Raw genomic sequence first — 57,671 nt, 5'->3', positions numbered from 1 at the left:
CCCGAACGCGCTCTTCAGGCCGTCTGCCGATTACCTCTTCGCCTCGCTCGCCAAGACTTTCGGCAACGAAGCGTGCGGCGTGCTCCTCACCGGCATGGGACGGGACGGCGCCAAGGGTCTGCTGCAGATGCGAAAGCGCGGCGCCCATACCATCGCGCAGGATCGCGCGACCGCGCTCGTCTACGGCATGCCGCGTGCGGCTTCCGAGATCGGCGCTGCCGCGGCCGACCTGCCGCTCGACGAGATACCGGCAGCCATTTTCAAAATCCCCAAAAGCACAAAGACGGTGACGGCGCGAGCCGTCGCCCTTTGCGAGGAGACAACGACATGAGCATCAAGGACAAGCTGAAGATTCTCGTTGCCGAGGACCATACGACAAGCCGCATGCTGATCAACGAGTCGCTGCACGAGCTCGGGATCAAGCAGATCGTCTTTGCCGTCGACGGCGAGGAAGCGCTTCGCAAGATGATGAACTCGCCGTGCAACATCGTCATCTCGGATCTCTACATGCCCAAACTGAACGGGCTGAAGCTCCTGAAGGCGCTGCGCGACTACAAGCCGACCGCCAAGGTTCCCTTCATCGTTCTGACCGGAAAGGAGGACAAGGAGGTGCTGCGCACCGCCTCCTCGCTCGGCGCGAACAACTATCTGATGAAGCCGATCAGCACGCCGGTCCTCAAGCAGAGCCTGGAAGCCGTCGTCGGGAAGCTCTAGTGATCGCATCCGTTCCGAAAAACCGCATCACCGTCCTGCAGGGCGAGGTCCAGGTCGCCGGCGACCCGCAGACCGTGCTGACGACACTGCTCGGCTCGTGCGTCGCCGCGTGCGTCCGCGACCCGCACGCCGGCATCGGCGGCATGAACCACTTCCTGGTTCCCGGTACGGATCGGGGGCGTGGCGGACACGTGGAATCCTACGGTCTCTTCCTGATGGAGCTGCTGATCAACACGCTGCTCAAGCAGGGCGCCCGGCGGGAACGCCTCGAAGCCAAACTCTTCGGAGGGGGGCAGGTGGTCGACGGTCTGGGCAACATCGGAATGAAGAACGCCGCCTTCGCCGAACGCTTCCTCCAGATGGAGCGCATCACCTATCTCGGCGGAAGCCTCGGCGGCGTAACGGGAAGACGCGTCGAATACTGGCCGGCAACCGGCCGCGTGCGCCAGCTTCTCATGGATGCCCGCCAGGTCGAGCGACAGGCGCCGAAGCCACGCGTTCCCGCCGTTGCCGACCTTGGCGAGGTGGAACTGTTCTAGCGCATTTTCCAGCCGGATCTTCGCGCGAGCGGACGTCCTGTCGCAAATTCAGAGCGCGCCGGGCGAGACTGTGCCGGCCCGGCTCGATGCAAGACTCCGGATCGAGCGTTCGCTGCGAACTGGGGCCGTACCGCCGAAGACTTTTTGGAGGCCGAGACATGGTTTCTCTCGATCAGCTGTTCACGAACCTTTCCGGCGAACTGGATCGCCTGACGGGGGAGGTCGATGCGATGCAGGAGCTCGTCTGCGGCGATTGCGCCCGCAGGGACAGCGATTATCTTCGCAAGGCCCAGAAGATCGACGAGATCCGGCAGACGATAGCCGGTCTCTCGCAATTCCTGCACGCCTCCGCGTCGAAACTCGACGGGCAACCGGACGTCGATCTTTCCGAACCGCTGTCGGAAGTTAATCTCTACCGGCTGAAACGTCGGCTCCGCGACGGCGAAGCCATCGGTGGCGTCGAAAACGACACGGCTATCGAACTATTCTAGAAAACGTGGCGACCAGGATTTTACCGCCCATACGTGGCCGGCTCCGACCCAGTTGCGACGAGACGCGTCTGGATATCGGGTTCGAGATCATCGAGCGCGACAGTACGCAGGTTTCGGCAACCGGCGTCGTTGCGTCGGCCGATCCTAGACTGTCTCGAACGCGGATTCGCGTCAGGCGGGAAGTTCGGCGGCGAATTGGGCCTTCCGTTCCAGCCGGCGACCGGTTGCCTCTTCGAAGACGTGAAACTTTTCCGGGTGCGGTCGGATCCAGATCCGGGAACCGACCCGATGTTCGACCACCGCGAGGCTGAGTGCCTTGATGTGCGTTCCAAGGGCCTGAACGTGGACGATCGTGCCGAGGCCGAGCGGCTCGACGAGTTCGACCGTCGCCTCGATGGCACCCGGATCTTCGGGATCCGCATCGATGGCGATGTCTTCGGCGCGCAGGCCGAGCGTCACGGGCGTTCCGTCCGCGACGTCCCGTTCGTCGAGCGCGAGACGTTTCTCGCCGACGACCAGGAAGGCGTTCTGTCCTTCGCGGCGGTAGGTCGCGTCGATGAAATTCATCGCCGGCGAGCCGATGAAGCCGGCGACGAAGAGGTTGGTCGGATGTTCGTAGAGCTCTCGCGGCGGTCCGATCTGCTGAACGAGGCCTTCGTTCATGGCGACGATCCGGTCGGCTAGCGTCATGGCCTCGATCTGGTCATGCGTCACGTAGATCGAAGTCGCGCCCAGATCCTGGTGCATCTTCTTGATCTCGCCGCGCATCTGTTCGCGAAGGCGCGCATCGAGGTTCGAGAGCGGTTCGTCGAAGAGGAAGGCCTTCGGCGTGCGCACGATCGCGCGCCCCATCGCAACCCGTTGCCGCTGGCCGCCGGAAAGCGTGCGCGGTTTGCGCTGCAGAAGCCGATCGATCCCGAGCTTGCCCGCCGCACCTTCGACCGCTTCCCGCGCGCGTTCCGCAGGTGTTTTCCGCAGGCGCAGGCTGTAGTCCATGTTCCGCTCGACGCTCATGTGCGGATAAAGCGCGTAGGACTGGAAGACCATCGCGATATCGCGGGCGCGCGGTGCGAGATCGTTGACGCGTTCGCCGTCGATGCGGATCGCCCCTCGCGAAATATCCTCGAGCCCGGCGATCAGCCGGAGCAAGGTCGACTTCCCGCAACCGGACGGCCCGACCAGGACGACGAATTCGCCGTCGGCGATGGTGAGGTCCACGCCGTGCAGGACATCCACGTTGCCAAAGCGTTTGCGAACGCCGTCGATATCGATGGTCGCCATGGTGTCAGCCTTTCACCGCGCCTGCCGTCAGGCCGCGGACGAGATATCGCTGGATGAGGAAGAAGAAGAGACATGCGGGAATGAGCGCAAGCACGCCTGCGGCCGTCATCTGGCCGAAATCGACCGAGAACTTGGAAACGAACGTCAGCAGGCCGACGGGAAAGGTGGAGGCATCCGTCTTCGAAATCAGCATCAGCGCGAAGAGCAGTTCGCTCCATGCGGCGGTGAAGACGAAACCGAGCGTTGCCGCAATCCCCGGCAGTGTCAGCGGCAGGATGATCTGGCGGAAAGCGGTGAACCGGTGCGCCCCGTCGATCATCGCAGCCTCTTCGAGATCTTTCGGAATGCCATCGAAGAACGATTGCATCAGGAAGGTCGCGAAGGGAATGTTGAACGCCGTGTAGACGATGATCAGGCCGAGGAGGCTGTCGGTCAGCCCGAGCGGCGTGAAGATGCGGAAGATCGGCGAGATCAGCATGACGAGCGGGAACATCTGCGTGATGAGCATCAGACCGACGAGCCAGAACTTGCCCCGGAAGCGGAAACGCGACAGCGCGTACCCGGCACCCGAAGCGACGACGGTGACGAGAACGGCGGTCGATACCGAAACGATGACGCTGTTCAGGAAGAAGCGCGGGAAGTCGCTGTTCGTCAGGACGAAGCCGTAGTTCTCCCACGTGGTTCGCGAAGGCCACATCCGCACGCCCTCGCTGTAGAGGAGCTTCGTCGGCGTCAGCGATACCTTGAAGAGCCAGTAGAGCGGAAAGAGCGCGAAGGCGACGTAAAGGGCGATGATGGCATAGTGCATCGTCCAGTAACCGGCTCGCTTGAGCGTTGCGGCAGACATTTCCTCAACTCGCCTTCAGGAGCGACTGGCGGATCATAAGGACGATGAGCGCGTACACGAGAAGAAGCATTAGAAGTACGGTCGCGACCGCCGAGGCGTAGCCGAAGTCGAGGCCCTTGAACGCCTGGGTGAAGATGTAGCTCGCGACGATCTGCGTACTGTCGGCGGGTCCGCCGCCCGTCATCGCGACGATGAGATCCGGCGCGTTCGCGATCCACACGGCACGAAGCAGTACGGTGATGGCGATCGTCGGCGCCAGGAACGGAACGGTGATGTCCGCGAAGCGGCGCCACGTGCCCGCGCCGTCGATCTCCGCGGCTTCGTAGATTTCCGGCGGAATGGACTGGAGGGCGGCCAGAAGGGTGATCGCGAAGAAGGGGACACCCCACCAGACATTGGCGACGATCGGCCCCCAGATGGCGATCGCCGGATCGGAAAGAATGTTTTCCGGGCTGGACAGGATGCCGACGGCATAAAGCCAGTGCGGCAGCGGGCCGATGACCGGATTGAAGAGCCAGGCGAAATTCAGTCCGGACAGGAACATCGGCACTGCCCACGGAACGAAGACGAGAGCCTGGACGAGCCCGCGGCCGGGGAAAGGGCGGTAGAGCCTGAGCGCCAGCACGAGACCGAGGAAGAACTGCAGCGATACGGAAGCGACCGTCCAGGTCACCGTGTTGCCGAGTGCCTGCCAGAAGTCGGAGTCGTGCCACAGATCCACGAAATGCTGGACGCCGACGAAACCGCCGCTGAAGGGATTGAGCAGGGTAATGTCGCGAAAGGCGTAGGAAAGGCCGATGGCGAGCGGTACGAGCATGACCGCGACGATGAAGATTAGGGCAGGGCTCGCGTAGAAGTACGGTTCCATGCGGAGCGCGAAACGCCGCCGGGTGCCGTGCCAGCCGGGTCGCCTTTCGGCCTGAACGCTCATCAGCCAATCCATTGACGCGGGTCGGGAGTGGCCTCGCGCCGAAGAGGACGGCGCGAGGCGGTGCGATACGACGAAACCTTAATTCACGCTAGTTCGCGCTCGTCTCGGAGGCCTTGTTCGCCTTGGTCATGAAGGCCGCCCATTGTTCGCCGAGCTCCTTGGCGGTGATATCGCCGAGAAGCGCCTTCTGGCTCGTCTTCGGGACGAGCGAGTCGGAGAAGAAGCCGAACTCCTTGAGACGGAACGGGAAGACGAGCGGCTTGGTCTTGTCGCTCGCAAGCTCCTCGAACCAGGCCTTGTAGCCCTGCTTTTGATAGAAGGGGTCGCTCTTCAGGGAATTGTAGATCGGCAGCGTGCCGGTCTGCTTGTTCCACATGAGGTTGCCCTTCGGTCCGTCGAGCGCGGCGATCAGCTTCCAGGCGAGATCCTTGTGGTCGCTGTTGGCGAACATCGCCCAACCGGCGTAACCGAGCGTGGGATAGCGGTTGCCACCGGGTCCCGTCGGGAACGGCGCGACGCCGTAATCTTCGGAATCCATGCGATCGGCGATACCGATCAGCGCATCCGGGTCCTGATCGAGCATGGCGCAGGTGCCGGAATAGAAGCCGGCGACCACCTCGTTGAAGCCCCAGTTCACACTGTCCTTGGGCGCATTGCCGTTCTTGTAGAGATCGATCAGGAACTGGTAGCCATCCACCCAGCCGCTGTCGGCAAGCGTCGACGTTCCGTCCTTGTGGAAAAAGTCGCCGCTCTTGGCCATGCTCGCGCCCAGCATCAGCCAGCCGCCATAGCCACCCGGTCCGCCGCGAAGGCAGTATCCGTATTTTCCGGGAAGTTTCGAGATCTTCTCCGCGTCCTGCTTGAATTCCGTCAGCGTCTTCGGCGGTCCGTCGATGCCGGCCTGCTTGAAGAGCTTCTTGTTGTAGAAGAGCGCGCGCAGATAGAAACCGTAGGGCAGGGAGTAGGCCTTGTCGCCGACGACCTTCGCCATCTTCATGGTCAGATTGTTGATCTTCTTCGTCTCGTCCCACTTGTCGAGGTAGGGGCCGAGATCCTCGAGCCGTCCGCTCGACGCGTAGAGCGACTGCCAGCGATCCGGCATCTCGACGACGTCGGGCGTGTTCCCGGCCGAAACCATCGTCGCGAACTTCTCGAATGCCTGCCCCCACGGCAGTGAGGTGATCTCGACCTTGACGCCGGCATTCTCCTTTTCGAAGTTATCGACGATCTTGCGCAGCGTCTTGGTACGCTCCGGGCTCGTGATGACTTCCGTCAGCCTCAAGGTGGTGTCCGCCGCAGCCTGTCCTGCGAAAAGCGCACCGATCGCCGTTGCGATCATCAACCGTTTGAGCATGGCATTCCCCTCATCTTTTGCTGGTTTCGACTGCGTTTTCGAGGTCGCTCCAGAGCGCTTCCAGGCCTTCCAGTCCGACGTTCAGTCGTACGAGCCCGGGTGGGACGTCGAAATCGATCACCGAATTCGGTCCGTTCGCCTGCGAGCGGGCAAGCTTTGCCGGCATCGCGAGACTTTCGTGCCCACCCCAACTCACGCCGAGCCTGAAAAGCGCAAGCGCATCGATGAAGCGAGGAATGTCGACGCGGTCGCCGAAATCCACGGAGAAGAGGCCGGACGTTCCGTGCAATCCTTCGGGCAGGTCGCCCATGAGAGCCGGGTGGTGCACGCGTTCTACCGCGGGATGTTCCGCCAGCCGTCGGGCGAGCGTCAGTGCCGTTGCCTCGATCGCCTTCATGCGAACGGTCAGCGTTCGCAAGCCGCGAAGGAGGAGCCATGCGTCGAGCGGTGCGAGCTTGGCTCCGAGATAGGGCGCGATGCCCGAGCGGATGCGCTCGACGTGTTGGCGTGAAGCGACGGCGACGCCGGCGACGGTATCGCTGTGCCCGCACAGATATTTCGACGCCGAATGCACCACGACATCGCAGCCCAGTTCCAGGGGACGCTGGAAGATGGGTGTAGCCCAGCTGTTGTCGATGATGCTGATCGCCCCGGCTTCGCGCGCCAGTGCGGCGAGCCGCGAGACCACGTGCGCCTCCATGGTCCAGCTCGTCGGGCTTTCGAGATAGAGAACCTGCGCACCGGGAAGGGATGCGCGTACCGCCTCTTCGTCGGCTCCGTCGACATAGTCGACCGATACGTCGAACCTTCGAAGAAGGATCTCGAAAAACCGATAGGTATCGGGATAGACGTTGCGCACGCACACGATGCGCTCGCCGGGCGAGACGACGGCGAGAACCGCAGAGGAGATCGCCCCCATGCCGCTCGCGAAGCCGATCGCGTCTTCGCCGCCTTCGAGTGCGGCCATCTTCTCCTCGAAGGCCCGTACGTTCGGGTTGCCCACCCGCGAATAGGTCGTGCGCGGCCGTTCGGCGGTATAGTTGCGCTCCATCTCGGCATAGGAGCCGAAGGTGAAGAGCGAAGTCTGCGTAATCGGCGGAACGACCGGACCGTATTCGTCACCGTCGTCGTGCGCGAGAAGGCGGGCCGCGAAGGCCAAGTGTTCCGTTTCGCTGTCGTCGCTCATGCTATTGCTCATGGGACCATCGTCCGTACGTCTTCGCTTACGACATCCAGGATGGCAGCGGTATGGGTGCGCGCGGCGATCGGGTCGCCGGAACGGATGGCCTCGAAGAGCCGGCGATGAAAGGGGAAGGAGCGTTCGGCAAAACGGCGCAGCCGCTTCGAGACGTCGGACATGGAAAAGAGGTCGTTCAACGGATCGCGTATCTGCGCGAGAATCTGTCCGAAGAGCGGGTTGCCCGATGCGTCGTAGATCGCGAGGTGAAAGGCGAGATCTTCCGGACCGGCGCATCCCTCCTTTTCGAAGACGGCTTCCATGACGACCAGCTTTTCCTCCAGTTCGGCAAGCGCGGAGCTGCCGGCTCTCGTCGCCGCGAGCCCGGCGGCTTCCATCTCGAGGCCGCGGCGAACTTCGAGCATCTGCAGGAGGCCGTCGCGTTTTCCTTCGAGAAGTAGCGGCAGGTAGATCGTCTTGCGGGTGATCTGCCGGCGCAGGAAGGTGCCGCTTCCCTTGCGAACCTCGACCACGCCCAGTGCCTGCCATTGCCGGAGGACTTCGCGTACCGTCGACCGTCCGACACCGAGCGATTGCGAGATTTCACGTTCGGTCGGAAGCTGGTCGCCCACCGTCAGGGCGCCCCGATCCACATATCCGGCGAGTTCGCTGGAAACCCGAGTGACGCGATCTGTTGTGTCGATCCGATCGAGATGCACGAACGATTGCCCTGAAGCATTGGTCTGACATCTGAGATCAAACCGTCAATGGGGACGGGAGTCAACTGACGAACGCGTTTCACGATCGGGCGAACGGGTTCGTGCCGATGCGACCGGCGACGGTCTCGGCGACGGGCATGTTGCTTGGCAACCGGATCGTGTCCGTTCTCGATATACGAGCACGGCTATTCGGTTTTGCCGGTGCCAGGACGATGCTGCCGTCCAGATTGTGCGCAGTGTTCTCGATCGCAGACCGTTGCGGGGACGATCTGGACGATGCCGCCCACGATACGGTGGTCGGCACGTCGTGCGATCGTTGCGGTGCCGATATCCGCTCGACACATGCGTCAGTGGGTTCCCGCGACCATAGCCGAAGCTCCGTCAACGAAAGCTAGGGCGCTTTCGGCGTTCGTTGGGAACGATCGCGTTCTGAAGATCAATTCGGACCAATCGGTAAAGGCGGTCCGGCGGGGGTCGGAATCAGGTATGGATCGAGCGCTGCTTCGATGTCATCCGCATCACGACGAACCGTGGCGAAGGCATGCGCGGTCGCAGCGCTTTCGACCTCGGGACAGAACCCCGGCACGAGTTCGCGCATCGCATCGACGAGTTGCGAAGGCTTGCCGGCGAGGGCGAGATCCTTCAGGTGCGCGAAGTTCTCGTAGATCACCGACAACGGTACGGCCTTCGGGACTGCGCCCAGAACACCGGGAACGGGTGGGGAAACGCGCTGCTCGTCCGCGTCGAACAACTCCTCGTACAGTTTCTCGCCCGGCCTGCAGCCGACGATATCGATCGCTATGTCGCGATCCGGCACGCCGGAAAGTCGAATCATGCGTCTGGCGATATCGACGATCTTGATCGGTTCTCCCATGTCGAGAACGAAGATCTGTCCCTTTCCGAGCTCTTTCTCGAGCCCGTAGGAGGAAGCCTGCAACGTCAGCTGAACCGCCTCCCGGATCGTCATGAAGTAGCGCGTCATCTCTGGATGCGTGACCGTCAGCGGTCCGCCCTTGGCGAGCTGTCGCTTGAAGAGGGGAATAAGCGATCCGCTCGATCCCAGCACGTTGCCGAACCGCACCGTCATGAAACGGGTTCGTGATCTCCCGCTTTCGCAATCGAGATCCATCGCCTGGCAGTAGAGTTCGGCGAGGCGTTTCGTTGCTCCCATCACGCTTCTGGAATTGACCGCCTTGTCCGTGGAGACCTGGACCATGCCGAGCGCGTTCCAGCGACGTGCGGCTTCCGCGACGTTCATGGTCCCGCACACATTGGTCAATAAACCCTCGCAGGGGTTCAATTCCACCATCGGTACATGCTTGAGCGCCGCGGCATGGAAGACGAGTTCGGGGTGGTGGCGTTCGAATATCTCGTTCAGCCGAGCGGCGTCGCGCACGTCGCAAAGATAACAGGTACGCTTGAGCTCGGGAAATTGCTCTTTCAGGTCGAGATCGACGGTGTAGAGATTGAATTCGGAATGATCGATCAGGACGATTTCCGTCGGATTGAGGGCGGCGACCTGCTTTGTCAGTTCGCTGCCGATCGAACCGCCCGCACCGGTCACCAGAACGCGTCGCTCACGAATGAACCGTTCGAGGGCTGCGACGTCCAGGGATGCTTGCGGCCGCTCGAGAAGATCCGTGAGTTCGATCGGGCGAAGATCGAAATCGCCACTGGTGACGGACTGGCGAAGCAACGTTGCCGGGGCAAGACGAGACACGGCGAGCCCCAATCTTTCCGCGTTCTGGATCAAGAGGTCCGCATCGCATTTCCCGATCTCGGAAAGCGGCTTCGAGAAAATGATATGGCGCGGCTTGTTTCCCAGCAGTTCCAGTTCACCGACGCGGTCTTCGAAGTCCCGCGTCGCACCGATGACGGGAACACCGTGCAGGATCCTGCCCATCTCCTCGGGTCTGTCGTCCAGAATGCCGAGCGGTCGGTAGTTCGAGTTCGGATCGCGGTTCAGCGCCCGCAGGTACAGGTCGGCCTCGCGACCCGCTCCCACGAGAAGAACGGGTATGGTTTCGCCGGCAGCGATCAGCCTTTTCCTGAAGTAGGGTGCCCCTTTCAGCAATTCTTCATGACGGAAATTCAGGCGAAAGCCGCACAACATGGCCGAAAGCACCATGACCTGAATGACGATGACGGAGCGGGGGACGAAATCGAGACGATCGTCGACGAAGATCAGAACGGCAAACAGAAGCGAGGCGACGACAACGCCGCTGATGAGGACGACGTAGGCCGGGATCGACGCGTACTTCCAGTTGATTCGATAAAGGCCGAGTAGCGGGAACAACACTGCGCACAGGACGACGAAGACGATCGTCATGAAGGCGATATGAGAAAATTCACGACCCGATGTCGATACGAATTTCGGACCAAGGGTCAATACGAGGGAGAAATTGACCGCCACGAGCGCAAGAAGCAGATCGAGCGCATAAACGCGCACGCCCGATACGGCGGATTTTACGTTGGATTTGATTACCCTTGTCGCACTGCGTGCGATTTCGCTCCGGAGAAGGAAAAAGGGCCAAATTTTTTCGATCGGAACAAGTCTTTTTCTCCCGCGAACGTTCCCGTGTTCAGGAGTATGATAATATATCACAACGATCTCCCTGATTTTTATTTGGTGCGGAACGTTTACGAAATCATCCTTCTTCGACGAACTCGGTTTTCTCCCGTGCGGGCGTCAGTTAAACCCCTAATCTTTCCTGTCTGATTTCAGTCGTCGTTTGCCGGGCGGGCGGCCGGCACCCACATTTTTGCGGACAGCGCGTTTGAAGCCCCGCGAATTGGCGGTCAGGTAGCCGGCGAAACCGAAGGGCGGTCGGGTGGCGTTCGATCGTATCGGGCATCGACGGCAAAGGAACGCAGCCAGGATGATGGCACGTCGGTTCCGGTAAGCGCGCTTAGCTGGTCCAAATCCTCGGCATAGTAGTCGGCGAGGCGCCGCCGGATATCGTCGGTCATCGCGCTGTATCGAATCTCGCTCGCGAGCGTGCGGTGGAGCTGGCGGAAAGCGGATGTCTGGCGAAGGGGTGCCACGAGCGGCTTCACGGGCCGGAAGAACCGCCGCATCCGCGGGCCGAGCGTCGGGATCGTCTTGTCCTTGTGCTTTTGCTGCAGCGTCTGGCCGGGTAACTGCGCAGGCAGGCCCAGAAACCGGCGCACCGTGCCGAGGTGACGGTGCGGTTCTTCGCCGATGGAGTCGTAGAAGGTGACCAGGATGTTTTCCATGGGGAAGCGATCGTAGAACGGCTTCAGGTTCTGGTAGTAGAGGCCGGCCGAAAGCAGGCGGGTCCGGCTTTCGTTCCGTGGATCGAGATAACGGGCGACGTCCCGGCCGATCTCGCCGCGCCGATACATCATGCAATAGTCCGAATAGGCGCGCTCGATCGGGTTTCTGAGCTGGGCGACGAGCTTGACGTCGGGAAGTCGTGCGTGGATGCGAAGCGCAGCGCTGGGGCTTTCGAGATAGGAGTTCGATTTCTCGCCGGTGACCCGATCACGGCCCTCGGCCGGAAACTGCCCGAGATACCATTGGTCTCCACGATCGAAGGCGCGACTGAAATAATGCAGCTCGGGATCCGGCATGGCGATAGCGGGATCGGCCTGCAGGCAGCGCTGAAGCCAAGTCGTCGCGCTTTTCGTCGCGCCGATGATCAGGAAATCGATATCTGCGAAATCGATCATTGTCGGATACGACCTCCATTGGAAACGAGGCATGAGCGGTAGAAAGCGAGCGGGCCGACCATCGATGCGATGTCGCCGGGTGAGAAATCACGCGGACCCTCGCACGCGGTGAGACCAGCCACGCTACTGGGCGCCCTGGTAGTACGAGGCCATCGCGGCGGGTGGAAACGGCACCTGCGACTTGCGCCCCAGGAAGTAGACACCACTCGCGCCGTCAATCGCGTAACGCGCCGGAATGGCCGCATCGAGGTATTGCGTCCAGAAGAACGCGAGCTTGGCGAGCTTTCCCGCCGTGCGGGAGCGGAAGAGGCTGCGGGCGAGATAATCGGCGGCCCACATGAACTGCAGGCCCGGACCGCCGCTCGCTCCGGAACGGATGACCTCGAAATTGCGGAACAGATATCGATGGCCGCTTTCGGTAAAACGCGAGAAGTCGTAGGGGCCTTCGTGAACCTGCTGCATGAAGGGCGTTTCCGCGTACACGATCCCGTCCGGCTTGAGGACGCGCCAGATTTCGGCGACGACACGAGCCGGTACGAGAACGTGTTCGAGGACGGCCTGGACGACGACGGCGTCGAACGAATTGCTCGCCAACGGGATATGATGAGCGTCGGCGATGAACTGCACGTTCGGCGAGCCGTAGATATCGAACCCGACGACTTCCAGACCGGGATCTTGGTAAAGCCGTTCCATTCCCTGGCCGATGCTTCCCCCGCCCACGACCAGAACCCGGCTCTTGCCGGGGAGCGATGAAAGCTCGCGTATGAGCGCTTCGACGTTTTCCCGCGTCGTCTTCTTGGCCGGCGACAGCAGCCGTTTGATCAACCCCGCAACGCGTCCGTAACGGGGGCGATGCAAGGCGCTCGTTCCGGCGCGCTCGAGCAACGCCTTACGGTCGAGAACGGAGTCCGAGAAATCGATGAGGATCGGAGTTCCCGCAACGACGGGATAGACGACATCCTCTTCGCTCTCGCTATGCTCCGTCCGCAATCCGTCACGCTCGGCAGATACGAGACGGTCGCCGCTGCGCGGGCAGCGCAGGATCTCTTCGCACTCCTTCAAAGTGACAAGCATGATGATCAATCGTCTGGATCGAAAGGGCAGGGCTTCGATGCGTGGCATCGTATGTCAGTGCGACAATCGGGTCGTGACAGGTTTTTCCGCCGATCGTTCGACGTCTCCGGCGAATTCAGCAAACCGTCAGCGGCCGAGGTTCGGCGAAGGGGCCACCGAGCTGGCTGTAGATCCGGTCGATCTGTTCGACATGCTTCTTCAGGCCGTATCGAGACCTGGTATCTTCATACGCCGCCATCGTAATCCGTCGATGGCACTCCGGGTCGGTAAGCAGGCGATGGACCGGTTCGCAAAACGCTTCCGGTCGATCGACCGGAACGAGAAACCCCGTCTTTTCGTTTTCGATCGCTTCGCAATTGCCACCGTCCCTCGTTGCAACGACGGGCACTCCGAGCATCATCGCCTCGATCAGCGTGCGGCCGAAGGGCTCGCGCACCGCCGGCACGAGAAGCACATCGACTGCGCCCATCCATGGCTCGACCGGCTGACGAAACCCCATGAGCCTTATGCGATCGGCGATGCCCAGTTCGGTTGCCCGCTGCATGACGGCCCGGCCGAGCCATGCCTCCTCGTTTCCCGGAACGCCGAAGAGAAGGCCGATGACCGGCACGTCCGGGTATCGCCGTGTAAAGGCCGCGACCGCTTCCACGAAACCGAGTGGCCGCTTTCGGCTGATCAGGAGGCCGAAATAACCGAGAAGGCGCGTTTCCGGCGAACATCCGAGTTCTTCCCGGATCGGATTTTTCGCGACGGACCTTTCCATATTCGTCGAAGGGGGATCGAAGGGGCTGTGAACGACTGCGACTTCGCAGCCGAAGGGCAGAAGGGGTCGCCGTGGCGTCGCAAACCGCGAAACGGTGACGATCCGGTCGGCGAAAATCGGTGCCAGATAATTTATGCCCCACGCATTCGGATCGCCGCGGTGATGCCAGACGTGGTGCGCATGGGCGAGCTTTGCCGGTACCGCCCAGGCAAGATGAATGCGTCCGTCGTTCGTGTGAACGATATCGACGTCCCGCTCCTTCAGGAAACGTGCAAGGGGACGTGCGGCGGCAAGCGTGAAACCGACGAGATTACGCAACGCCTTGACGGTTCGATTGCCCACGCCCCGGCGCGAGGGCAGCGGACGGAACGGCGCTTCGACGAATGGCAGGCCGTGTTCAGCGAGAACGGATGCGACGGGGCCTTCGGATGTATGCAGCACGACAAGCGGCGTGTAGCGCTTCCTGTCCAGCGCTTCGATCAGCTTGATCGTCGACAGATGGCTCCCGCCGATATCGTCGCCGACGAAGGGAAAGCACACGACGCGCGGCGAATATGTCATGTTTCTTCCACCCGGCGGCGTTTCCAGCGAACCCCATCGGGACAATCAAGACCGTCGCCGCTCGATTTGCATGTCGGGAAAGTCCGCAATGGACCCTGGAGCTTACGACGGTGTCATCGCCGCATCCGTAGACTGCGTCTGCGTGTCGGGATCGCCGGGCTTTCCAGCCTGGATCATGCGCCGATAGACGAACCAGAGACAGGAAACCATGATGAGCGCCATTACCATATGCGCCAGGTTCGCTCCCATGGCGCCGACGATCGGGATCGCCGATACGGCGACCAATTGAAAGATGATGGTCGCCACGATGACGATCCGCAGGACTGTCGGCTGTCGCCCCATGGCGAGCAGAGCGGAGCGCAGGACACCGCCCGACAGCATGATGGCTGCCGCGATCATCTGAACGACGGCCAGCGGCGCAGCCGCCGCGAACGAAGTGCCTGCCGTATGGATGATGATCGGACGAATGCCGATTGCAGTCAGGCCAACGACGAGCACACCGAAACCGGCAAGCATGACGAAGGTCTGCAAGACGGCCCGGTGCAGTTCCTTCAGTTCGCCACGGGCCCAGATCCTGGCGATGTCGGGATAGAGAACCGCCTGGACCTGGGCGCCGAGCTGCAGGACCATTCGCGCAAGGCGCTTCGTTATCTGGTAGAAACCGGCGGGTGACGGCCCGGCAAGAAAGCCGACGAGAAGGGTATCGAACTCGTTGGTGCTCGACCGTATGCTGAGTTCCAGATTGGACCCGATGGTGAAGCCGAGCAGTCCCTCGAATTTACGGGTGACACCTGCAAGCGGCGCGGACATCAGCTGGCGGACCCCCTGACGGTGCAGTTCGAAGAGTGCCAGCACGAGGATGGATACCGCACCGCCGATCTGCGTGATCGTCCACAGGACGACGAAATAAAGCGGCCCCGCGCCGGTCAGCAGTCCGACCAGGCACAGCACGACCCGGAAGCTCGTGCCTGCCAGCGGACCGTATGCCGTAAGCCGGAACCGGCCGGCGAGCCGCAGCACCGCCGTCGGCATGCCGTTGATCTGGAAGGCAAGGGTCGTGGCGTAGATGAGCACCCAGGTCAGCATGTCCTTGCTGATGCCGAGAATGCTGCCGAATAAAAACGCGCCGCAGACGGCGACGAGAAATGCGGCCATCGCCGCTCCGATATCGACCATCAGGCCGAATTTCATCAGCGCGCGATAGTCGGGTTCGTGACTTCGCCCGTGCAACTCGGCGCCGTACTTGATCAGCGGCTGCCAGGACTGGAAGGCGATCAGCAGTTGAACGGCCCGGATATAGCTGAATGTCAGTGCGAGACGGCCGTAGTCGTGCGGCCCGAGCGCGCGCGCCGTCAGCATGAAGGCGAGCATGCCGAGAAACGAGCCGAAGACATTGCCGGTAAGCAGGTGACCGATGTTGACCAGCCGTTCGCCAGCCGCTCCTCCTCTTCCCTGAAGGATCCGTCTTATTCTGTCGTGCAGGATTGCCGGCACGGCCATCTCTCACCCGTTCCGGCGTATGGGCGGGAGGAGATTCTCGATCGTATCCGCCTTGCGAACGCTCTCGAGCCGTTGATGAGTGCCGGGACGTTGAGTGCGAACGGGTGCGGGAGCGGTACCGCGTGCCGCATACCGGTGGCGACGTGAAAGGTCGCCGATCGCGTGGTTCAGGTCGTCGAGGTCCTGGATGAAAGAATGCGGCGCGTGCGCCGTGTCGGGAGGCTCGACCATGTGAACGCGTCCCCGCCGCTCGATGCCGATCGTCCACCATCCACGCGCTTTCGCGGTGACGAAATCCTTGAGCGGATTGTCCGCGACGTAAACGAGACGGCCGGCTCCCGGTCCCGCCCACTCTTCGACGAGCGCATAGGCTGCCGGATGCGGCTTTTCCCGGCCGGGACCGAGGAGATCGGTCAGGATGATCCTGTCGATTATCCCGTCGAGGCCGAGCCGGTCGATCTTCGCCGCCTGCGTCGTTGCGGGACCATCCGTGATCAAGGCGGTGCGAAGCCGCGGATGCCTGTTCTGGAAAAACCGTCGTGCGTCCGGGGCCAGGGAAATGGCCGGAGCGTGGGTGCGGTAGACATTCACGAGCGCCGCGACGAGCTCGGGATCGGCAGGCAGGCCGAGACGCACCAGGGCAACGTCGAAAATGCGCGAGCGATCCGCGCAATCGAAGAGATGTTCGCAATGCGCTGCCAGGCCGCCTACGCCGAGCCGCCGGAAAAGGAATGCTTCGCCGGCCTTGAACCCGGAAAAGGCAAAGTCGCGCTCGAGATAGAGCGTGTCGTCCAGATCGAAGGCGATCACCATGCGGTCACTGCTCATAGCTGGACCGTTTGTGTTGGGAAAAAAGCAGCGTCGTAGCGCAGCATGAGCACGTCGGAGAGCCAGTCGTCGTGCATTCGGGATGGAAGGCCAGCCGTTTCCTCGAGCAGCCACCGCGTGAACTCGGCTCCTGCCCGATGAGCCAGTGGATAGCCGCCGCCGAAGCGCGCATTGATCTCGAAAACCATGGGACCCGCTTGCGGGTCGTCGATCACCTGGAAACACAGGACACCGCGCATCTGGGGCATTGCGCGAAGGATGCCTTCGGCGAGCTCGCGGAAGACCGGGTGGCGTTTAGTGCGCCCCTTTTCGACTTCTCCTGCACGAATTCGAAGGCGCTGGTGCGCGACCGCGCTTCGAAGCTCGCCGTCCCGGTCGACGAACATGTTGACGGTGTATTCCGGTCCCTTCAGCAATTGCTGAAGGATCATCGGCTCTTCCGTGCCGTGGGGGAGCTGCGACGGCGATTGGACGATACGGATTCCGCGGCTCGCGCTGCCGCCGGCGGGCTTCACGAAAGCGGGCCAATCGAAATCGGACGCCATTGCGCGTGCCGCCTCGAGCGAGGCGGTCCTCGGTACAGGAACGTTTGCCGCGCCAAGTACCTGCGCAGTGCGAAGCTTGTCTCGAACGATCTCGATCGTCGCAGGCGGGCTGACATGCACCTGCGTGCCGATAGCGGCGAAACGATCGGCCGCGACCGACAGCGGCATGAGTTCGGGGTCGATCGTTGGGACGAGCAGGTCGACGCCGAACCGCTGCGCAATCTCGAGAAGCGTCTCGATGAACCGAGGATCGTCGCACCGTGGCACCGGCAGGGCACGATCGGCCGCCTGGCATGCCGCGCTCAGTGCGGGCTCGATATCACAGGCGAGAACTTCGAGTTCGAGCCCGGCCGCACGCGCGGACTCGCGAAAGCACTCAATGAGCGCTACCCGACGGCCGGCCGAGGACACGAGAATTGTAATTTTTGTCATCGAAAGCACCCGATTCGATTGCCGGTGCGACGTCCAGATTGTACCGTTTGGTCCGTCTCAAGGATGGTATGACGCCGAGCGTCGCCTGCCGCATCGTGGCGGTCACGACATCGACAGTCCGTTTCATATCGAGCGGCGACTGGCAGGGATCCACGAGGAACGCCAGGCCGGTCGTGCCCAATACGGCCGCGTTCGGCAGGCGCTGCGGCGGAGCAAGGCCGTTTTCGTAGAAGGCCTTTTCCCGGTATATTTCGGGGCACGTTCCGACGTAGCACGCGACGCCTGCGGAACTGACGGCATCCATGATGCGATCGCGGGTCCATTGCGGCTTCAGTCGCTCGGGACGTACGAAGCTGTAGAACCGATACCATGCATGACGAATGTCGGGTGGCGGCAGGGGAGTGCGAAGCGCGGGAAGCCGGGAAAAGCCCGTCGCGAGAACATGCGCATTGGCCGTACGCGCATCATGCCAGGCAGACAACCGCTCGAGCTGTTTCAAGCCGATCGCAGCCTGTATCTCCATCATCCTGTAGTTCGAGCCGAAGGTTTCGTGCAGCCACCGGAAGCCCGGCGCATGATCGTCGCGATGAACCGTCGAATGCGACTTTCCGTGATCCTTGCGGCTCCATGCGCGGTCCCACAGGTTTTCATCGTCCATGACCACCAGCCCGCCTTCGCCGCCCGTCGTGATGATCTTGTCCTGACAGAACGAGAAGACGGCGATGTCGCCCCAGCTTCCGACCGGTCGCCCGTGATATTCCGCACCGTGGGCCTGCGCGCAGTCCTCGATGACCATCAGACCATGACGCCTGGCAAGCTCCAGGATCGGCTCCATGTCGGCAGGCCAGCCGCCGAGATGAACGACGATGATGGCGCGCGTACGCGGCGTGACGACCGCCGCGATCGTTTCGGCCGTAATCGACTGGCTTACCGGATCGACATCGGCGAAGACCGGCACGCCGCCCGCCATCGGAACGCAGGACGCCGAAGCCACGAAGCTTCTCGGTGTCACGACGACCTCGTCGCCGGGTTTGAGACCGATGGCGTAAAGGGCCACGTCGAGCGCCACCGTTCCGTTGGCCAGCGCAATGGCGTGATTTCGGCCGAGGAGATCGGCGTAAGCCTTCTCGAATTTCGCGACATTCGAGCCCGTCCAGGCATTGACCTTGCCGGATTTGAGTACGGCGACCACGTCCGTGATCTGCTCGTCGTCGAATTGCGGCCAGATGGTCATCGGTCGTCTCCTTTCATGCCAATTCGAAATTGATGACATTACGAAGCAGGACAAAGGCTTCCGCAGCCGCGCAGCCGACAGTGACACCACGCATGACGGCCAACGCCTCCAGGGCCTCGATCGAACGCTCGTGCGGAAAGGAGCGGACCTGCGATGAAAAGGCCGCCATCGCATCGAGCTTGAGATCGATGGTCGAAGAGATGTCGACGAAGTAATTCGGCTGGAAGGACGGGCTGAGATACGGCGCGTTCCAGTTCGTTTCCGAAAGCGTTTCATAGGCAAGCACGAGGGGAGGGAACTTCGGTCCGTGCGGTCGTGCCGCCACAAGGCCCGATAGAAAGGTCAGTTGGTGGTCCATGTGAATGTCGCCGACGAATGGCAGGACGAGCGCTCCCGGGCGGACGGCGTCGACGACGCCCGAAAGCGCTGCATTCAGTTCGACATGGGCGACTTCGGACAGTCGGGCTGCCGGCTGATCGAGCCAGAGCGTTTCCCGCACGCCCAACTTTTCATGGGCCCGTGCGCATTCTTCGCGCACCGTAGTGACCTGGCGCATGTCGAAGTCCGGCGCCTTTCCGGTGGTCACCACGGCAACGAAGACCGAACAACCGGCTTGCGTGAGGGCCGCCATGGTCCCGCCGGCACCCAGAACCTCGTCGTCCGGGTGGGGCGCGACGACGAGCGTGCGCTCGAAGGCCTGCGTCGATCCGATCACAGCGCTTCTCCCAGCTTGGCGTGCAGCCGGGGGCGGGCACCTGGATCCTCGTGCTGCCAAACGGTGACGTCGACGCATTCGCCATCGCCGCAGCGAACGACGAAGCCGGTTTCGGTCAGCGCCTGTACCTGTCCGGGCAAGCCGATGAAACGATGCGACGTCTCGCAGGCCCGCGCCTCATGGATGACCAGCCGGCGCCCGGCCGAATGGGTGAAGGCACCTTCGTACGGCATGCCGACCGCGCGTATGAGGCGAAGGACGGAATCGGCCGGTTGGCACCAGTCGATGGCACTGTCGGCCGGCGTACGACGCGCACAATAGGTCGCATGGCTGTGATCCTGCGCGCGACGGGGAGCGCTGCCGGAGACGACGCTCCGCACGGCATCGGGCAGCATTCGCGCCAGAGCGTCGATCTGCTTTCGATAGAGCGTCGCAGCGGTCTCGTCGTGCGCGACGGGTATCTCCGACTGCATCAGGATCGGGCCCGAATCGACGCCTTCGTCGATCCAGAAGAGCGAGGCGGCAGTCGTTCGTTCACCGAGAAGGATCGTCCAGGGTATGACCGCGCGGCCCCGCATGCGCGGCAACGGCGCCGGATGAAAGCCGATCGTCCCGATGCGGGGTATGGCACGGAACGCTTCGTGACATATCTGCGACCAGCCGATGACAAGCACGAGGTCGACCCTCAGATCCCGCAGCGCATCCAGTACGGCAGATCCGTTCACGTTGTTTTCGCGCAGGAGCGTGCAACCGCCGGCATCCGCAATCGGCCCGAGGTCGAAAAAGTCCGAATGCCGGGAGGCCGAACTCAAGGGAAGCGTGATGACGAGATCGGGTGCCAGATCGGCGCCCACGAGGGCGTGAAGCGCGCGAGCCGATCCCTCCACGGTGCCGACGAATGCAACTCTCATGCGTCGCCTCCCGTGCCCGTCGGCGCACCGGTCAAGGCCAGCTCGCCGTAGCGATGCTTCACATGTCGCTTCGCACGTTCGAGCCTTTCGTCGTGTACGTGTTCGCCGCGCAGGATCGTCCTGATGGTCGCAAAAGCGATGAAAAGATCGAGCCCGAGCGAGCGATGGTCGACATACCAGACGTCCAGAGCCAGCTTCTCGGAATCCGTAAGCCGCGTGTTGCCGTTGATCTGTGCCCATCCGGTGACGCCCGGCCGAACTCGGCATCGTACGTTTGCCAGGGTGCCGAAGGTGGCGAGGACCTGCGAGGTGAGAGGACGTGGTCCGATGAACGCCAATTCGCCACGGATGATGTTGACGAGTTGAACCAACTCGTCGAACCGCAAACGTCGTATCGTACGCGTAAGCGAGGTCTGACGCATATCGTCGGGCAAAAGGACGCCATCGCCGTCCCGTTCGTCGCGCATGGTACGCAATTTGAGAATTCGAAATCGACGACCTCGATATCCGATACGCCACTGCTTGAAGAACACCGGCGCTCCCTGCGCCAGACGCAGGACAAGCATCGTCAGGATGACCGGCACGGCGACGATCGGTACGAGCGCGATGGCGAGAATGGACTGGAACCATGCCGATGTCTCGCGGCAGGCACCGGTTTCAGTGGGCATTTCTCCATCGAGTTTGGCGAGAACGTCCATCCATGGCCTCCGATCATTGCGCGTCGCGTGTCGCCGTCCGGTCCGCCGCTAGCGTTGGACGAGGTGCTGTGCGTCCTGCTTTCCGGCGGGAATCGCATCGTTTGTGTCGGTCTTCATCGTCACGACGACGACGTCGCCGGGACGCAACGGACTCGTTTCTTCCGCCGAGCGTTCACCCTGGGCCGTGTCCCGACGGATCGCGTAGCTCAGTGCGATGTCGACGTTTGCCGTCGCACGAGCGGCCTGGAACCCGACGACCGCGACGAGCGCCTGTTCGCTGCTTTTCAGGGAGACGATCGCCTTGTCGAGCGCAGAGCCATGGTCCTGAAGATCGGACAGCAGTGTCAGATGGTGGGTTTGCCGCGTATCGACGATCTCGCTTTCGAGAACGCCGATCTCGCGATTGATGTTGGAAAGATCGCCCATGACTTCGAGCTGTCGGCTTTCTTCGGAGCCGAGCTGCCGTTCGATGTCGGATACCTGCGAAAGCGTGTTCAGGCCGCGTTTATTGAGCCCCTTTGCGCGGTCCAGATCGCTGCGCGTCAGATCGGCGCTGGTGCCGACCTTCTTGAGGAGCTGTTCGAAAAGGACGGTGCTGCGGCGGGCCGACGTGATCTGTGCATCGAGCGCGGCAATCTTCGTGGCGATGCCCGACTCGTCGGACTTCAGGATACGGTTGGCGAGGTCGCGGAGTGGATCGAGGTCGACGCCGCGAAGATAGGGCTTTGCATCGGTCGGGATATCCGTGTCGAGGATTTCGTCGTGACCGGCAATCTGGGCGGACAGGCGCGCAACGGATATCGCTTCGCGCGCGACATCGCTGCGGGCCGTGTCGATATCGCCGCGGATGCGTGCCTGCGCGAGAACGGGATCCTGCGGAGCAGTGACGGCGATGTGGCCGCCTGCCAATGCAACGGCCTTTTGAACGGTCAATCCTACCTGGAACGGGTAGGCTCCCGGCTGGCGCACATCGCCGAGGACGAAAATCTGACGATAGCTTTCCACCGCCAGGCTGACCTTCGGCGACACGAAAATCTTCGCGTCCTTATAATGCCGGTTCAGCGTATCCAACGCTTCGGCGATGCTCTTGCCCGCGACGTGAACGGAGCCAAGGAACGGAGCCTGGATATTGCCGTCCGCGCCGACGGGAAGGCTTACCGGATCGGTACTGTCGTCGAGGATATCCAGCCGGACGACATCGCCGGCCGCCAGAGGCAACTCGTTCGCCTTCGGCAAGAGCGGCTGCGCCTGCGCCCTTTGAACGGGTGCCGCAAGTGCGCAGAAGGCCATTGCTATGCCGATCGCGCCGTTGATCGACGAATTCTGTTTAACTTTTCCTAATGTTCCGGCAACATACGCAAAGACCGAGCGTATGATCGAGCAAGTCTTGGTACGATACTGCTCACCTGTCTTACTCTTGAACCGCGGAAAGCAGCAGGAAGATATACTGGAGGAGAAGCGGTGCGCCGAATGCCGTACAGTCGATCGGAAAGTCGTCGAGGCAAAAGCAGAATTGCCGTTATTTCGAGCTATACGATCTCGCTGACGAACTTTCGTTATCGTTTGCTTGCAGCGATGGTCGAGCGCGGTTACGAGGTCGTCGCGTTCGGTCCGGAATACGATCCCGCCGTCGTCGACAGGCTCGACCACATCGGCGTCACGTTCATGCAGATTCCGATGGAAAGGGCCGGCTTCAATCCGTTCACGGATATCCGGACGCTTCTCGGACTGTACGTCGCCCTGCGCCGCGTCAAGCCCGATATCGTGCTGAGCTACACAATGAAGCCGATCATCTACGGCCTCATGGCCGCCCGCATGGCCGGCATTTCGCAGCGCCATGCCCTCGTTACCGGCCTCGGTTACGTCTTCGGGAGCGGTGCCGACACATGGCGTCGGCGCCTGCTCCGCAAAGTGGCAAGCACGCTCTACCGCATCGCGCTGGCCGGTACGGGAAAGGTCTTCGTGTACAACGGTGCCGACGAGCACGACATTCGCGCCGACCGCATGGTCGCGGACACCACGCGGATCGTTCGCGTCGCCGGTTCCGGCGTGGACCTGAAGGAGTTTCCATCCGAACCGGTCCCGCAAGGCCCTGTCGCGTTTTTGATGGTTGCCCGCCTTCTCAGGGACAAGGGCGTCTTCGAGTTTGCGGACGCCGCACGACGATTGCATCGCGACTTTCCACACGCACGATTTCAGCTTCTCGGGCGATCCGATCCCGGTCCGTCCGGCATCGGGGCGAACGATATCGAAGAGTGGCGCCAGAACGGGCCGATCGACTATCTCGGCGAGACCGACGACGTGCGCCCGTATCTTTCCGCCGCGGCCGTCTTCGTCCTGCCGTCGTACTATCGGGAAGGCATCCCGCGCAGCATTCTCGAAGCCATGGCGGTCGGGCGCCCCATCATCACCACCGATCTTCCAGGATGCCGCGATACCGTCGTCGAGGGAGACAACGGCTTTCTGGTCCCGCCGCGCGATGCCGACGAACTGACCGTCGCAATGAAGCGCTTCCTGACCGACCCCGGCTTGGCCGCTGAGATGGGAGCGCGCTCGCGAGCGCTTGCCGAGGAGCGTTTCGACGTCGAAGCCGTCAATCGTGTCCTGCTCGACGCCATGGCGATTTCGCCAGCGAGGGGTAGCTGAAGCTTCCGAATGCGTTGCCCTGAAGATCATGCTGCACTCCCGCGTGCGTCCACCTGCCCATAGCGGCGGCCAAGGAACCGGCGTCGACGCTTGGCGAAGGGTGAAAGCCGATCGTCTACGCCGGTCATGGCGGTGCCGATGAGCGGCGCATGACTGGCGCGCAGACTGGCGGCGGCACTGGACAGTTCGCCGACCGTCGTCTTTCGAAAGCGAACGAGCAGGATTGCGGCATCGACGATGGGAGAGAGCCAGTTGCCGTCGTTGACGAGAAGGACGGGCGCGCAGTTGACGACGATCAGATCGTAGTTCGCCTGCAACTGCTCGATCAGCGAGCGCATCTCCTCGAAGCTCGACGTGTAGCCGAGAGGATCGAGCGACGAGTTCAGCCGGAAGAGTGACAGCCCCGGGATATTCTCCGGCGTCGACGATGCTTCCTGGAGATCGCACCTTCCCGCAAGCACGTCTTCGATACCGAGTGGCGATGCCTTGCCAGTTCGTGGAAGCGAGCCCGATTGTTCGACGTCGAGGTCGAGGTAAGCCGTCTTCCTGCCATCGACTGCCGCAGCACAGGCAAGACCGAAGCCACATTCGAGAGATTGCCTGCACGGCATGGGCGAGGTGACGAGAACGACGGGTCCCGTGCCGGAAAGCTGCGTGCGGCAGGCAAGGTAAAGCGATCGGAACGCTTCGGTATGAACCGTCGGCCGCCTGCGGGCGAACGCCTCGGCGATACCGGTGCGCCCCGGTGGCCGCAGGTTCGTACGGGGCAGACTGCCGAGATCGGGAAGGTTCACGAGACGCCGTGCCTGATCGCCCGACCGCAGCCTCTTGTCGCAAACTTCGAGCAGAAGCGCCGAGATGAGGGCGAGTATGGCAATTCCGACCGCGCTGAAGACGACGATCCGTCTGCGGTGGGGAAAGGAGGCCTGGTTCGGCGTGATTGCCGTCGAGACGATGCGAGCGTTCGCCCCGGTGAGCTTGGCGAACGGATCGAGTTTGCCGACCTGGCTGGCGATGACGTTGTAGAGGTTCTGGTTCATGACCAGATTGCGCTGCAGGTTCTCCAGACGGATGGCGGCAAGGCTTCTGTCCTGAAGGGCGCTGTGCAGATCGGAAAGCTGGCTTTCAAGGCGATGGACACGGTCGGCCGCGACCTTCTCCTGTGCCGAAAGATCGTCGAGGACGTGCCGCAGTTCGTTGTGTATCATGCCGTCCACGCTGGTGATCTGGGCGGCGACGCGACGGACTTTCGGATGGTTGGCGCCGTAGTCCGTCTCGAACTGCGCCTTTTCCCGTTCGAGTTCGGATCTTTGCGCGCGCAACGATGTCAGGAGCGCGGAACTGAGATTGGTTCCGTCGAGCGACGTATCTCCGGCCATCACCGCGCGCCCTTGATTTTGTTGCGCGTCGAGATCGGCCAACGAAACACGGGCGGTCGTCAACTGCGTGTTCATGCTGTCGATGCGTTGGCGGATCAGGTCGTCGCGCGCCTCGACCGGAAGGTCGTTGTTGCGTGCGAAGTTCGATATCGCCTGTTGGTCCCGGGTGATCGTAGATGCCAACGCGCGGTTGTGCGCCTGTAGGAAGCCGATGACGTTTTCGAGGTCTTCCTTCTTGTGCTCCTGCGTCGCCGAAATGTAATTCTGCGCGAGGGAATTCGCGATCCGGGCGGAGAGTGCCGGATCCTGCGTCGTCGCGCTCAGCGATATCGCGAGGCTTTCGTCGTTACGCGAAATGTCGATATGGGACAGCAGCGCGGTGATCGCCGTATCCTGGCCGGATTGCTGCTCCGTACCGCCATCGGACAAAGGCCCCATGAAGGTCTTCACGAAGGCTTTCGACCGGGCGATCAGGCGATCGACAACGCCGTCGGGAGCCTGTGTGATGGGATTGCCGCTGAATTCCGGATTCTGGGTCAGATGGAGTTCGTCCACGACCCGTGCCGCGAGCTTTCTGGACGTCAGGATATCGATCTCGGTTTCGACCGCGGATCGCGTACGCTGATTGGCCTGAACGCCGGAGACTTCCTGCATCACCTGGCTGTTGCCGTCTTCGAGCACGATGACGGCCGTCGCTGTATAACGGTCGTGCAGGCCGAGGACGGTAAGGCATACGGCAAGAACGCCGACGACGATGAAGGACGCGATGAAGAAACGCCGCGATCGCAGCAGTCTGAGGATGTCGACGAGTCCGATCGCACCCGTCGGGTTCGTTTGCGGACCCAGCATCTGGTCGGCGTAGTGAACCTCGGAGGGGAGTTTTCCCGCGACCGTGGTGTCCATCGCTACAGATCCGCCCGGCGGGCCGCGGCGTGCATGCACCCTTCGTCCCGCTGCCCGACGCCGCCGGCGTAGCCTATGACAGGGTGCGATCCGACGACGGCACTGTGCACCCGCGGCGTCGCGGGACGATGCATGCCGAAAAGGCGGACAGCATCCATGAATAGTCTCCCGTCTCAGTCTATCCCATTACAGATCAAGAGATTTTCAGTGATCGAGGGAAAAGCTAGCAGCAGATGCGGGAGCGCTGAAGGATGAAAATCCTGACGCCATTTTGACGAGAAACCCGACTAAGTGTCTCTGCCGACTTCAATACACCACCGACGAATTTTCGCGGCGGATGAAGCGGACTCGATTCTCGGAGAAGTTTGAAACGCTAATTTATACTTGCAGTAATTAGCAAAATGTGCTTATTTAGAACTAACTTTATATAAAAAAGAAGAATATTCAGTTAGAAAGCGGGCCGCAAGCTTACGCATCGGACTTGGCGATAGTGCCGAAGAAAAATTACGACGAGTATCTGGAGCGGTATGGAGGGCTTAACGGTGCTTGGGTCTTTCTTTTCAATGCGCGATGATAATTCTGCCGACGACAAGTTGTTGCTAACGTTGGCAGCTTCGTTCCACACGACGGACGTTGATGATGATTATGGACGGCGCCGATCGGCGAGTTCGTCCATGGGGAATATCTATTCGAACATATCCTATCGGTGGGGGAACGAAGAAACGGATGGTCCGCTGGATGAATGCGTTGCCGACGAGCAGGCAGCGCCCGACACTTCCCTGAACCAGGCTTGCGCCCGCCTGGCGCGAGACCTCCACGATCAGGCGGGCCAATACCTCGTGGCGGCATCGTTTCAGCTCGCCGCGATCGAGCGGAGAGTGTCGGACGAGACGCTGCTTTCCTCGCTTGCCGATCTCAGGTCGACGCTCGACCGTTTCAGTGGCGAAATCAGCGACCTTGCTCGGGGCAGGCAACTGAAGGTCGCGAACAGGCTCAACCTTCATCGTCTTCTTTTGGACCTGCTGAAGCAGTGGCAGAAAAGGACGGATATCACCGTCCTCCTCGACGTCGATCGATCGCGCTGCATTTCGATCACCGACCGGATCGCGGAAACGATCTTTCGCGTTGTCCAGGAAGCGCTGACCAATGTCGCCAAGCATGCGTCCGACGCGAGCTATGTGCGCATTTCGCTTTCGCAAAAGGACGATCATATCATCCTCGCCATCGAGGATGACGGACCGGGATTGAGCGACCGGCCGGTGGTACAGCGTTACCGGCGCGCCGGTAGCGGCCTGCTCGGCATGCGCGAGAGGGCGAAAGAGATAGGCGGCCAGCTTCGGGTCTTCGGGGAGCTCGGCAAGGGAACGCGGCTAAGCTTCGTTTTTCCTGCACCCACCCCGAAACATGAGGAGGGCTAGGGGCGCGATGACCTTCCACATTCGAGCGATCATCGTCGACGACCATCCGGTCGTCGCCGCCGGCGTTCGCGCGCTTCTCGAAACGTCCGACGATATCGAATGCGTCGGCGTGGCCGAAACCGCAGCGGCCGGCATGGCGCTTGCATCCGAATGCTCTCCGGATGTCGCCATCCTCGACGTTTCCCTACCAGATATGAGCGGCTTCGAACTTGCCAGATGGATGCTGAAGCACCACGCCGGCATCGAGATCGTCATGATGACGCTGTTGCACGGCAGAGCCTATGTCGAACAGGCGCTTCAACTCGGCGCGAAGGGCTTCATCCAGAAGCGATCGGCGGGACAGAACCTCCTCAATGCGGTGCGTTCGGCGGCCATCGGCAGCGTTTACCTCGATCCGCCGAGTGCCCATGTTCTTCAACCGAACCCCGACGCAAAGGGAAAGAACGGCACCGCCGGCCAATTGACGAGGCGCGAGGAAAACGTGCTGCGGATGGTCGCGCTTGGATATGGCAACAAGGAGATCGCCTGGCGACTGCGCGTCAGCATCAAGTCGATCGAAACCTACAAGGCCCGCGCAACCGAGAAGCTTCAATTGCGATCGAGGGCGGAGATCGTCCGGTTCGGCGTCACCAGCGGCTGGTTCGAATTCGTCGAGGTGGACCAGGAGACGCTGGAGGATGCGGACAGGGAGTTCGTCGAACCGGGCGGTGATTGACGTCCCGCGCCGCGTTGCATGGGAGGCGAAACCATGAGGATCGCGTTTGTCGTGGCTGGCCTCGGCGCTGGTGGCGCGGAAAAGATCGTCAACATCGTCGCCCATCACCGACAGGATCAGGGCGACGAGATCCATGTTCTTGCGATCAACGCGAACGATTCAGCCTCGTTCTTCCCGTATGATCCGGGTATCGCCGTCGAGGCCTTGAGCCCTGCTTGCGGTCGAAGCGGCATGACCCTGCGCCGCCTCTTCGCCCTGCGCCGGCGTCTGCAGATCCTGAAACCCGATCTGGTCGTCTCATTTCTGACGAAGGTGAACGTCCTGACGAGCCTCGCCTCGACAGGGCTTCCGCATGCCCTCATCGCTTCGGAACGCAACAACCGGGCGCGCCAGCCCATGAACCTCGTATGGCGCGTCCTTTTCGCCGGTGCGCTTCGCCGCTCCTCCGTCCTCGTCATGCAGACGGAAAGCGCGGCTCGGGATCTGCCGAAAATCCTGCGGCGCCGTTCGGTGACGATACCCAATCTCGTTTTCCCCGTAGAGGGAGAGTTCGTCCGCAAACCGGGAACCCCTCCGCGCATCGTAGCGGTCGGTCGTCTCGACCGTCAGAAGGGGTTCGACCTGCTGCTTCACGCATTCGCCCGCGTGCGAAGCGATCTCGATACGGTTTCGCTCACGATCTTCGGCGAAGGGCCGGAACGCGACAAGCTGGAAGAACTCGTCGGGCACCTTCAGCTGCGTCACTGCGTCGAACTGCCGGGCGTCTCGGCGTCACCGGGTGGGTGGCTTCGCCCGGGCGATATCTATGTCCTGAGCTCGCGGTTCGAGGGGTTCCCCAATGCGCTGCTCGAGGCCCTGTCGGCGGGAATGGCGACCATCTCGTTCGATTGCCCGTGGGGGCCGGCCGAAATCGTCAGCGACGAGAAGGACGGTATTCTCGTCGGTGCGGAGGATGTCGGCGGTCTCGCGCGTGCCCTGCAGCGGCTCGCAACCGACGACGCCCTTCGCGAACGCCTCGCCGCGGCCGGTCCGGGGGTAGCAGCGCGGTTTGCACCGGCCATTCTGCTCGACAAGTGGGATGCTGCGATTTCCCGTTCGGTGGAAATTCATCGGCGCTTGGCTGCGCATGTCATCGAAATGGGCGCCATCCGATAAGCGAGTACGACGATGGTGCTGCGCTCCGGTGATGTCAGGTAATACCGAAGCACGGGCTAACCCGACTTGAGATCGCTCGACATCGTCTGTGTGATGCCTGTGGCGCGGTGGCTGGAGGCAGCCTTGGAACCAGCGCGCCGCCCGCCATCCGATCGAACCGGATGGCGGGCCTTGCCTCCGACCGGCGCCGGCAAGTTCGGAAGAACTTCCGATCGCCGGTTCCAGTGCGTTGGCTCGGAAGGACAGTCATGAAATCGCTCTTCTCGCGACGTCAGTTCGGGCTCCTTACCGCCAGCGTCATGATCCCATTCGCAACAGGCAGCCGGAAAGCGCGTGCGAGCGGCGCCGTAACCATCATCGCCGATGACGCCGTCGCCGCCACGATCGTCGTGCCGAAAGAAAGGCTCCCGTCCGTTTCCTATGCTGCGAAGGAACTGGCCTGGCATCTCGGGAAAGCGACGTCGTCTTCCGCCGTCGTCATCGGCGAAGACGTACTTCATGCGCATGATGCGAGCCGGCCGATGATCTATCTCGGTCGTACGCGGTTCGCGATCGACCACCGCGTCGATACAGACGCATGCCCCCCCGAGGGATGCATCATTCGCACGATCGGCAAGGATCTGTGCATAGCCGGTGTCGACCATGGGGGAGATCCGCTGGACGAGGACACGTCGGCGGGAACGCTCTTCGGCGTCTATGAACTGCTGGAAACGTATCTCGGCGTTCGGTGGCTTTGGCCCGGCGAACTCGGCACCTTCGTTCCTTCGAAAGGCCGCTGGGTGATCGATCCGATCGACCGGATCTGCGTTCCGAAACTGATGATGCGGCATGTCCGTTTCGGGGCGAAGATGAAAAGCGAAACGCACCCCGAGCTGGGCTTTTCCGCCTCGGCGGAGAAAGCGTATTCCCGGGCGCAGGCCGTCTACATGCGTCGCCATCGCCTCGGCCGCCGTTACAGGTTGAATTACGGTCACGCGTTCACCGACTGGTGGAAGAAATACGGAAAAGCGCACCCGGAATGGTTCCAGCTTGTCGACGGACGACGCGGGCCCACCAAACGCGGCGGTCGCTATTCCATGTGCATCTCCAACCCGGTTCTGCATCGAAAGATCGTCGAACGCGCCGATCTTCGCCGTTATGCCGGTGCCCTAAGCGTCGTCAATGCGGTCGAAAACGACATACCCGGCCTGTGTCAGTGTAACGTATGTCGCGCCCTCGACGGGCCGGAGCCGGCCGATTACCGGAATTTCGTTTCCCCCGGTTCGAAGATCGCCGACCTGCCGGTCGTCACCGATCGATATGCCCGTTCCTGGTTGGCGATCCAGCGCGTGGCTGCCCGGGAAAACCCCAAGGCAACGGTTATCGGATACGCCTATTTCAATTATTTCGCGGCGCCGAGCCCCTCGGTAAAATTGAACGAGAACGTCCTTGTCGGATTCTGTCCTTCCTCCTGGTTCTATCCGAGAACGAGCGCCGAACAGGCGTGGATGAAGCAGCAATGGAACGGCTGGGCGGCGACCGGCGCACGCATCTTCATGCGCACGAACTATTTTTTGGACGGGTACTGCATGCCCTTCGTTTTCGCCCACCAGTTCGCAGACGATTTCCGGAACGCGGCACTGAACGGGCTCGTCGGTACGGATTTCGATTCCCTCACCGGTCAATGGGCGACACAGGGCCCCACGCTTTATCTGATGATGTGCCTGCAAACCCGGCCGTCGACCCCTGCCGACGTGATCCTCGACGAGTACTATTCGTGCTTCGGGGCGGCGGCGGATCACATCAGAGCATACTTTTCATATTGGGAAACATACACTGCGCGCTATCGCGACAGCATCGATGCGCTCTTCGAGGAACGCCGTGCGTCTCGCTGGGGCAGTTTTGCGAAAGCGGCGGATCTCGTTTTTCCCGAGACCTGTTTCGCTCCGGCCGAGCATTTTCTGGATAGCGCCGAACAAGCTGCCGCTGACGACGCGGAAGCATCCGAGCGGGTCTCGTTCCTGCGTTTGGGCCTCGAGCATGCGAGGCTCTGCGTGCAGGCGGCCCGGGCGCTGGCACCGGTTGGAGCGATCGGCATTTCCATACCCGATAGCGATGCGCTCAAGAAGCTGATCGCCTTTCGAAGGTCGCACGAGACGACCTGGATCTCCAACTTCAACCACTGCGCATGGGTCGAAGAGCAGAGTTGGTTCTGATCGCCCAGGCCACGCATCCTGGCGAAGAGGGGAACGCCGGACGAGGGCGCGGAAAGGCTCCGGCGAGATCGTTCGCGGGTATCGATCATCGATATCCTCTTATCCGGACGGTTTCCCGCATGATCGCTTCGAGCTGGCGCGCGAGTGCGTCGAAACGGAAATCGCCGACGCGCGCGTAGCCGTAGTCCACGAGGTCCTTGCGAACGGACGGGTTGTCGATGATCTGCACCACGACCCGCGAGATGTCGGCCGGGTCGCTCGGATCGAAGTACCGTCCGCGACACTGCGTTATCTCGGTAAACGCCGGTATCGCGCTCAGGGCCATCGGCGTTCCCGCGGCCATCGCTTCGAGGATCGGAATGCCGAACCCTTCGTATGTCGAAGGCATGACGAATACGGAAGCGGCTCGATAGAGTTCGCGAAGTCCGGCTTCTCCGATGTTTTCGAAGATCGTCACGTCGTCCGCTACGCGACATCGCGCGATCGCCGCGAGCAATTCGTGACGAGCGCCGTTATCGCGTCCGACGATGGCCAGCTTGACCGACCGTTTCGCCAGCCGCAGCCTTGCGACGGCCTCGACGAGGGCGGGGAAATTCTTTCGCTGCTCCAGATGACCGACACTCAGGATCAACGGTACGCGATCCACCGCTGCGACGCCTCCTGGCGGGGCGTCCGGCCGATGCATTTCCGGTATCGATGCTGGTGCGTCGACACCGTTATAGACCACCTCGACGCGCATCTGCGGCATGAAGGCCAGTATCTCCTCTCGTATCGCCTGGGAAACCGTGATGATGCATGCCGCGCGGGCGAAGGCCTTTCGAAGGAAAAGGGCGTAGGCGGAACGGACAAGCAGCGGTCGCTCCGGCTGCAACCGTCGAAGGTCGTGAACGGTGAGGATGCTGGGGCAACAGTCGGCGGTGTCGACAAGCGGCAGGTTGAACCCGTTATAGAGATCGAGCCGATCCCCGGCGATCATCCCGTGAAGGTGACGACCGGCGCCGAGGGCACCTCTCTTCACGCCGCTTTTCAGGCAGGTCTTTCGCACCATCACATTCGAAGCGTCGGCAAACCATGTGCTCACGGCGAAGTTGCGCGACTCGTAGATGACGAATTCGATATCGGGGCATTGCCGTATCAATGCGCCGTAGAGGCCGCGAAAACGCTGGTTCGCCCCCGAGGGACGTGCGTCGAAACAGGTTCCGTTGAGCCCGATCCGCACCGCGCACTTCCCTGCTCAGCACGTCGGGCAGGGCTTGGGGCCCGGGAAGAAAGCGCTCGTCCGTCCACTCTGCCGATATGCGAACAACCCTATCCATTCCTTTACGGCAAGGGTGAACGAGGGAATGTTGTCGGTCGGCCCTGCGAGCTCGATCCGCAGGCTCTCCTCGCCGCCCGTGCGATAGTCCACGGGCCACGGCAAAACCGGTACGCCGACGGCGCGAAACGCACCGATGGCCCGAGGCATATGGTATGCCGACGTGACGAGAAGCCATTGGCCGCTCGGCGCATTCTCGACGAGCGTCTTGCTGTAGGCGGCATTCTGCGCGGTGTTTTGCGACCTCGTGTCGAGAAGGATTCTCGACGGATCGATATCGAATGCTGCAAAGAATCGTTTCCCCGCCACGGCCGAGCCCTCTTCATCCGAACCGATAGAGCCGACGCCGCCGGAAATAATGATCTTCCACGACGGATGCAGCATGGCGAGCCGCAAGGCTTCGACGAAGCGATCGCCGGCACCGTTGAGCTCGTAGTCGTGCCGCGCCTTGCTCACGAGGCCGTCGTTGCCACCGCCCAGCACGATGATCCCGACAACGTTCTGCGGGTTGTCCGGCCGGTGGAAGCGGTTTTCCAACGGCTGAAGCATCAGGCTGCCGATATTGGTGTAACAGCCGATGAACAGGATCGCGCAGGCCAGAAGGGAAACCATGCCGGCCAGCGCAGTTCGATGACGGAACGCCGAAACGCAGCTCAGCAGGACGAGGAAAAATACCAGGCTCAAAGGTTGGGCAAAATTCCAGAACAGTTTCGACAGAACGAAGAACATGATGATCGATGTCCGATACGAGAACGATCGAAAGGCCCGCGCGACAGAGGGTCTGTTCCGATTGCCACGCCGGACGGAATGCTGCCGACATGGTCGCACGCTCGAGTGCCATGGTCGTCATGTCGCCAGACCTATCGCAACCGGTCGCGGCGACATGAAGTCGTGATAGGCACGTATGGCGCGCTCGATCGAATAAAGGTGCTCGATCCGCTTGCGGGCGGCGGTGCTGAGGGTCGCGTATCGTTCGGTAGAAAGGTCCAGCAGGTCCCGCATTGCCTTCGCGAGATCCTTCGGGCGGGCGGGGGGTACGATGAAACCCGTATCGCCGACGACGAAGGCTGCGTCTCCGACGTCCGTACTGATGGCGGGCTTGCCGTAGCTCATGGCCTCGGCGACGACATTGGGAAAGCCCTCCGTGCGCGAAGACAGGGCCAGCGCGTCGATCTCGCGGTAGAAGCACGCCATGTCGGTGATGTTTCCCCTCAGGTCTATCACCTCCATGGGCAAACCGTTCAGGTCGAGAAGTGCGCGTATGGCGGCATTGTCCGCCGTCATGCCGTCGCCGACCGCGATGAAACGAACCGTCGGGAAGCTGCGGTGAACACGTGCTGCAGCTTCGAAAAAGGTCGGGTAATCCTTCTGTTTGTGGAAGCGACCCGCAATCCCGATGATACGGGGCTTCTCGGCGATGACGACATTCCCCGGGGCACGGACGAAGCCGTTGGGAATGACCGACATATGGGCGTTGGAAAAGCCGTAGGCGCGATGCAGGTCGAGCGCGCGCGACGAATTGAAGATGATCCCGTCGGCACGCTTCGACAGACGACGCGATAGGCGAAGTGCGGCATGGGTGTTCCAGGTAAGTGCATCCGGATCGTCGAGCGACTGCCGAACGTTCCAGAATACCGGGACGGTGTTCGAAGCGAGCCGAGTGGCGCATTGTCCGACGATCATCGCGTGGTAGAGCCAGCACATCACGGCGTCGGGTCGCTCGTAAACGATGAGCCGCGACAGCGTATGGACCGCGCGAACCATGCCGAGCCTGGATCTTACCTTCAACGGCCGTATGGTAGCTGCACCGCTGCTTTCCAGATGCAGGTGCCGTTCGGCGACATCCATCAGGGGGACGATCGTAGCTGTCTCGCTGCCATGGCTGACGAGACGCGAAAGCATCATCTCCGCGCCGCCGCAGCCCATCATGTTGGTAATGACGTGCATGACATGCATATCGATTTCCACGAACTGAAATCGGGGTCGCGAAGGCGTGGTCCGGCAGGATCGCCCATCATCCTATTGCAGGGTCCTGGAATCGCTCGAACCCCTCGGCTTGAAGGGGAGATTGGCTGCCGGGAGATCGCCGTCGGATCGTCCTGCGTTCCCGTGGTCGAAATAATCGCGATGCCAGTCCACGAACGCCTCTATGCCGCGCTCCAACCGGGTCGAGGGCACGTATCCGGTAAGGTGGCGCAGAAGCTGGAAATCGGCGGCCGTTTCCGCCATGTCGCCTTTCTGCATGGCGAGGAAGTTGCACCTGGCCTTTCGACCGAGCGCCTTCTCGGTGGCGTCGATGAAGTCGATCAGGCCGATCGGCTTGCCGCCGGCGATGTTGACGATGCGCCACGGAGCGACCGGCGAGAGCGTATCGCGGATGGTTGCGTCTCCGGCCGGCCGGCCTTCGACCGGAACCGATGGGACCAACCGGACGATCGCCTCGACGAGGTCGTCGACATAGGTGAAGTCGCGTCGCATCCGTCCGTTGCCGTAGACGTCTATGGGCCTGTCGCCGAGTATCGCGTCGACGAACTTGAACAAGGCCATATCCGGCCGTCCCCACGGCCCGTAGACGGTGAAGAAGCGCAGGATCGTCGTCGGCATCTTCCATAGATGGGCATAGGAATGGGACATGGCCTCCATGCCGCGTTTGGTCGCTGCGTAGAGCGTGATCGGATGATCGGTATGGTCGCCCTCGCAGTACGGCAGGCTGTCGTTGGCACCGTAGACGGACGAGGTAGAGGCAAGAAGCAGGTGGGTTACGCCGCATTTGCGTGCGGCTTCGAGCAGGTTGAAGGAACCCGTCAGATTGGCGCTGACATAGGCCGAGGGGTTTTCGAGACTGTATCGCACGCCGGCCTGCGCGGCGAGATGAATGACGACGTCCGGAGCGGCCCGTTCCATCGCCTTCTCGAGGCAGGCCATGTCTTCAAGTTGCCCGACGACGGGTTTGAAACCCCGCGAGTTCTCCAGGAGGGCGTGCCGCGCCGTCTTGAGCGTGACGTCGTAATAGGGCGTCAGCGCATCGTACCCCGTTACATGGTGGCCGTCGTCCAACAGTCGCCGTGCGACGTGGAATCCGATGAAGCCCGCGGAACCTGTCACGAAGAAACGCATTCGATGATCCTCTCGCTATGAACGAGCTGCAGAGCAGGCTCTTCCCAGCGACCCGACCCGACGTCGCCGTTCTTCGGACGCCAATACGAGCCAGTCGGAAGGGGTCACATCCATTGCGTCCGCCGCCCTGCCGGCTTCGCATCGGCGCCTGCGAAAACCCAATTGCGTGCAATCAGATAGTTCCAGACGAAAACGATGGGGACGCTCGTAAGCTTGGCGACCGGCGCCGGAGCGAAGCGCACGAAGGCGGTCACGAGGAACGTCGAGATCACCAGGCCGGTCAGCGTCGAAAGGACGAATTTTAGCGCGCGGACGCGATCGCCGCGCACGCCGAAGGTCCAGTTGCGATTGAGGTGGTAGCTCGCAGCGATGCCGCAGGAGTAGGAGATCGTGTTCGCGAGTGCCGTTGGCAGCGATGCGGCGTGAAGGCTCGTGAAGAGCAGGAAGTCGAGCGCCGTCGTGACGACACCGACGGCTGCAAAACGTGCAACGGGCAATTTCGTGAAAGCGCGAATGCTGCCGAGGGTCGACATCCTACGATGTCTCGCGCTTTGCAGGCGTCGGATGGACGAGACGTATGTCGTCGTTCAACGCTTTCTCGATGATCGTTACCGGCCAGCCCTTCGATTGCATGAAGATGCGGCCGACATACTCGCCGATGATCCCGAGGAACATGGCATTGAGCATGATCGACAGTAGGATGAGCACCGTCGTCGTCGCAAAGCCCGCCGGCCAGTCCTGCCCGAAGAAGAGCTTTCCGACGAAATAGCCGGCGAAGAGAACGAGCGTGCACGTACCGACGAGGAAGCTCGCGAGCGAGGCGAGCCTGAGCGGGATCAGCGAATGGTTGAGCAGACCGTCGACGGCCAGAGAAACCATTGCCTTCAGCGGAAACTTGCTGATGCCCGCGATCCGAGCCTGGCGATCGTACTCGAAGCCGACCTGGGAGAAGCCCATGGCGCTGATCAGCCCGCGCAGATAGGGCGAGGTGTCGCTGACCTGTTGCAGGATGTCGAGGATCTTGCGGTCGACGAGGCGGAATTCGCCGACATTGACGGGCAGGTCATCCGTGCTGATGAAACGGATAAGGCGATAGAAGAGGCGGCGGGCGATCTGCGTCAGGCGTCCGTCCGTGAGGCCGCGTCGGATACCGTAGACGACTTCGTGGCCTTCGCGCCAGCGATCGAGCATCGCCGGAATGAGGGACGGCGGATCCTGGAGATCGCAGTCGATCTGGATGGAACACTCGCCCGTCGCCGCCTTGTAGGCGGCAAGCAGGGAGCGTTGGTAGCCGACGTTCCGGCTGAACCGGATGACGCGTACGCGAGGATCGGTTTGCGCGATCTCGCGCAGGATGGCGAAGGTCCGGTCCGTCGAATGGTTGTCCGTGAAGATGATTTCGTATTCGTAGCCGGTCAGGTTGGCGAAGACGTCGGCGATCGCCTCGTAGGCGCGCCGTACATTGGCTTCTTCGTTGAAGGCCGGCACCAGCACCGACACCTTTGAAGTACCGGTTTCGCTCATGACGCGGCCTCCGACTGCCGGTTCACTGCATTTCGGCTCACTGGTCTCGCGAAAGCGTCGGAGACGGCGAGCCGCTTACGGTTGCGGTGCCAACCGATCGTCGCCGCGATTCCGTCCGCAAGCGATATGCCGGCCTGCCATCCAAGCAGGTCCAGTGCCCGTTGCGCATGACCGTGAAGGGTAGGGGCTCCGGTTGGCGCGTTGCTCTGTCCGTATTCGACGAGCCTTGGATCGGCACCGGTTCCGGCGATAACGAATTCGGCCACCTCGCGCATCGTCGGGGCGGTTCCACTCGCGATGTTGACGATCGTGCCGGGCGCAAGGGGTGTCGTCGCCATACGCAGCAATGCCGAAACAACGTCCGCAACGTGGAGAAGATCGCGCCGGTCGTCGGGACGGCGCACGATGCATCGATGTCCATCGAGACACTCTTCGATGAGCCACGGCACGAAGAAATCGAGCGATTGACCCGGGCCGTACACGAGAGCGAGGCGAGCCGCCACAACTGCGAACGGCAGGGACGGCTGCACGGCGTCGATGTAGCGCGTGGTGGCCATCAGTCTCCTGCCGTAGGGCGTGACCGGGGCCTCCCGATCCGTTTCGATGGAAGGCCTCGCCGCTGCGCCGTATTCGGCAAGCGAACCGGTGCGCACGATCCTGGCAGGGGGACGCTTCGCCGCCATCGCACCTGCAAACAGGGCGTTCAGGATGGCGAGATCGTCGTGAAGCAGTCCAGCCGTCTCGTCGAAGTCCGCACCGTGGAACTGGCGGGTGCGCGCGGCCAGATGGAAGATGATATGGGGCTCGACAGTCGTCATGCACCGGCGAATGGCGTCGGTGTCGCGAAGGTCGAAATGGTGCCGTGAGATCCGTCTGCTCAATCGGGAAATGCGTTGGTCGGAGCGTGTGGAGCGCACGATGGCATGGACTTCATAGCCTGCGTCCAGACAGGCCGTCGTCAGATGGGATCCGATAAATCCGGCGGCACCGGTGATCAGGACACGCGGCATGAGAACTCTTTCGAATATCTACGCGGGTTCGGCCGGGCCATGATCCGCTGTTTCTCAGGCGGAAACGGCGGCATGCGGCATTCGCTCGGCCCCGACGAGGACCGGTTCCGGGAGCGGCACGAGGAACAGTCCTCCTTGCTCGGCGAAATCGCTTTCCTGCGCGCGTATCTCGTCGAAGAAGTTCCATGCCAGCACCAGGAGTATGTCCGGCCTGTCCTGCCGTAGTGCTTCCGGCGAGCGGATGGGAATTTTCATTCCGGGCGAATGAAGGCCCTGCTTCAACGGATTGCGGTCGACCAGATAATCGAGCGTCTCTGCACCGATTCCGAAAAAATTCAAAAGGGTATTGCCTTTGGCAGGTGCTCCGTATCCGGCGATGCGCAAGTTTTCGCCCTTGAGGTCTGCCAGCATTTTCAGGAGATCGTCGCGAATGCGTTCCACGCGTTCGGCGAAGGCAGAATAGGTTTCGAAGTCCCGCATGCCGGCCTTCTCTTCCTCTTCGAGCATTTCGGCGACGATGGGGGCGGCGCTTGCCGGTGCGCGCTTCAGGAAGACCCGCATGGAGCCGCCATGAACACGCATGCGATGAACGTCGGTAACGACGAGGTCGAAGAATTCTCCGAGGCGCGCGAGGGAGAGAAGGCTGAATTCCGAAACGTGTTCGTGATAGATCGTGTCGAATTCGTTCTTCTCGATCAGTTCCTTGGCCTGCGGCACTTCTATGACGAACACGCCGTCGTCCGCGAGCCACCGCGAGACACCCGCCATGAAATCATGAAGGTCGCCGATATGGTTGAAGGTGTTCGTCGTCACGATCACCTTCGCAGGGCCATACTGCTTCACGAGGTCGGCTGCCGAACCGGCGGTAAAATATCCGACGGAAACCTCGACATTGCGCGTGCGGGCAATCTCGGCCAGGTTTTCCGCGGGGTCGACGCCGACGGTCCTGGCGCCAAGCCGGTTGCAGGCCGAAAGCAGAAGTCCGTCGTTGCAGCCGATATCGACGATCAGGCCGGAACCCGCCTCTGCGTTCAGCACGTCGGCGAGGCCGGCAAAATGGTCGTGCATCGTCGAGGCGCTGGACGGCACGTAGAGATAGTGTTCGAAAAAGCCTTCGGGTACATGATCGGCAACCTGGATGAGGCCGCAATCGAGGCAGATCTGCGTATCGAGCGGGTAGGTCGGCTGACTATTCTCGATGTCCTCCGGTCGTACGAAGCCGTTGGCCGGCGGGTGGTTTCCCATGGCTAGGAAAAGTCGAGGGTCGGGGGCCAGGCAGGCACGGCATTGGCTGAGACGTGTCACGATCATATTCCTGCAGAGGTTGAAGAGGTCGAGGCTGACTTCGGGGAAACATCGCGCGTGCTTTGCGGGACCGATCTGGCGACGAAATCGCTGAAGACCTCGTGCATGTAATCGATCTGGTTCCCGCGAAGGCCGTGGTGGCAGGCAAGGAGTATTCCGCCCTGCATCACGCTGTCGGCAACGGGATAGCCGGACGGCGACTTCCGGCAGACGACGTCGCGCATGGCGGGTTGTCTCAGGATGTTGCCTGTGAAGACCGGCCGCGTCTGGATGTCGTGTCGTTCCAGAAACGTCTGCATCTGACGTCGTGTGAACGGTGCATCCGCTCGGATGGTCAAGGGAAACGCGAGCCATCCGGTGCGCGCGCCCGGCAACTCCCGCGGTAGGACGAACATGTCCTCGTAGTCCGCGAAGAAGGCGTACTGCGCATCGAAATTGCGACGACGGGCGGCGATATTCGCCTCGAGTTTGTCCAGCTGCACGAGCCCGAAAGCGGCGCCGATTTCGGAGGGTTCTAGATTGTAGCCGAGCGCTTCGAAAACGAATTTGGCATCGTACTCGGTGCCGTCGAGCGTCATGCCGAGACGCTCGTCGATATTCTCGGCATCGGTGAAGAGGGAGGACGTGCGGCCCCAAGAGCGCAGGAGCCTGGCCTTTTCGGCCATGGCGTCGTCGTCGACGCAGATCATGCCACCGTTTCCGGCGGCCGAGATGACGTGCGATCCGTAGAAGCTGGTCGTGCTGATAGCCGAGCGGGTGCCGGTGCTCGTGTCGTCGAGCGTGGCACCGAGGGTGTCGGCGCTGTCCTCGACGACGAGCAGCCCCCGTTCTTCGCCGATTGCCCGAATGCGATCCCAGTCCGGAAGATTGCCGATCAGCGAAGGTACCATCATGGCCCGGGTGCGCGGGCCGATCATCGCTTCGATGGCATCGACGTCGATGTTGTAGGTGCCGGGCTCGACATCGACGAAGACCGGCACCAGTCCGGAGCGGACGATCGGTGCGACGGTCGTTGCGAATGTCAGTGCCGGCGTGACGATCTCCGAGCCTGCCGGAAGACCGAGCAGTTCGATCGCCAGATAGTTCGCCGACGAACCCGAATTGACCATGATGCCGTGGGACTTTGCGAACAGCTCGGCGATACGCTCCTCCATCGTGCGTACGGCGCGACCCATCTGGGTCGACCGGCGCATGGTTTCCACGACGGCCTCGATCTCCGCTTCGCCATAGACGCACTCGCCGTAGTTCACCCGCATGCTGCCAGCTCCGTAATTGCCCGACTTTCCGTAAGCGTCTCGTCTTCGTGCGTTGGATCTTGGCAGCAGGCGCAGTACCGACCGATCTGCTGCCGGGTGAAATCGAGCATCCGCTCGGGCCGCTGCAGGGCCATGTGATACCAGCCGACGGTCAGGTCGACCGCCTGTTCGAGGGCGAGGGCGGGTTGCCAGCCCAGTTCCACGCGCGCCTTGGTGCTGTCGAGACGAAGCATGTTGGCCTCGTGCACCGTGTGCTTTACCGGGTCGGCGGTATATTCCGGTCCTGGTCCTGGTCCTGGTCCTGGTTCCTGTCCCGGCCACGATCGTCGGACGAGCTCGGCAAGCGTTCCGACATCGATGTCCGCATCGACCGCCGGTCCGAAGTTCCAGCCGCCGGCATATCGGTGTCCCTCTTCGACGAGGGCGGCGGCGAGCATGAGGTAGCCCCGAAGCGGTTCGAGCACGTGCTGCCATGGCCTTACGCTGTGCGGATTGCGGATGCGTGCGGGTTCACGGGTTTCGGCCGAGCGGACGAGGTCGGGTACGATCCGGTCGCGCGACCAGTCGCCGCCGCCGATGACGTTTCCGGCGCGCACGCTCGCCAGCCGGGGTCCGTCCGGATCATGGAAGAAGGACTTGCGGTAGGCCGACGCAATGAGTTCCGTGCACCCCTTGGACGCGCTGTACGGGTCGTGCCCGCCCATCGGGTCCGTCTCGCGGTAGGGCCAGACCCACTCGCGATTGTCGTAGCACTTGTCGCTCGACACCACGACGATGGCGCGCAACGAAGGCATTCTGCGTGCCGCTTCAAGCACGACGGCCGTCCCGACGACGTTCGTCTGAAACGTATCCACCGGGTCGGCATAGGATTTGCGCACCAGCGATTGCGCCGCCATGTGCACGAGGATGTCGAAATCCTCGCCTTCGACGGCCGACGCGAAGTCGCGACGATCTCGTATGTCGGCAATACGCGTGTCGACGACCTGCGCGAGTCCGACGGCGTTCATGAACGAACGATCTTCGGGCGGAAGGCCGATGCCGACGACCCGTGCGCCGAGCTCTGCGAGCCAAAGCGCCATCCATCCGCCCTTGAAGCCGGTACTGCCGGTGAGAAGAACGCGCTTGCCTTCGAGACGCCTTCGCAGATCGTCGATGTGCGCGCCGTATCCCACGACCTATATCCTCGCGCGGATGGAGCCGGTCGCAGGCACGGCCACCGGGGTCTCCGGTGTGAAGACGAGCCACGGGGGCGTGCCGTCTTCGCAAAGGCCATTCAGATGATCGCGATCACGGACCGTATCCATCGGATGCCAGAAGCCGTCGTGCTTGTAGGCGCATAACTGGCCGTCGCGCGCGAGCCTTGCCAGCGGTTCCGCCTCGAGCGGCTGCGAGAGATCGTCGATGTAGTCGATGACGCCGGGCTCGAAGACGAAGAAGCCGCCGTTGATCCAGGTTTCGTTCTTCCGCACCTTTTCCGTGAACTCGACGACCCTGTTGCCTTCGATCTCCAGATTGCCGAAGCGTGCCGGCGGCTGCACGGCGGTAACCGTCGCCAGGCGGCCGTGTGAGCGGTGGAACGCGAGAAGGGCTTCGATATCGATGTTGCCGACGCCGTCCGAGTAGGTGACCATGAACGTGTCGCGACCGAGCCAGTCGCGAAGCGCGAGCAGCCGTCCGCCCGTCATCGTCGCGAGGCCGGTGTCCACGACCGAGACGTTCCAGTCGAGCGGCTTGTTCTGCCGCAGCGTCAGCGCCCCGTCGCTCAGTGCGACGGTGAAGTCGGCCGTCGAGAGATGCAGGCTTTGAAAGTATTTCTTGATCTGCATGCATTTGTAGCCGCCGGCGACGATGAAATCCTGCATGCCCCAATGGCTGTAGATGTCCATCACGTGCATCATGATCGGGCGGTCGCCGACCTCGACCATCGGCTTGGGAATGCGCACGGTTTCCTCGGAAAGTCTCGATCCGAGGCCGCCAGCGAGCAGCACGACTTTCATTCCGTATCCTCCTCGGCCGAGTCCCTGATATCGCGACGTGTTGCCCGGCCAGCTTGGTCGGTACCGGCGGAATGGCTCTTGCGAGAACATCGACGCTCTCTCGCGACCCGTCGACAAACGAGGCGACGAGCGCATTCCGGCCTCGATGATCGTAGAGGCGGATTTCAGCGTTCGTAACGGGGACGAAGCCCTTCGACGGTCAGGTAAAGCCCGTCTTTGTCCCCACCGGACGCGTGAATAGTTCTGTCTTCCTCACGAGTAAGGTTCAGGCAGACTTGAGGGGGCTGTGCATTGTACCAGACGTTGAAGCGCACGGCCGGTCTGACATTCGATCGGGCAGCATGGGCCATCCCGGTCGCTTCGGCGTTGCTGGGCGTATTCGTGTTCGTCCGCCTGATGAACTTCGAACTGCGCCAGGACGAGCAACTTTACGTGCCGCCGGTCGACCTTCTCGATCACCATGCGCTTTATCGCGACTTCTTCTACAATCAGGTGCCCGGCTCGGCCTGGTGGTTCTACGCCGTCAGACATCTGTTCGGCACGCACGATCTGCTGTTGAGCGCCCGTCTCGGCGTTCTTTTCGTCTGGATTGCTCTGGCAGGGGGGATCTGCCTCGTCAGCTACCTTCTCGTGCGGAACTGGCTCTTCGCCTTTTGCGCAGTCGTCCTGACCTGCGCGAACGAGCTGTTCCTGAACCAGACCGGGATGGCGGCGACGAACAACCTGTTGCCGTTGCCGTTTGCCTTGATCGGCACGGGTCTGTTCATCCACGGAGCATGTCGGGGACGGGTTCGACCCCTCGTCCTATTCGTCGCGGGCGTATCCCTTGCGCTTGCCGTCTGCTTCAAGATCAGCGCGGTCGCCTTCGTTCCCGCCGTCGGCATCGCCGCGTTCCTGGTGCCGAAAACGTTGCCGGCGCGCCAGCGTCTTCGCATGGTCGTGGCACCGCTTCTTGTCGGGGGCATCGTCGGCGCCATTCCGATCCTCGTCTATCTCATCGCCGAACCGAAGCTCTTCCTGGCGCATGTGCTCGGGTACCACACCGGGGCGCATATCGGTTATTGGACGGCGCACGGCCAGGAAGGTGGCGGCGTTGCCTTGTCCGCGCTCGCCAAGATCAGGCTTGCCTGGAGCGTCTGGTTCAGTGGTGCGGTGCCGGTCGCCATCGCCGCCGTTCTGGCCCTCGTTTTCGTCCAGCGCCAGTTCGACCGGACCTTTTCGAGGTTGCCCCGCGCGTCGGCCGCGAGCATGGTGCTTGCCGCGAGCACGGTACTCGCCATGGCAGTCGGCTTTCTGCCGACACCCGGCTTCCCACAGTATTATGCCCTCGCACTCGTCAGCTTGCCGCTTGCGCTCGCGCTGGCCTTTTCCGCTCTTGCGCCCTTCGAGCGCCGTCAGGGGTTGGGTGTGCTGGTTGCCGCAACCGTCGTCGTCGTCGTCTGCGCAGTGCCGCGGTTTGCCGAATTTCTGCCATTGACCCTTCATCCGGACAAATGGACGGTAACGAAGGTTCATCGGCACGGCATTGCCATTCGGCAGGCCCTGTCCGAACACGGTCTGAGCGGGAAGATCGCGACGCTTGCGCCCATCTATCCGCTCGAGGCGAGCCTTCCCGTCTATATGGAACTGGCAACCGGTCCCTTCATCTATCGTTCGGCGGAATTCGTCGATCCGGGGATGATCCGATATTATCGGACGACGTCCCCTGCCACCGTCGGCTCCCTGTTCGAAAAGGACCCGCCGGCGGCGTTGTTGCTAGGCTTCGATCCCGTTCTCGAGCGACCGCTGCGCGACTATGCCGTCCGTCACGGCTACGTTCAGGACCCTTCCGTCGACTTCACGGATCGCTACGGGACGGCTCAACTGTTCGTGCGGCCGCAATGATGCGGTCGCGGGCCTGCGAGCGGTATCCGTCGATGCGTCGGTCAAGGCAGGACCGCCGGGCGGGAAGGGGTCGGCGAGGAGGCGAGACGTGCGCAGACTGACTGCGAACCAGTTCTACGCGGACGCCGAAAGCTTCGATCTCGCGAGGGAATGCGACTTCTTCTCCTCGCTGAAGATGCGCAACGGCACTTTCAAGTTCACCCGCGCGTCGAGGTTCGCGAGCCTCGATGGACGAATGGCGCAGTTGCTGCGCGCGCATGCCGGAAACATTCGCGAGGTGCTCGACATCGGTGCCTCCACCGGCGTGACGACCGTGGAACTGGCGGACTTTCTGTCTGGCGAGAAGGTGGACGCGAAGATTACGGCAACCGACCTTTTCGTCGAGGCGCATCTGGTCGCGCTGGGGCCCCATATCCGCGTGCTGGCAGACGGCGAAGGGTGGCCGCTTCAATACGATCTGGCCGGCAGGGCGGTACGGGCCTGGGTTCGACGGCTCGACTATGTCAGCCTCATGTGCCTTCCCCGCCAACTCGCTCGCACGCGGCTGCAGCCATACCTGAGGGGAAAGATAGAAGCGGGGAGAAGCGTACCGGTCCGAATGGAGACGCGGTCCCTCGCCAGCCACGGCATTACGCTCGTCGAGAACGATATCTTCGTTCCAACGACATTCCTTACCGGACGCTTCGACTTCATCCGCGCGGCCAACGTGCTGAACCGGGGATACTTTTCGGACAGACAGATCGAACTGGCGCTGGCGAATATCCGGGCTTACTGCCGCGGGCCGGGAGCGCTGGTGCTCATCATCAGGTCGGGAAGCCGCGACCATGACGGCACCATGTTCGAACTGGACCCCCGCGGCCGGTTCGAACTCCGTGCCCGGATCGGCGAGGGCTCGGAAATCGAGCGCCTCGTTCTGTCGCTTGCGCCGAAGCAAGACACGCTCCGCGCTCGCAGCGAGCATGTGGGCTCGCCTGCGTTCCAACGCCGATGACGACCGGGAAGGCGCCGGTCGGCTCCCGGCTGGAATTCTTCCTTGCTTGCTGCGCCGTCTTTCTCTCGCCGATGAATGTCTTGAGGCTGCCGCTGTTCTATTTCACAGCCGGCGATCTGTTCGCGTGCCTGTGCATCGGCGTCATGCTTCTCAACGGCCGTGTCCGTGTCGCTCCATTCGGTTCGAGCACCGTCCTGTGGACCGGCGGACTGCTTCTCATGGTGGGCATGCTGATGACGAGCAGCGTTTTCGCAGGGTCCACCGGGCGAGCGCTGATCCTGATCATGCAGTACCTCTTCAGCTACCTGCTGCTGCCGATGGTTTTTCTCAATCGGCCTTGGGACGAAACCCGCCGGCTCATGCTCGTCTTCATCGCGGCGATCTCGGTGCTCGTGCTTCACGGCATCCTCGTCGTCGATGTCCTTTACGAGCACGATACCCATTTCGTCAGTGGCAACGGCCGATTGCGTGGTCTCGTGGAACGCGAAAACGAATGCGGGGCTCTCATTTCCCTGACGGTCCCGATGCTGCTGAGCCTGACATTGGCCGGGTCGGTGAAGCCGATCGTCTCGGTCGTGCTGTTGGGTCTCTTCACCTACGGCATCATGCTGACCGGCTCGAATACGGCTCTCTACACCGCCGCTTTCGGTCTGGTGCTCGTGATCGCCGCATCCGTGAGCCTCAAGCGGCTGATCATCGTCGCGACGGCCGCGTGCCTGCTGTTTGGCATGGCCAGCGTGCCCAATGTCTCTTCGATGCTGCCGGGAGCCTTTCGAACGCGCGTCCTCGTCGGGCTTGAAACGGGCGACCTTCAGAATGCCGGCACGTTCGATGGGCGGATGCAGCTCATCAGGGAAGCCGTGGGTCTGGCCGGCAACGCGACGATCATCGGCTACGGTGCGGATCAGTACCGGGTCATCAGCCGGTACAAGGCTCCAGTGCACAACTTCTACCTTCTGATCCTCGATGAAGGCGGTCTCGCCGCGCTGGTCGGCTTCATCGCACTTCTATTCGGCGCGATCCTCGTGGTCATCAACGCTGCACTCAGCGCTGGAGGAACGCTCGCTGCCCTGTGCGGGGGGACGACACTGGCAGTTTACGCCGTGCTCATCACCGCCGTTCCGCATATCTACGGCCGCTTCTGGGCAGTCCCCCTCCTGCTTTCGCTCGCACCCGCCGTCGCCTGTGCCAGGCGCGTCAGGATCGCGTAAGGCGCGGGTCGGCAGCCCTTTGCGGGTCGTAGGGAAGGCGGCATGCGAACGCGACCTCCCCAGTAACAGGAGGGTCCGTGCAATGCGCTTGCGGCGAAGATACTCGCGAACCGAGGTTTACATGAGCCCAGGCAGATAGAGCACGATGCCGGGGACGAGCGCCATGATCCCGATGAGGACGAGATCGCAGGCGAGGAAGGGGGCCGCTGCCGATGCCACTTTCTTCAGTGTGATACCGGGCGGTGCGACGCCCAGCATGACGAACAGGAGAAGGCCGAATGGCGGTGTCGTCTGGCTCATTTCCAGCGCGATGAGCATGAAGATGCCGAACCAGATCGGGTTGATGCCGAGCGCATGTATGAGGGGAAAGAAGATCGGGATCGTGATCAGCATGATCGATACCGGATCCATGAACATGCCCAGTATCAGGAGGCACAGGAAGATCAGGATCAGCACGGACGTCGGAGAGGCCCCGAGCGACGTCGTGAACTGCAACATGCCCGCGCTGGCGCCGGAATAGGCGAGCAACTGGCTGAAGATGCTCGAATTCAGGATGATGAAGAAGACCATGCCGCCGACCTTGATGGTGGACAGCATCGATTTCTTCATGACGTCGAAGGAGAACAGGCGGAAGGCGAATGTCAGGATCAGGACGCCGAGCACGCCGAAGGCAGCCGATTCGGTGGGCGTCGCGATCCCGAGAATGATCAGGCCGATGACCATGAAGACGACGAAGGACATCGGCAGGATATTGATCACCGCGAGCTTCATGGCGGTCGAGAAGGAAACCGGCTCGACCACGTAGTTCGGCGTCGCATCCGGATTGAGCCGGATCTGCGCGGTGATGAGAAGCGTGAAGAGAACGGCGAGGAGCAGGCCGGGTACGATGCCGGCGATCAGGAACCGGCCGACGTCGATGCCGGCCAGCGAGGCCAGGAGCACGCCGAGCGTGGAAGGCGGGATGATCATGGCGAGCCCGCCCGTGCCGAGTATGGGGCCGAGCGACATGCGCCAGTGGTAGCCGCGGCGCTGCATTTCAGGAACCATCAGCGAGCCCAGCATCGCCGTGTTGGCCATGCTCGAACCGGTCAGCGTCGAGAAGATGGTGCCGCCGGCGACCGTGAGGTAGCAAAGCCGGCCGGGAATGCGGCCCAGAAACTTGTCGAGCGTGTCGAACACGCGAATGGCGAGGCCCGAATAGAAGAAGAGCGAGCCCATGAAGATGAAGAAGGGCACCGGGGCGAGCTGAAAGCGCGTGATCAGCGCGGACGAGTTGTCGACCACCTGCAGGAAGGCGCTGGTTCCGCCGATGAAGACGAGGCCGCCGATGAGGTTGGTTGCCATAAAGGCGAAGCCGACGGGAACGGCACAGGCCATGAGAAAGATGACCATGCCGACGAGCAGGGTGAGCGCGTAATACCACTCCATCGTTACATCGCCTCCGGATTGTCGACTTTGTCGTACAGGGATCCGACACCGAACAGGAAGCGCGCGAACTCGATCGCGATCATCAGGAAGCAGGGCGGATAGAAGAGGTAGAGGCACCAGTACGGGATATCGATCGAACGCTCGTCGACATAGCCGTACTCGAGAGCCTCGATGAGGAGATCCGCGCCGACATAGGCGAAGATCAACGAGACGGTGATGCAGACGAGATAGACGAAGATTTCCATGACGCGCTGGGCACGCCGGGGAAGACGGGCATAGACCATCTCCGTCAGGACGTGGCCCCGCTCGCGGACCAGATAGGGAGCCGCGAGCAGGACGAAGTACAAGAGGATGTACTCGACGAAGGCGACGGTGAAGCCGAGCGACGGGTAGCCGAAGAAGCGCACCGTCACGTCCGCAGCGACCAAGAGAATACCGACCGCGATCAGGCTTCCCGAAAGGAAGACCGCACCGAAGACGATACCGTCATAAATTCGTCCGACGGTCTTCAACATCGCCGCCAAGCTCCATCTGTGCCCGATACGAAACCGTGGACCCTATTGCTGCGGCTGCTGATAGAGCATGTTGCGAAGCTTGGAGAGTTCGTCCTTGTCGACGTTCTGGCCGACACGATTCCACATGGCTTCCGACGCGATCGAGAGGTATTTCGACGCGGCGTCGCCCTTCATCGTGATGGCCTTCACGCCGGCCTTGTTCGCAGCCTCGATGTCGCGCTTGTTCTGGCGCGTGATCTGCTCGATCGACGTCTGTTCGTATTTGCTCGCCATCTTCTGAAGGGTCGTCTTGGCCTGATCGGAAAGCCGATCCCATTTGCGCTGCGAGACGAGAACCACGTCGGCCAGGCTGTAGAAGGCCGGCTCGATCCGGTAGTCGACGCGATTGGCCAGTCCGATCGAGGCGAGGCCGACGGTCGGCCAACCGAAACCTTCGATGACGCCGCGGTCGAGCCCGGTCGGCACGTCGCCGGAAGCGATCTGGACGGTCGTGGCGTTCAGGGCGTTCTGCATGGGACGGTAGGCGCCGGTCGTGCGCAGTGACAGGCCCGACAGGTCGACCACGCCATCCTTCATCTTCGGCTTCTTGGTGGTGTAGAGGTAATAGCCGGAATTCGGGCCGGTCTCGGACCAGGCGAGCAGATGGGCGCCGAGACGATCCTGGAAGATCTTCCCGTAATAGTCGAAGGCGCCGTCCTTGTGGAGTTTGTCGACGCCGACGTTCTGCAGCATCATCGCCTGCGCCTGCGGTACCAGACCGGCGAGATACGCGGCGGGGATGAAGAGCATGTCGATGACGCCGCGCTGAAGCGCCTGCGGAGCGCGATCGGCCGGGTTGACCTCCGGTCCGCCGAGCAGCCGGATCTTGACGCCGTCAGCCTCGTCCTTGTTCAGCGGCTGAACGAAGTTCTGGATGAAGCTTTGCGAAAGCGCGTGCTGGGTGGGCAGCGCGGTCTGCGCGTTCAGCGTCACCTCGTCCGCAAAGGCCGACGTGGCGACGAAGGCAAGGCCTGCGGCCGCGACGACCAGTTTCGCCGTGTGTTTCATGGACATGCTTTCTCCTCCCGATGTGTTTGAAACATATGGATCGTGGAAGGTTAGGCCGGACGATCGGCGACCTTGTGCGTCGCGGTTCCGATCGTCGCTCCTCCTCCCGCGCGACCCGTCATTCGATGGTGTTTTCGAGCGTTCCGAGACCGGAGATCGACACGCTCATGCGGTCGCCCTTGGCGAGATAGCGCGGCGGCTTGAAACCGATCCCGACGCCTTCCGGCGTGCCCGTGGCGATAATGTCGCCGGGGAGCAGCGTCATCGTCGCCGAAAGCGTTTCGATGAGTGTCGGAATGTCGAAGATCAGATCCGCGACACGCGCCTTCTGACGAACCTCGCCATTGATGGTCGTCGAAAGCTCGAGCGCGGCGACGTCCTCGACCTCGTCGGCCGTCACGATCCAGGGACCCATCGGGCAGAAGGTGTCGATGCCCTTGCCGATGATCCACTGGCTATGGCGGCGCTGGAGTTCGCGCGACGTCACGTCGTTGAGCACGACATAGCCGAAGACATGATCGAAGGCCTCGGCCTTCGACACGCGCGACGCACGGTTACCGATGACCACGCCGAGTTCGCCCTCGTAGTCGACGGAACCCGTCGGATCCAGGGATCCGTTCACCGGGGCATCCGGGCCGACCACGCTGGTCGTCGCCTTGGTAAAGATGATCGGCGCCTGCGGCAGTTCTTCCTTGCTGGTGGAGTCGAACCCGCTCGAATGAAATTCCGCGGCGTGAGCATGGTAGTTCTTGCCGACGCAGAAGATGTCGCGGCGCGGTTCGGGAATGGGCGCCAGAAGCCGAACGGCGTCGATGCGAAGGCGTTGCGCACTTGAGGCGGCCTGCCGCCAGTCGTCGAGCGGGATGGCGCCTTCCACGACGCGACGAACGGCATTCGAAGCGTCCGTGCCCTCCGCGCACACAACGAACTCCTCGCCATCCGCGAACCCAGCGAGAACCCTGCCTTCAGCGCTTACCGTACCAAGCTTCATATTGTCGACAACCCAAATTTTTATCGATAAAATAGCAAACCATATCGAAACGTAGCTGTCAAACGCTCTTTCCTCTGTTATTGGTGGCTGACGATGATGATGGTGACGGAGGCGGGCTTCGACGTGGCAGGAAGTGTAGAGACGCTCCAGGTGGCGCGGCGGATCACGGTGGACGAGGGCGAGACCCTGACGCAGGCGGCCTTCCGCTCCCTGCGCGACGACATCATCCGTGGCGTGCGTGCGCCGGGCGAGCGCCTGCGCATCGAGCGGCTGAAGCAGATCTACGCGATCGGCCCGACGCCGATCCGCGAGGCCCTGCAGCGCCTGAGCTCGGAGCGGCTGGTGATCGCGGAGGGCAATCGGGGTTTCACGGTCGCGCCCTTGGATTACGGCGAGTTCACCGATCTCAACGTCGCGCGGACCGACGTCGAACTCGCGGCCCTGCGTCGCTCGATCGAAAACGGCGACGACGCATGGGAAGCCGGGGTCGTCGCGGCGAGCCACATCATGAAGAAGGAGGACGCCGCGGTCGCGGCCGGGTCCGACGGCGTGCCCGATTCCTGGGAGAAGGCGAACGTCGATTTCCACACCGCCCTCGTCGCGGCCTGCGGATCGGACTGGCTGCTGCATATCCGGGCCGGACTTCAGGACATGTGCGAACGCTATCGTCGCGCTTCGGTAAGTCGCGTGCGTGAAGAGCGTCGGCTCGGCGCGGAACATCAGGAAATCTTCGAGGCCGTGATCGCCCGGCAAACCGAGCGCGCCTGCACGCTGATCCGCGAGCATTTCGAGCTTACCGCGCGCAATCTTTCCGTCGGCGGAGCCGGAAGGCGGGACGGCTGATGGAGTACGTGGCGCTCTACCTTGCGGCAGGCTTCATCGGCGGCATCGTCAATTCGGCCGCAGGTGGCGCGAAGCTTTTCGTCTTTCCGCTGCTCCTTGCTTCGGGCATGCCGCCGGTTGCCGCCAATGCCACCGGAACGGTCGCCCTGTGGCCCGCGCAGCTTCCTGTGGTTTGGAGCTACCGCCGGGAGCTTGCGGCATACGCGGCGTCGTTCCGTATCCAATTGCCGCTGGCCGTCCTCGGCGCGCTGGTCGGCAGCTGTGCGCTCATCGTCTCGAGCGAGGGCACGTTTCTGGCCGTGATCCCGGTTTTGCTTTGCATCGCGGTCGGCGCGATCCTTGCCGGCAAACAGCTTTCCGTGCTGCTTCAGCGCCTGTTCCGGCGCGAGACGCTGCAGACGGCGTCGATCGGCCTTCTTTTCCTGACCGGCATTTATGGCGGGTATTTCGGCGCCGGCATGGGTTTCATTCTTCTGGCGATCTTCTCGATCGCCTCGTCGCGCGATCTGCATCATGCCAACGCGAGCAAGAACCTGTTTGCGACGTGCATCAACACCACGGCGGTCATTCCGCTGGCGTTTTCCGGGCTGGTGCACTGGTTCGCCGCGCTGAGCGTCCTGGTCGGAGGGCTCGCAGGCGGAGCGGTCAGCGGCTGGCTCCTGCGACGCATTCCCGAAACACCGCTGCGCTGGGCCGTCACGACGCTGGGCGTGGTGCTCACCGCATCCTTTCTGATGCGGTGACGCAGACCGGAAAAGGCCGAGGAGGAAAGGGCATGGCAGAACGAAGCGAACCCGTCACGCTGACGATCAACGGTCGTGAAACCGCCGTGGATGCGGATGGCGAGACGCCGTTCCTGTACGTCCTGCGAAACGAGTGCGGGCTGAAGGCCACGCGGTTTGGATGCGGCGTCGGCATGTGCGGCGCCTGCACCGTTCTCGTCGACGGGGAGGCGACATTCTCCTGCATCACGCCGCTCGAGACCCTGGCCGGTCGCGAGGTCGAGACGGTCGAGGGGGTTTCTCGGGCCGGCGAAGTGCATCCCGTGGTCGAGGAACTGATCGCCGGGCAAGCGGCCCAATGCGGCTATTGCCTGCCCGGTATCGTGATGGCGGCGGTCGCCCACCTGCGGTCCACACCGTCGGCGAACCGGGCGAGCATCGCCGCCGCTCTCGACGGCAATCTGTGCCGCTGCGGCGCGCATGTGCGGATCCTGAACGCGATCGAACGTGCGGTGCAGCGCATGCAGGGGGAGGAGACGGTATGACATTGCCGACGCCGCTGAGCGACGCACCGCTCGTTTCCGACTGGATCGCCTTCGACGACGCACTGGTGGAGGTGCGCACCGGCCGTGTGGAACTCGGCCAGGGCAATCTCACGGCCATCGCCCAGATCGCGGCCGAGGAACTCGACGTTCCGCTCGCGATGATCAGGATCGTCAGTGGCGACACCACGCGAACCCCGAACGAGGGCTTCACGTCGGGAAGTCTTTCGGTTCATCAGGGCGGCATGGCGGTGCGCCACGCCGCCTCCGCCGCACGCCATCTCGCAATTGCCGAGGCGGCCAAGCTTCTCCAGTGCGGGAGCGAGCGGCTGGCGCTGACCGAAGGCCGTATCCTTCGCGACGGAGCGCCGACCTCCCTCGACCTCTGGTCGATGGCCGCAAGCATCGATCTATCCGTTGCCGTGGCTCAGTGGTCGGACCCCAAGAGGCCCGACCAGCGTGCCCTGGTCGGCAAGCCGCTCGCCCGCATCGATCTGCCGGAACGCATAACCGGCACGCCGTTCGTGCACGATCTTTCGCCCGACAATCTTCTGCATGGTCGTCCGGTTCACCCACCGAGCGTCGGCGCCCGGCTTCTCGATCTGGACCTCGATGCCTTGCGTACGCGCCCGGGCGTCGTCGCCGCGACAAGGGACGGTTCCTTTGTCGGCGTCGTCGCGGACAGCGAATACGCGGCGATCCGCGCGGCACTCTGGGCGACCAATCACGCGACATGGTCCGACGAGCCGTCGGCGCCGGCCGATCCGGTCGCGGCGATCGCCGGGTCGCAGGAAAGCGACGAAGTCGTGCACGAAGCCGGAACGTTGGAGGGCCACGAGGGGCAATCCTCGTACGAGGTCACCGTCTCGCGTCCCTATCTCAGCCATGCCTCGATCGGGCCGTCGGCGGCGGTGGCGCAATGGCAGGATGGCCGGCTGTCGCTGTTCACGCAGAGCCAGGGCGTCTACCCCTTGCGCGACGCGCTGGCCATGGTCTTCGGGATGCCGGGTGAACGCATCGATGTGCGCCACTGGCCGGGGGCCGGCTGCTACGGACACAACGGCGCCGACGACGCGGCGCTGGATGCGGCCCTGATGGCGCGCGCCGTGGAGGGGCGTCCGGTCAAGGTCGTCTGGAGCCGTGCCGACGAGTTCCGGTATGCCCCGCTCGGTCCGGCGATGACGACCCGCGCGAGTGCCTTCCTCGACGAGACCGGCCGCATCGCCGGCATGTCGGTCGCCGTCAACAGTGCACCGCACGGCAACCGCCCGGGGCGCAACGGCGCGCCGAACCTGCGTGCGGCCGCCTGTCTCGAAAAACCCTTCCCGTTCCCGCGCTCGAAGGACGTGCCGCTTTCGAGCGGCGGCGGCGCCGACCGCAACGCGGTGCCGGGCTACGCGATCGCCAATCTTCGCGCGAGCAAGCGCATCGTGCACGACCTGCCGTATCGCACCTCGTCGCTGCGCAGCCTCGGTGCGTTCACCAATGTCTACGCCATCGAGACGCTGATGGACGCGATCGCGCGCGACAGGGACGTCGATCCGGTCTCGTTCCGGCTGAACCATCTCGAAGACCCGCGGGCGGTTGCGGTCATCGAGGGAGCCGTCGCGGAAGCAGGCGAGCCGTTCGGGCGAGAGCGGGAGGACGGCACGGGCTGGGGGCTCGGCTACGCGCGCTACAAGAACCGCGCCGCCTACTGCGCCGTCGTCGTTCGCGTCGAGGTGGACGAGGCCGTTCGCGTCACCGACGTCTTCGCGGCACTCGACGCCGGCGAGATCATCAATCCGGACGGCATGACGAACCAGACCGAGGGCGGCATCGTCCAGTCGATCAGCTGGACGCTCAAGGAAGCGCTGACACTGGAAGACGGCCGGGTCACGACCGAAAACTGGTCCGACTATCCGATCCTCACCTTTTCCGAGGTGCCGGCAATCCAGGTGCGGCTCATCGATCGCAAGGACGAGCCGCCGCTCGGCTGTGCCGAAGCGGCCCAGGGACCGACCGCCGCCGCGATCGGCAACGCCGTGCGCGACGCCATCGGCGTACCGGTCAATCATCTGCCGCTCACGCGTGACGCGCTGATCGCGGCCATCAGCGAATAGAAATCGTGGAGGTGGGTCCGACAGGCCCGCCGCCGCGACGGCAATGGAGAGCCTCGATGACGATCAGACTGTTGAGCGGTGGCGCGGCGAACGGCCTCGTCTCCACAATAGAGCCCGACTTTCTCGCCGAGACCGGCATGGGCATCACCGGCGAGTTCGGCCCTGTGGGGATCATGCGCGATCGGGTTGAAAAGGGAGAGCATGTCGACGTGCTGGTGCTGACGCGCAAGATCATCGACCAGTTCGCCGCCGACGGTGTCGTCCGTTCGCAAAGCGTGCAGGACGTCGGCAGCGTGGCAACGTCGATCGCGGTGCGCGACGGCGCCGAAAGCGTCGACGTCTCGACGCCGGACGCGCTTCGCACGGCCCTGCTCGCCGCTTCCGCCATCTATTTTCCGGACCCGGAGAAGGCGACCGCCGGCATTCACTTCGCCGGGGTTCTGTCGAAGCTCGGGATCGACGGGGAGGTTGCCGACCGGCTGGAGCTTCATCCGAGCGGTCAGCACGCGATGGCCGCCATGGCGGCGGAAGGCGACGCGCGTTCGATCGGCTGCACGCAGGTCACCGAAATCCTCAATACCGAGGGCGTGCGATACGTCGATGAACTGCCCGAAGGCTGCGACCTGAAAACGACCTATACGGCGGCGGTCTGTACGCGGAGCGAAGCGATGCGCGAGGCCGAAAGGCTCGTCTCCATGCTGACCGGGCCCGAGAACGAAAGCCGACGAAGCGAGGCCGGCTTCAAGTAGCCGACGGAAGCGATCGAGGATTTATGGCCCAAGACGAATCCTCGACTGCATCCGTCTGCCTGCACCGCGTTCCGCTGCATGCGGGGCCGGTCGGTAAAGATCCACGACCGGAACGCGTTGTCGATTTTGCATCCGTATGCAATATTGGCATGATCGTCGTTCAACGCGGATAATCATGATGGCTCATTCCCGACTGCCTCTGCCTGAAGCCCTCGAATTCCTCAAAGCGCCCGGGCGCGATGCCGATTCCGATACGGCGGCGATCGAAGCGACGGTCGGCGAGATCGTCGCGCGCGTCGCGAGGGAAGGGGATCCGGCGGTTCGAGACTATGCCGCGCGCTTCGACAAGTCCGAGCTCGAGCGTCTCGAGGTGAACGACGAGGAACGCCACGCTGCCCTCGACCGGCTCGATCCGCAGACGCGGGCCGATACCGAGTTCGCGATCGAAAACGTGCGCGCGTTCGCCAGGGCGCAGCTCGGCTCCATGTCGGAAATCGAGGTGGAGATCCGGCCGGGCGTGCATCTCGGGCATCGCAACATTCCGCTCGAACGCGTCGGGTGCTACGTGCCGGGCGGGCGTTATCCGCTGTTGTCGGCGCCGATCATGACCATCGTGCCGGCGAAGGTCGCAGGCGTCGGCGAGGTCGTCGCCTGCCTGCCGCCGAACGCGCACGAGGCGATGGTCGCCGGCTGCCATCTCTCCGGCGCCGATCGCATCTTCCGCATCGGCGGCGCGCAGGCGATCGCCGCCATGGCCCACGGTACGCAGAGCGTGCCGGCCGTCGACAAGATCGTCGGGCCGGGCAACGCCTTCGTGAACGAGGCCAAGCGGCAGGTCTTCGGCCCCGTCGGCATCGACCAGCTCGCCGGTCCATCGGAGATCTTCGTGCTTGCCGACGACACCGGCGACGCGGAAATGATCGCGACCGACCTGCTCGCGCAGGCCGAGCACGATACGCGCACGCGGGTCGGGCTGATCACCACCCATCGTCCGCTCGCCGAGGCGGTGGAAAAGGAGATCGACCGGCAACTCGCCACGCTTTCGACCGCCGAGACGGCGGGTCAGGCTTGGCGCGACTACGGCGAGATCGCCATCGTGCCCGACGAAGCGACCATGATCGCCTATTCGGACATCGTCGCGGCCGAACACCTCCAGGTCCACACGCTGGATTCGAAGGCGCTCGCCCGCCGGCTTCGCCATTACGGCTCGCTCTTCGTCGGCGAGATGTCGAGCGTCGTCTATTCGGACAAGTGCTCGGGCACCAACCACACCCTGCCGACGATGGGCGCGGGGCGCTATACGGGCGGCCTCTGGGTCGGCACCTACATCAAGACGGTCACGCATCAGTGGCTGAGCGAGGAGGGGGTGCATGCCGTCGCACCGCCCGCGGCCAGGCAGGCAGCCAGCGAAGGCCTCGAAGGCCATCGCCGTGCCGCGCAACTCCGCCTCGACCGGCTGCAGAGCTGAGGACCGGTTCCGGCCTCAGGCGAGGAGGCCGGACTCGTACGGACCGACGAGCGCATGGTCGCTCGCCCGCTCGAAGGCGTGGGCGACCTGGCAAAGGCGCGCTTCCGCACCGTGCGGTGCCACGATCTGCAGCCCGAGCGGCATGCCGCGCGAGAACCCGCAGGGAAGCGAGATCGCGGGGTGGCCCGTCAGGCTGAAGGGAAAGGTGCGCATGGGCGTCCATGCCGCGCCGTCCT

At 62.6% G+C, this 57,671-nt stretch carries 52 protein-coding genes and 1 pseudogene (2 of these 53 running past the window's edge); 18 read left to right on the top strand and 35 right to left on the bottom strand.

Annotated elements, in window-relative coordinates; all coding sequences use genetic code 11:
• From FJU11_RS08630 to FJU11_RS08615, 4 genes are all read left to right on the top strand, one after another.
• Positions 1 to 331, top strand: the 3' end of a protein-coding gene (locus FJU11_RS08630; RefSeq protein ID WP_141166631.1) for a protein-glutamate methylesterase/protein-glutamine glutaminase. It extends 791 nt beyond the left edge of the window; only the last 331 of its 1,122 coding nucleotides appear in the window; its start codon lies off the left edge, out of view; the stop codon is at positions 329 to 331.
• Positions 328 to 714: a response regulator gene (locus tag FJU11_RS08625; RefSeq protein WP_141166630.1), complete on the top strand. Its 387-nt coding sequence runs from the start codon at positions 328 to 330 to the stop codon at positions 712 to 714. The genes FJU11_RS08630 and FJU11_RS08625 overlap by 4 nt, the downstream gene beginning before the upstream one ends.
• Positions 714 to 1,253 carry a chemotaxis protein CheD gene (locus tag FJU11_RS08620; RefSeq protein ID WP_141166629.1) on the top strand — a complete coding sequence of 180 codons (540 nt, stop codon included), beginning with the start codon at positions 714 to 716 and terminating at the stop codon, positions 1,251 to 1,253. Before FJU11_RS08625 ends, FJU11_RS08620 begins: the two co-directional genes overlap by 1 nt.
• Positions 1,254 to 1,411: 158 nt before the next feature.
• Positions 1,412 to 1,744 carry a hypothetical protein gene (locus tag FJU11_RS08615; protein ID WP_141166628.1) on the top strand — a complete coding sequence of 111 codons (333 nt, stop codon included), beginning with the start codon at positions 1,412 to 1,414 and terminating at the stop codon, positions 1,742 to 1,744.
• Positions 1,745 to 1,915: 171 nt separating this feature from the next.
• Here the strand turns inward: FJU11_RS08615 and FJU11_RS08610 are convergent, their stop codons facing one another.
• From FJU11_RS08610 to FJU11_RS08525, 18 genes are all read right to left on the bottom strand, one after another.
• Positions 1,916 to 3,025, bottom strand: a complete 1,110-nt coding sequence (locus FJU11_RS08610) for an ABC transporter ATP-binding protein (RefSeq protein WP_141166627.1) — start codon at positions 3,023 to 3,025, stop codon at positions 1,916 to 1,918.
• Between the two features lie 4 nt (positions 3,026 to 3,029).
• On the bottom strand, positions 3,030 to 3,833 hold the full coding sequence (locus FJU11_RS08605; RefSeq protein WP_141166652.1) for a carbohydrate ABC transporter permease: 804 nt from the start codon (positions 3,831 to 3,833) through the stop codon (positions 3,030 to 3,032).
• A gap of 43 nt (positions 3,834 to 3,876) precedes the next feature.
• Positions 3,877 to 4,803, bottom strand: coding sequence for a carbohydrate ABC transporter permease (locus FJU11_RS08600; protein ID WP_141166626.1), 927 nt, complete (start codon positions 4,801 to 4,803; stop codon positions 3,877 to 3,879).
• An 88-nt stretch (positions 4,804 to 4,891) separates the two neighbouring features.
• Complete coding sequence (locus FJU11_RS08595) at positions 4,892 to 6,157, bottom strand: ABC transporter substrate-binding protein (RefSeq protein WP_141166625.1); 1,266 nt, start codon at positions 6,155 to 6,157, stop codon at positions 4,892 to 4,894.
• 10 nt (positions 6,158 to 6,167) lie between these two features.
• Positions 6,168 to 7,355, bottom strand: coding sequence for a PLP-dependent transferase (locus tag FJU11_RS08590; RefSeq protein WP_407946686.1), 1,188 nt, complete (start codon positions 7,353 to 7,355; stop codon positions 6,168 to 6,170).
• Entirely contained in the window at positions 7,352 to 8,053 is a 702-nt protein-coding gene (locus FJU11_RS08585; RefSeq protein WP_141166624.1) for a FadR/GntR family transcriptional regulator, read from the bottom strand. The genes FJU11_RS08590 and FJU11_RS08585 overlap by 4 nt, the downstream gene beginning before the upstream one ends.
• 436 nt (positions 8,054 to 8,489) lie before the next feature.
• Positions 8,490 to 10,502 (bottom strand): polysaccharide biosynthesis protein, encoded by a 2,013-nt coding sequence (locus tag FJU11_RS08580; RefSeq protein WP_235890927.1) that lies wholly within the window; start codon positions 10,500 to 10,502, stop codon positions 8,490 to 8,492.
• Positions 10,503 to 10,852: 350 nt separating this feature from the next.
• Positions 10,853 to 11,746, bottom strand: a complete 894-nt coding sequence (locus FJU11_RS08575; protein ID WP_328591722.1) for a sulfotransferase family protein — start codon at positions 11,744 to 11,746, stop codon at positions 10,853 to 10,855.
• A 123-nt stretch (positions 11,747 to 11,869) separates the two neighbouring features.
• The gene (locus FJU11_RS08570; RefSeq protein ID WP_141166623.1) at positions 11,870 to 12,820 is read right to left on the bottom strand and encodes a class I SAM-dependent methyltransferase; all 951 of its coding nucleotides are present in this window, start codon (positions 12,818 to 12,820) and stop codon (positions 11,870 to 11,872) included.
• Between the two features lie 115 nt (positions 12,821 to 12,935).
• A complete protein-coding gene (locus tag FJU11_RS08565; protein ID WP_141166622.1) occupies positions 12,936 to 14,144 on the bottom strand; it encodes a glycosyltransferase family 4 protein in 1,209 nt (402 codons plus the stop codon).
• A gap of 102 nt (positions 14,145 to 14,246) precedes the next feature.
• Entirely contained in the window at positions 14,247 to 15,644 is a 1,398-nt protein-coding gene (locus FJU11_RS08560; RefSeq protein WP_141166621.1) for a lipopolysaccharide biosynthesis protein, read from the bottom strand.
• Positions 15,645 to 15,647: 3 nt separating this feature from the next.
• Complete coding sequence (locus tag FJU11_RS08555; protein ID WP_141166620.1) at positions 15,648 to 16,472, bottom strand: HAD family hydrolase; 825 nt, start codon at positions 16,470 to 16,472, stop codon at positions 15,648 to 15,650.
• Positions 16,469 to 17,449 (bottom strand): ATP-grasp domain-containing protein, encoded by a 981-nt coding sequence (locus FJU11_RS08550; RefSeq protein ID WP_141166619.1) that lies wholly within the window; start codon positions 17,447 to 17,449, stop codon positions 16,469 to 16,471. Before FJU11_RS08550 ends, FJU11_RS08555 begins: the two co-directional genes overlap by 4 nt.
• Positions 17,394 to 18,683, bottom strand: a complete 1,290-nt coding sequence (locus tag FJU11_RS08545; RefSeq protein WP_141166618.1) for a DegT/DnrJ/EryC1/StrS family aminotransferase — start codon at positions 18,681 to 18,683, stop codon at positions 17,394 to 17,396. The genes FJU11_RS08550 and FJU11_RS08545 overlap by 56 nt, the downstream gene beginning before the upstream one ends.
• Before the next feature lie 13 nt (positions 18,684 to 18,696).
• Positions 18,697 to 19,398, bottom strand: a complete 702-nt coding sequence (locus FJU11_RS08540; RefSeq protein WP_407946684.1) for a PIG-L deacetylase family protein — start codon at positions 19,396 to 19,398, stop codon at positions 18,697 to 18,699.
• Positions 19,395 to 20,309, bottom strand: coding sequence for a methionyl-tRNA formyltransferase (locus tag FJU11_RS08535; protein ID WP_141166616.1), 915 nt, complete (start codon positions 20,307 to 20,309; stop codon positions 19,395 to 19,397). The genes FJU11_RS08540 and FJU11_RS08535 overlap by 4 nt, the downstream gene beginning before the upstream one ends.
• The gene (locus FJU11_RS08530) at positions 20,306 to 21,007 is read right to left on the bottom strand and encodes a sugar transferase (protein ID WP_235890925.1); all 702 of its coding nucleotides are present in this window, start codon (positions 21,005 to 21,007) and stop codon (positions 20,306 to 20,308) included. The genes FJU11_RS08535 and FJU11_RS08530 overlap by 4 nt, the downstream gene beginning before the upstream one ends.
• 48 nt (positions 21,008 to 21,055) lie before the next feature.
• The gene (locus FJU11_RS08525; RefSeq protein WP_141166615.1) at positions 21,056 to 22,297 is read right to left on the bottom strand and encodes a polysaccharide biosynthesis/export family protein; all 1,242 of its coding nucleotides are present in this window, start codon (positions 22,295 to 22,297) and stop codon (positions 21,056 to 21,058) included.
• 180 nt (positions 22,298 to 22,477) lie between these two features.
• Between FJU11_RS08525 and FJU11_RS08520 the strand changes: the two genes are divergently transcribed.
• Positions 22,478 to 23,653, top strand: a complete 1,176-nt coding sequence (locus FJU11_RS08520) for a glycosyltransferase family 4 protein (RefSeq protein WP_141166647.1) — start codon at positions 22,478 to 22,480, stop codon at positions 23,651 to 23,653.
• Positions 23,654 to 23,679: 26 nt separating this feature from the next.
• Here the strand turns inward: FJU11_RS08520 and FJU11_RS08515 are convergent, their stop codons facing one another.
• Entirely contained in the window at positions 23,680 to 25,935 is a 2,256-nt protein-coding gene (locus FJU11_RS08515; RefSeq protein ID WP_141166614.1) for a GumC family protein, read from the bottom strand.
• Between the two features lie 542 nt (positions 25,936 to 26,477).
• On the opposite strand from FJU11_RS08515, the gene FJU11_RS08510 reads away from it, so the two are divergent.
• From FJU11_RS08510 to FJU11_RS08495, 4 genes are all read left to right on the top strand, one after another.
• Positions 26,478 to 27,353 carry a sensor histidine kinase gene (locus tag FJU11_RS08510; protein WP_181408104.1) on the top strand — a complete coding sequence of 292 codons (876 nt, stop codon included), beginning with the start codon at positions 26,478 to 26,480 and terminating at the stop codon, positions 27,351 to 27,353.
• A 7-nt stretch (positions 27,354 to 27,360) separates the two neighbouring features.
• Positions 27,361 to 28,068 (top strand): response regulator transcription factor, encoded by a 708-nt coding sequence (locus tag FJU11_RS08505; protein ID WP_181408103.1) that lies wholly within the window; start codon positions 27,361 to 27,363, stop codon positions 28,066 to 28,068.
• 33 nt (positions 28,069 to 28,101) lie between these two features.
• A complete protein-coding gene (locus FJU11_RS08500) occupies positions 28,102 to 29,223 on the top strand; it encodes a glycosyltransferase family 4 protein (RefSeq protein WP_181408102.1) in 1,122 nt (373 codons plus the stop codon).
• Between the two features lie 248 nt (positions 29,224 to 29,471).
• A complete protein-coding gene (locus FJU11_RS08495) occupies positions 29,472 to 31,418 on the top strand; it encodes a DUF4838 domain-containing protein (RefSeq protein ID WP_181408101.1) in 1,947 nt (648 codons plus the stop codon).
• Positions 31,419 to 31,503: 85 nt separating this feature from the next.
• Here FJU11_RS08495 and FJU11_RS08490 read toward each other — a convergent pair whose 3' ends face one another.
• The 11 genes and pseudogenes from FJU11_RS08490 to rfbF form a co-directional block, all read right to left on the bottom strand.
• A complete protein-coding gene (locus FJU11_RS08490) occupies positions 31,504 to 32,637 on the bottom strand; it encodes a glycosyltransferase family 4 protein (RefSeq protein ID WP_141166609.1) in 1,134 nt (377 codons plus the stop codon).
• A gap of 15 nt (positions 32,638 to 32,652) precedes the next feature.
• The gene (locus FJU11_RS08485) at positions 32,653 to 33,462 is read right to left on the bottom strand and encodes a YdcF family protein (RefSeq protein WP_141166608.1); all 810 of its coding nucleotides are present in this window, start codon (positions 33,460 to 33,462) and stop codon (positions 32,653 to 32,655) included.
• Positions 33,463 to 33,579: 117 nt separating this feature from the next.
• The gene (locus tag FJU11_RS08480) at positions 33,580 to 34,689 is read right to left on the bottom strand and encodes a glycosyltransferase (protein WP_328591721.1); all 1,110 of its coding nucleotides are present in this window, start codon (positions 34,687 to 34,689) and stop codon (positions 33,580 to 33,582) included.
• Between the two features lie 171 nt (positions 34,690 to 34,860).
• Positions 34,861 to 35,850: pseudogene (locus FJU11_RS08475) on the bottom strand (NAD-dependent epimerase/dehydratase family protein); the annotation flags it as partial.
• Positions 35,851 to 35,954: 104 nt separating this feature from the next.
• Positions 35,955 to 36,383, bottom strand: coding sequence for a GtrA family protein (locus FJU11_RS08470; RefSeq protein ID WP_141166606.1), 429 nt, complete (start codon positions 36,381 to 36,383; stop codon positions 35,955 to 35,957).
• Between the two features lies 1 nt (position 36,384).
• Positions 36,385 to 37,374 (bottom strand): glycosyltransferase family 2 protein, encoded by a 990-nt coding sequence (locus tag FJU11_RS08465; protein WP_141166605.1) that lies wholly within the window; start codon positions 37,372 to 37,374, stop codon positions 36,385 to 36,387.
• On the bottom strand, positions 37,371 to 38,384 hold the full coding sequence (locus FJU11_RS08460; RefSeq protein WP_141166604.1) for an NAD-dependent epimerase/dehydratase family protein: 1,014 nt from the start codon (positions 38,382 to 38,384) through the stop codon (positions 37,371 to 37,373). The genes FJU11_RS08465 and FJU11_RS08460 overlap by 4 nt, the downstream gene beginning before the upstream one ends.
• 54 nt (positions 38,385 to 38,438) lie before the next feature.
• Entirely contained in the window at positions 38,439 to 39,695 is a 1,257-nt protein-coding gene (locus FJU11_RS08455) for a class I SAM-dependent methyltransferase (protein ID WP_268935192.1), read from the bottom strand.
• Positions 39,692 to 40,945, bottom strand: a complete 1,254-nt coding sequence (locus tag FJU11_RS08450; protein WP_141166602.1) for a DegT/DnrJ/EryC1/StrS family aminotransferase — start codon at positions 40,943 to 40,945, stop codon at positions 39,692 to 39,694. Before FJU11_RS08450 ends, FJU11_RS08455 begins: the two co-directional genes overlap by 4 nt.
• Entirely contained in the window at positions 40,936 to 42,117 is a 1,182-nt protein-coding gene (gene rfbG, locus FJU11_RS08445; RefSeq protein WP_141166601.1) for a CDP-glucose 4,6-dehydratase, read from the bottom strand. Before rfbG ends, FJU11_RS08450 begins: the two co-directional genes overlap by 10 nt.
• Positions 42,118 to 42,120: 3 nt before the next feature.
• Positions 42,121 to 42,942: a glucose-1-phosphate cytidylyltransferase gene (gene rfbF, locus FJU11_RS08440; RefSeq protein WP_141166600.1), complete on the bottom strand. Its 822-nt coding sequence runs from the start codon at positions 42,940 to 42,942 to the stop codon at positions 42,121 to 42,123.
• Positions 42,943 to 43,233: 291 nt separating this feature from the next.
• Here rfbF and FJU11_RS08435 point away from each other — a divergent pair, with 291 nt between their 5' ends.
• The 3 genes from FJU11_RS08435 (at position 43,234) to FJU11_RS08425 (ending at position 47,028) form a co-directional block, all read left to right on the top strand.
• Positions 43,234 to 44,826, top strand: coding sequence for a hypothetical protein (locus FJU11_RS08435; protein WP_141166599.1), 1,593 nt, complete (start codon positions 43,234 to 43,236; stop codon positions 44,824 to 44,826).
• A gap of 88 nt (positions 44,827 to 44,914) precedes the next feature.
• A complete protein-coding gene (locus FJU11_RS08430) occupies positions 44,915 to 45,817 on the top strand; it encodes a class I SAM-dependent methyltransferase (protein ID WP_235890922.1) in 903 nt (300 codons plus the stop codon).
• Positions 45,814 to 47,028, top strand: coding sequence for an O-antigen ligase family protein (locus FJU11_RS08425; protein ID WP_141166598.1), 1,215 nt, complete (start codon positions 45,814 to 45,816; stop codon positions 47,026 to 47,028). The genes FJU11_RS08430 and FJU11_RS08425 overlap by 4 nt, the downstream gene beginning before the upstream one ends.
• A gap of 117 nt (positions 47,029 to 47,145) precedes the next feature.
• On the opposite strand, the gene FJU11_RS08420 is transcribed toward FJU11_RS08425, so the two are convergent.
• The 4 genes from FJU11_RS08420 to FJU11_RS08405 all read right to left on the bottom strand — a co-directional run bounded on the left by FJU11_RS08420 (position 47,146) and on the right by FJU11_RS08405 (position 50,940).
• Complete coding sequence (locus FJU11_RS08420; protein WP_141166597.1) at positions 47,146 to 48,456, bottom strand: TRAP transporter large permease; 1,311 nt, start codon at positions 48,454 to 48,456, stop codon at positions 47,146 to 47,148.
• Positions 48,457 to 48,458: 2 nt separating this feature from the next.
• A complete protein-coding gene (locus FJU11_RS08415; protein WP_141166596.1) occupies positions 48,459 to 48,971 on the bottom strand; it encodes a TRAP transporter small permease in 513 nt (170 codons plus the stop codon).
• A gap of 42 nt (positions 48,972 to 49,013) precedes the next feature.
• Positions 49,014 to 50,024: a TRAP transporter substrate-binding protein DctP gene (gene dctP / locus FJU11_RS08410; RefSeq protein WP_141166595.1), complete on the bottom strand. Its 1,011-nt coding sequence runs from the start codon at positions 50,022 to 50,024 to the stop codon at positions 49,014 to 49,016.
• Positions 50,025 to 50,136: 112 nt separating this feature from the next.
• A complete protein-coding gene (locus FJU11_RS08405; protein WP_235890921.1) occupies positions 50,137 to 50,940 on the bottom strand; it encodes a fumarylacetoacetate hydrolase family protein in 804 nt (267 codons plus the stop codon).
• Positions 50,941 to 51,102: 162 nt separating this feature from the next.
• Between FJU11_RS08405 and FJU11_RS08400 the strand changes: the two genes are divergently transcribed.
• From FJU11_RS08400 to hisD, 6 genes are all read left to right on the top strand, one after another.
• Complete coding sequence (locus tag FJU11_RS08400) at positions 51,103 to 51,852, top strand: FCD domain-containing protein (protein WP_235890919.1); 750 nt, start codon at positions 51,103 to 51,105, stop codon at positions 51,850 to 51,852.
• Positions 51,852 to 52,595 carry a sulfite exporter TauE/SafE family protein gene (locus FJU11_RS08395; RefSeq protein ID WP_141166593.1) on the top strand — a complete coding sequence of 248 codons (744 nt, stop codon included), beginning with the start codon at positions 51,852 to 51,854 and terminating at the stop codon, positions 52,593 to 52,595. The genes FJU11_RS08400 and FJU11_RS08395 overlap by 1 nt, the downstream gene beginning before the upstream one ends.
• A gap of 32 nt (positions 52,596 to 52,627) precedes the next feature.
• Entirely contained in the window at positions 52,628 to 53,119 is a 492-nt protein-coding gene (locus FJU11_RS08390; protein WP_141166592.1) for a (2Fe-2S)-binding protein, read from the top strand.
• Positions 53,116 to 55,218 (top strand): xanthine dehydrogenase family protein molybdopterin-binding subunit, encoded by a 2,103-nt coding sequence (locus FJU11_RS08385; RefSeq protein ID WP_141166591.1) that lies wholly within the window; start codon positions 53,116 to 53,118, stop codon positions 55,216 to 55,218. The genes FJU11_RS08390 and FJU11_RS08385 overlap by 4 nt, the downstream gene beginning before the upstream one ends.
• 56 nt (positions 55,219 to 55,274) lie before the next feature.
• Positions 55,275 to 55,967, top strand: coding sequence for a molybdate ABC transporter substrate-binding protein (locus tag FJU11_RS08380; protein ID WP_141166590.1), 693 nt, complete (start codon positions 55,275 to 55,277; stop codon positions 55,965 to 55,967).
• Positions 55,968 to 56,145: 178 nt separating this feature from the next.
• Entirely contained in the window at positions 56,146 to 57,435 is a 1,290-nt protein-coding gene (gene hisD / locus FJU11_RS08375) for a histidinol dehydrogenase (RefSeq protein WP_141166589.1), read from the top strand.
• A 15-nt stretch (positions 57,436 to 57,450) separates the two neighbouring features.
• Here hisD and FJU11_RS08370 read toward each other — a convergent pair whose 3' ends face one another.
• Positions 57,451 to 57,671, bottom strand: partial view of an amidase gene (locus FJU11_RS08370; RefSeq protein ID WP_141166588.1) — the 3' portion only. It continues 1,153 nt past the right edge of the window; 221 of the gene's 1,374 nt are visible here — the last part of the coding sequence; the start codon falls outside the window, past its right edge; it ends in the stop codon at positions 57,451 to 57,453.

This window comes from Pararhizobium mangrovi (assembly GCF_006516965.1).
GTDB classification, from domain to species: domain Bacteria; phylum Pseudomonadota; class Alphaproteobacteria; order Rhizobiales; family Rhizobiaceae; genus Pararhizobium_B; species Pararhizobium_B mangrovi.
The sequence above is the reverse complement of the archived record's forward strand: the minus strand, read 5'-3'. Positions and strand labels throughout refer to the sequence as shown.

Coding starts and splice junctions, on each gene's coding strand:
- FJU11_RS08625 (WP_141166630.1), top strand. CDS start 328: ATGAGCATCAAGGACAAGCTGAAGATTCTCGTTGCCGAGGACCATACG.
- FJU11_RS08615 (WP_141166628.1), top strand. CDS start 1,412: ATGGTTTCTCTCGATCAGCTGTTCACGAACCTTTCCGGCGAACTGGAT.
- FJU11_RS08610 (WP_141166627.1), bottom strand. CDS start 3,025: ATGGCGACCATCGATATCGACGGCGTTCGCAAACGCTTTGGCAACGTG.
- FJU11_RS08605 (WP_141166652.1), bottom strand. CDS start 3,833: ATGCACTATGCCATCATCGCCCTTTACGTCGCCTTCGCGCTCTTTCCG.
- FJU11_RS08600 (WP_141166626.1), bottom strand. CDS start 4,803: ATGAGCGTTCAGGCCGAAAGGCGACCCGGCTGGCACGGCACCCGGCGG.
- FJU11_RS08595 (WP_141166625.1), bottom strand. CDS start 6,157: ATGCTCAAACGGTTGATGATCGCAACGGCGATCGGTGCGCTTTTCGCA.
- FJU11_RS08590 (WP_407946686.1), bottom strand. CDS start 7,355: ATGAGCAATAGCATGAGCGACGACAGCGAAACGGAACACTTGGCCTTC.
- FJU11_RS08575 (WP_328591722.1), bottom strand. CDS start 11,746: ATGATCGATTTCGCAGATATCGATTTCCTGATCATCGGCGCGACGAAA.
- FJU11_RS08570 (WP_141166623.1), bottom strand. CDS start 12,820: ATGCTTGTCACTTTGAAGGAGTGCGAAGAGATCCTGCGCTGCCCGCGC.
- FJU11_RS08565 (WP_141166622.1), bottom strand. CDS start 14,144: ATGACATATTCGCCGCGCGTCGTGTGCTTTCCCTTCGTCGGCGACGAT.
- FJU11_RS08560 (WP_141166621.1), bottom strand. CDS start 15,644: ATGGCCGTGCCGGCAATCCTGCACGACAGAATAAGACGGATCCTTCAG.
- FJU11_RS08555 (WP_141166620.1), bottom strand. CDS start 16,472: ATGAGCAGTGACCGCATGGTGATCGCCTTCGATCTGGACGACACGCTC.
- FJU11_RS08550 (WP_141166619.1), bottom strand. CDS start 17,449: ATGACAAAAATTACAATTCTCGTGTCCTCGGCCGGCCGTCGGGTAGCG.
- FJU11_RS08545 (WP_141166618.1), bottom strand. CDS start 18,683: ATGACCATCTGGCCGCAATTCGACGACGAGCAGATCACGGACGTGGTC.
- FJU11_RS08535 (WP_141166616.1), bottom strand. CDS start 20,309: ATGAGAGTTGCATTCGTCGGCACCGTGGAGGGATCGGCTCGCGCGCTT.
- FJU11_RS08530 (WP_235890925.1), bottom strand. CDS start 21,007: ATGGACGTTCTCGCCAAACTCGATGGAGAAATGCCCACTGAAACCGGT.
- FJU11_RS08525 (WP_141166615.1), bottom strand. CDS start 22,297: ATGGCCTTCTGCGCACTTGCGGCACCCGTTCAAAGGGCGCAGGCGCAG.
- FJU11_RS08520 (WP_141166647.1), top strand. CDS start 22,478: ATGCCGTACAGTCGATCGGAAAGTCGTCGAGGCAAAAGCAGAATTGCC.
- FJU11_RS08515 (WP_141166614.1), bottom strand. CDS start 25,935: ATGGACACCACGGTCGCGGGAAAACTCCCCTCCGAGGTTCACTACGCC.
- FJU11_RS08505 (WP_181408103.1), top strand. CDS start 27,361: ATGACCTTCCACATTCGAGCGATCATCGTCGACGACCATCCGGTCGTC.
- FJU11_RS08500 (WP_181408102.1), top strand. CDS start 28,102: ATGAGGATCGCGTTTGTCGTGGCTGGCCTCGGCGCTGGTGGCGCGGAA.
- FJU11_RS08495 (WP_181408101.1), top strand. CDS start 29,472: ATGAAATCGCTCTTCTCGCGACGTCAGTTCGGGCTCCTTACCGCCAGC.
- FJU11_RS08485 (WP_141166608.1), bottom strand. CDS start 33,462: ATGTTCTTCGTTCTGTCGAAACTGTTCTGGAATTTTGCCCAACCTTTG.
- FJU11_RS08480 (WP_328591721.1), bottom strand. CDS start 34,689: ATGCATGTCATGCACGTCATTACCAACATGATGGGCTGCGGCGGCGCG.
- FJU11_RS08470 (WP_141166606.1), bottom strand. CDS start 36,383: ATGTCGACCCTCGGCAGCATTCGCGCTTTCACGAAATTGCCCGTTGCA.
- FJU11_RS08465 (WP_141166605.1), bottom strand. CDS start 37,374: ATGAGCGAAACCGGTACTTCAAAGGTGTCGGTGCTGGTGCCGGCCTTC.
- FJU11_RS08460 (WP_141166604.1), bottom strand. CDS start 38,384: ATGCCGCGTGTCCTGATCACCGGTGCCGCCGGATTTATCGGATCCCAT.
- FJU11_RS08455 (WP_268935192.1), bottom strand. CDS start 39,695: ATGATCGTGACACGTCTCAGCCAATGCCGTGCCTGCCTGGCCCCCGAC.
- FJU11_RS08450 (WP_141166602.1), bottom strand. CDS start 40,945: ATGCGGGTGAACTACGGCGAGTGCGTCTATGGCGAAGCGGAGATCGAG.
- rfbF (WP_141166600.1), bottom strand. CDS start 42,942: ATGAAAGTCGTGCTGCTCGCTGGCGGCCTCGGATCGAGACTTTCCGAG.
- FJU11_RS08425 (WP_141166598.1), top strand. CDS start 45,814: ATGACGACCGGGAAGGCGCCGGTCGGCTCCCGGCTGGAATTCTTCCTT.
- FJU11_RS08420 (WP_141166597.1), bottom strand. CDS start 48,456: ATGGAGTGGTATTACGCGCTCACCCTGCTCGTCGGCATGGTCATCTTT.
- FJU11_RS08415 (WP_141166596.1), bottom strand. CDS start 48,971: ATGTTGAAGACCGTCGGACGAATTTATGACGGTATCGTCTTCGGTGCG.
- dctP (WP_141166595.1), bottom strand. CDS start 50,024: ATGTCCATGAAACACACGGCGAAACTGGTCGTCGCGGCCGCAGGCCTT.
- FJU11_RS08400 (WP_235890919.1), top strand. CDS start 51,103: ATGATGATGGTGACGGAGGCGGGCTTCGACGTGGCAGGAAGTGTAGAG.
- FJU11_RS08395 (WP_141166593.1), top strand. CDS start 51,852: ATGGAGTACGTGGCGCTCTACCTTGCGGCAGGCTTCATCGGCGGCATC.
- FJU11_RS08390 (WP_141166592.1), top strand. CDS start 52,628: ATGGCAGAACGAAGCGAACCCGTCACGCTGACGATCAACGGTCGTGAA.
- FJU11_RS08385 (WP_141166591.1), top strand. CDS start 53,116: ATGACATTGCCGACGCCGCTGAGCGACGCACCGCTCGTTTCCGACTGG.
- FJU11_RS08380 (WP_141166590.1), top strand. CDS start 55,275: ATGACGATCAGACTGTTGAGCGGTGGCGCGGCGAACGGCCTCGTCTCC.
- hisD (WP_141166589.1), top strand. CDS start 56,146: ATGGCTCATTCCCGACTGCCTCTGCCTGAAGCCCTCGAATTCCTCAAA.